The sequence below is a fragment of the Pseudogemmobacter sp. W21_MBD1_M6 genome, assembly GCF_052119585.1.
Lineage (GTDB): Bacteria > Pseudomonadota > Alphaproteobacteria > Rhodobacterales > Rhodobacteraceae > JBGQOJ01.
On the sequence record NZ_JBGQOJ010000003.1, the window covers coordinates 54709 to 110754 of the forward strand.

The window sequence follows — 56046 nt, forward strand, 5'->3', positions numbered from 1 at the left end:
GTGGAACACGCCTGAAGCCCGAGAGCGGCAACTGCGACAAGAATAAAGCGAAGTGGTTTCATAATATAGCCTCCGAGCCCGATGCTCTGCTTCTGTTGAATGCAATTTGCAGGCCAAATGCGGCAGGAATGCGATAACAAATGCGCATTTTAAGGGTATCGAAAGTATAGCTCCATCACGTTTGACAGATCACAAAGCAAAAAGGCCACCCTTTTCAGGATGGCCATTTTCAAGTCGCAGCAAGGCTTTGACAGATCGAATTACGCCGCGTGATGCGCGGTGCCATGGGTCAGTGCGGCCCAAAGGCGTGCAACCCGGTTGGCGGACTTTGCGACCAAAGCTTTGATCGCCTCGGCCCGCATTGCGTGTGCCTCGGCTTCGATCCGGGCAAGGTTCACGCTGGATAGAACATTGGTTTCTGGTGCAGTTGTCATTTTGGTATTCCTAGATGGCGTGTTAATTTCTGTTGTCCCCTACCTAAGCCCGGAACCAATCGGCGAGTAGATCCAAATCAACAGGTCCGCTATGCACCATGCGCAAGGGACAGGGCATGCATAAAGACGATTGTTAGCGCTAACTGTCCATGTTAAGACATAGCCGAACCCACAACTGGTGGAGCACGCCATGACCCTGAACAAGACCCTGACCGCCGTCACCCAACGCATTATCGCCCGCAGCGCAGACACACGCGCGGTCTATCTGGACCGGATGCGCCGCGCAGCAGAGGACGGCCCGCGCCGCGCCCACCTGACCTGCGGCAATCAGGCCCACGCCTATGCCGCGATGGAGGGCGACAAGACCGCGCTGGTCGCCGCACGCAGTCCGAACCTCGGGATCATCACCGCCTATAACGATATGCTTTCGGCGCATAAACCGTTCGAGACCTACCCCCAGCAGATCAAGGATGTCGCGCGGCGCAACGGCGGCACGGCACAGGTCGCGGGCGGCGTGCCGGCCATGTGCGACGGCGTCACGCAGGGTCAGGCCGGCATGGAATTGTCGCTGTTCTCTCGCGATGTGATCGCTTTGGCGGCGGGCGTCGGTCTGTCGCACAACACGTTCGACGCCGCGATCTATCTTGGCGTCTGCGACAAGATCGTGCCCGGCCTTGTGATTGCCGCCGCCACATTCGGCTTTATCCCCAGCATCTTTTTGCCTGCGGGTCCGATGACCAGCGGCCTGCCCAATGACGAAAAGGCAAAGGTGCGGCAGAAATTCGCCACCGGCGAAGTCGGTCGCGAAGAACTGATGAAAGCCGAGATGGCCAGCTATCATGGCGCGGGCACCTGCACCTTTTACGGGACTGCGAACAGCAACCAGATGCTGATGGAGTTCATGGGCCTGCACCTGCCCGGCGCATCCTTCGTCAACCCCGATACGCCACTTCGCGATGCCCTGACAGAGGCAGGCACCCGCCGTGCGCTGGAAATCACCAACCTCGGGAATGACTTCCACCCGGTCTGCGACATCCTTGACGAAAAGGCATTCGTGAACGGCATTGTCGGGCTGATGGCCACTGGCGGCTCTACCAATCTGGTGCTGCACCTGCCTGCAATGGCGCGGGCTGCGGGCATTATCCTTGATTTGCAAGACTTTGCCGACCTGTCCGACGCAACACCGCTGATGGCCAAGGTCTATCCCAACGGTCTGGCCGACGTGAACCACTTTCACGCGGCGGGCGGTCTTGGCTATATGATCGGCGAGCTGCTGAAGGCCGGCCTGCTGCACCCCGACACCAAAACCGTCGCGGGCGAAGGGCTGGCCGATTACACCCGCGACCCCAAGCTGATCGACGGTGTGCTGGAATGGCACGACGGAACAGGCGTCAGCCAGAACGACCGCATCCTGCGCCCCGCCAGCGATCCGTTCCAGCCCGTGGGCGGGCTGAAGCAGTTGAACGGCAATCTGGGGCGCGGCGTGATCAAGGTCTCTGCGGTGGCCGCCGACCGTCATGTAATCGAGGCCCCCGCCCGCGTTTTCGACACGCAGGAGGCGGTAAAAGAGGCCTTCAAAGCCAAAGAACTGGACCGCGACGTGATTGTCGTTGTCCGCTTTCAGGGGCCGAAATCAAACGGCATGCCGGAACTGCACAACCTGACCCCCACCTTGGCGGTGCTTCAGGACCGCGGGTTCAAGGTGGCGCTGGTGACCGACGGGCGCATGTCCGGCGCGTCGGGCAAAGTGCCCGCCGCCATCCACGTCTCGCCAGAGGCGGCGATGGGCGGGCCGCTGGCGCGGGTTCGGGATGGCGATATCATCCGACTGGATGCCGGTGCCGGCACATTGACCGTCACCGCGGCGGGCTTTGACACACGCACGCCCGCCACGCCTGACCTTTCCAACAATAAATTCGGCATAGGCCGGGAACTGTTCGAGGTTTTCCGCCAGAACGTCGGCCCCTCGACCGAGGGCGCAGGCGTAGTTGTCTAGGCCCGGTTGTTTCACTATGACGCTGACCAACGGTGCCCTTGGGCGCCCCGCTTTCCCATCAGGAGTATGAACGTGACCCCACAAGACGCCAGCAAAAGAGCCTTCGAGGTCTGTAGCCTCGCTCCCGTCGTTCCCGTTCTGGTGATCGACGATGTGGCCCATGCCCGCCCCCTTGCCGAGGCGCTTGTCGCGGGGGGCCTACCCGCGCTGGAGGTGACCTTGCGCACCCCTGCGGCACTGGATGTGATCCGCGAGATGGCAAAGGTCAAAGGCGGCGTTGTCGGTGCCGGAACCCTCCTGACCCCCGCCGATGTTCGCGCCGCAAAAGCCGCAGGTGCCACATTCGGCGTCGCCCCCGGTGCGACAGATACCCTGTTGCAAGCCTGCGAAGACGAAGACCTGCCGCTTCTGGCCGGCGCCGCCACCGCCTCAGAGGCGATGCGCCTGCTGGAGCGCGGCTACACGATGCTGAAATTCTTCCCTGCCGAAGCCTCTGGTGGTGCCGCCGCCCTGAAAGCGATCGGCGCGCCGATCCCGCAGGTGATGTTCTGCCCGACAGGCGGCGTCACCCTGAAAAACGCGCCGGACTATCTGGCACTCCCCAACACCGTCTGCGTCGGGGGCAGCTGGGTTGCCCCGAAAGACCTGATGCTGAAGGGCGATTGGGCTGCCATCGAGGCTTTGGCCCGCGAGGCCGCCGCGCTGCGATAAAGGAGCGCCCTTACGGGCGCATTTCTTCTGGCACTTCGTGCGGTTTGCGCTTCGCGCGAGGATATTTGAACCAAGAAGAGACTTGAACCTTCTTTGTTCTAAAAATATTCATCTACGGTCAGGCGCCCTTAAACGTCGCGGGGCACACGCGCCGCGCGACCGCCGCGTCTGCCGCGCGATAGGGGGGCCTCAAGGCCCTCGCGCATGACCTGTCCCATAGGATGATCCGGCTGGGCAACACCGTAGTGCCCCAGCAAAAACAGGATCCGTTCTTTCGGGTCGGCATCGACCGGAACGCTTAAGGCCCAATCCAGAAAGATCGAGCGGCATTCAGCGGCGGTGATCCCCTCGATGTTATAGCTTTCGCGGATCAGCCCCTTGGGGTCGGCATCGGTCGGTGTCATGGGTTCGCTTTCTTGTGTCATCGTCATTTCATACCAGTTCCTTTGCCGAAGCAGGGGGATGTGCAAGAGCCGATTCGATCGCCGCTTGCGCCTCTGCGGCGGCATGGGTCAACATATCGGCCAATGCATCAAGGCTGGCCGCGCCGGTTTCGCGCAGGACAAATGCGGTGCCGCCAATCCCCACATCCCCGGGCACAAGCGGTCCGTCGGTCAGCAACCGCGCCGCCGATTGCAGCCGCCACATCAGCCGATAGGAATGCGCCATCGCGTTTGCCCCGGCCTGCGGCAGCCATCCCGACCGCACCCCTGCGGCCAGCTGGTCTTCGACCCGCGCCGACGGATCGCCCGCCATCAGGGCTGCGGCCTGCGCCACAAGCTCCACGTCCTGCAAGCGGCCCGGTCCCAATTTCGCCTCCCAGGCACCTTTCGCCGGTTTTGCCTCGGCGATCCGTGTGCGCATGTCCAACACATCCGCCAGTGTCTTTTGCGGTGCGCCCTTTTTCGACAGCAGATGCAAGCGGAAGGTTTCGACCGCCTTTGCCAAAGCCGGATCGCCTGCAACGGGTCGTGCGCGGGTCAGGGCAAGGTGTTCCCATGTCCAGGCCTCGTCCAGTTGATAGCTTTGGAAGGCGTCAAGCGACGTGGCAACCGGCCCCTGCCGCCCAGAGGGCCGCAACCGCATGTCGACCTCGTAAAGTCGCCCTTCGGATGTTTGCACCGTCACCGCCGTCACCAAGGCCTGCGTCAGCCGCGCGTAATAGGGTCGTGTGGCCAGCGGGCGTCGGCCCTCTGACATCTCGACCCCCTCGCCATCGTAGATAACGATCAGGTCAAGGTCCGAGTGGGCGTTCAGCCTCCCCGCCCCCAGCGACCCCATGCCCAGCACCACGGCACCTTTGCCCGGCGGGCATCCATGTTTCGCCTCGAACTCGGCAAGCACAGCGGGCCACATACCGCCGATCACCGCGCTGGCAAGGTCGGCATACTGGCGCCCCGCGCGATCCGCGTCGATCAGCCCCCGCAGGTGGTGAACCCCGACGCGAAAGTGCCATTCCTTCATCCAGCGTCGCGCGCTGTCGAGTTTCGCCTCGTAGTCGGGCACCTCTGCCAGATGTGCGGACAACTGGTCTTTTAGCGCTGTTTCGCCGGGCCATTCATCAAAGAACGCACCCCCGATGACCGCATCGAAGACACTGGAATTGCGCGACAGGTACCGCGCCAGCGCAGGCGCGGTGGAGCATATATCGACAATCAGATCAATCAGTTGCGGGTTCGCGTCAAAGAGAGAGAACAGTTGCACACCGGCGGGCAACCCGGCCAGGAAACCGTCCATCTGCACAAGCGCCTCGTCCGGTTTGGCGGCCCGTGCGAGCCGCGACAAAAGTTCGGGTTTCAGGCGCCGGAAAATCTCGACAGCCCGTTCAGACCGCAGCGCGGGGTAGGTCGGCCAGCGGCTGGTGATCTGCCTCGCGGTCTCGCTCAATTCTGGCGCGGGGGGGACGGCAGAGGGGGCAAAGAACCCCTCTGTCAGGTCGTTCACGCGGATCAGGCGGGCCTTGATCGCGGCCCGCATCGCCTGCGTGTCACCCTGCCCCATGAACCGTGCCAACCGGTCGAACCCGTCGGCGTTCTGCGGCAGGTCGTGGGTTTGCGCGTCGTTGATCATTTGCAGCCGGTGTTCGACCTCGCGGTGGGCGCGATATTCAGTGGTCAGAACCTCTGCCACATCGGCGGGCACCCAGCCCTTGTCCACCAGCGCCGCCAGCGACTTGACCGTTTCGCGCCCACGCAGGTCGGGGTCGCGGCCACCTGCGATAATCTGGCGGGTCTGGGTGAAGAACTCGATCTCGCGGATGCCCCCCAATCCCAGCTTCAGGTTATAGCCTTCCAGCGCGATGCCCGATTTCGACACATGCAGGCCCTTGTGGTCGCGGATCCGCAGCCGCATGTCATGGGCGTCCTGAATGGCGGCAAAATCCAGATGTTTGCGCCAGACGAACGGGCGCAGCCGGTCAAGATAGCGCCAGCCCGCGTCCAGATCGCCGCCGCAGGGCCGCGCCTTGATGTGCGCGGCACGTTCCCATGTGCGCCCGACGCTTTCATAATACCGCTCTGCCGCATCCATAGAGGTGCAGACCGGCGTGACCGAAGGGTCGGGCCGCAGCCGCAAATCGGTGCGAAAAACATAGCCCTCGCCGGTCAGGTCTGACAGCATCGCGGTCATCCGACGGGTCACGCGGATAAAGGCGGCGCGGGCATCCATGTAATCGGCGGGATCGAACCGATCCTCGTCGAACAGCATGATCAGGTCTATGTCACTTGAATAATTCAGCTCGAACGCCCCCATCTTGCCCATGGCAAGCGCCACCATGCCCCCCGCGGTTGCCGCGTCGGCCTCTGTCAGGCCGGGGATCTTGCCACGGGCGATTTCGGCCCCGACAAGTGCTTTCATCGAGGTATCGACCGCCAGATCGGCCAGCCGCGTCAGCGCCCCCGTCACCTGTTCCAGCGACCAGACGCCGCCCAGATCGGCAAGGGCGGTCAGAACCGCAACGCGCCGCTTTGCCTGACGCAGGGCATCGGCAAGACCGGACAGCGGGGTTTGCGATGCCACGTGCAGCACGTCGTTCAGGGCAGTTTCGGGGGCTCCCGACAGCGCCTCGCGCAGCCAGTCCGCCTCGCGCAGCATAAGGCCGTTCAGATAGGGGCTGCATCCCCCCGCCCCCTCGGTCAGGTCGGCGATTTCGGGGGGCATATCGGCGAACAGGGCACGGGCATCGGCGCCGCGTTCGGGGTCATAGGCGATGGGGCAGCGGGTGATACGGGATGCGAATGTCATAAGCGCAGGATGATGTGGTCTGCGGGTGGGGTCAACGGGTCTTGATGTGGGTCTTGATGTGGGGCCCGCGCCGCGCAATAGTCACCAAAACCCGGAGCCCCCGATGAGCAAAAGCCTGAAACGCGTGGAACGCGCCCTGACCGAGGCCGGATTGGCGGCGCGCATTCTGGAAATGAGTGCAGAAACCCGTACAGCGGCCCAGGCGGCAGAGGCGGCAGGTTGCGCACTGGACCAGATCGCCAAGTCGATCATCTTTCGTGGCGAGTTGTCCGGCACCGCCCTTTTGTTTCTGACGGCGGGCGGCAACCGGGTCTGCGCCGACAAGGCAAGCGCGCTGGCGGGCCAACCCCTTGGCAAGGCCGACGCCGGCCTGATCCGGGCGCAAACCGGCTTTGCCATCGGGGGTGTCTCGCCGTTCGGGCATCTGACCCCGATCACCGCCTTCATGGACCCCAGGTTGATGGAATTCGACGTGGTTTGGGCCGCAGCGGGCACGCCGCGCCATATATTTGCGGTTGATCCGAAGGAAATTCGGCGCATAACTGGCGCGCAAGTTTTTGATTTTGTTGGCTGATACGAAATAATGTAAATAATGTTTACATCACCCCTTGCGAAAACCGCCTGCCCTTCCGATCTTGGTAATGTGAAAGACATTCACATACACATCAACCCGAACCGGAGCATTCGCATGAGCACTGTCGCACAATGGCCTGGCCAAGCCGAAACCTGGCTGGACGAACGTGGCAAAGGCGCCTGGATCGCCGCCATGGTCCTTGGATTCATCTTTTTCTGGCCTGTGGGTCTTGCCCTTCTGGCCTATATGATCTGGAGCAAACGCATGTTTACCCGTAGCAAATGCGGCACCCGCCGTGACCGTCACGCCCGAATGGGGGCCTTCCAGTCCTCTGGCAACATGGCGTTCGACGCCTATAAGGCCGACACCTTGCAGCGTCTGGAAGAAGAGCAGCAGACCTTCGAGGCCTTCCTTGCCCGTCTGCGGCACGCAAAAGACAAGGCAGAGTTCGACCAGTTCATGGATGATCGCGCCTCCAGACCGCGCGAAAGCACACCGACTGACGTCTGATACATAACATGTGGCCCCCGACACAGGGGGGCCGCCCTTTTCTTTCCGTCCAAAGGCACGTATCCCATGTCTATGCCAGATCATCACTGGGGCCTTCCCGACCCCGATATGCACGCGGAATTCTACGAAGGCGTCGCGTCCAAGCGGTTGGCGGCCTGGGTGATCGACACCCTGCTGATCATTGCCATCACGCTTTTGATGATCCCGCTGTCCTTCTTTGTGGCGCTGTTCTTTCTGCCTCTGGTGGGGATGGCTGTGAATATCCTGTACCGCGCCATTACCTTGTCGCGGCATTCCGCCACGCCGGGGATGCGGTTCATGGCCATAGAGTTCCGCACGGCGCAGGGCCTGCGCATGGATACCGCCACGGCGCTGTTTCACACTTTGGGCTACACGCTGAGCATCGCGATGGTGTTTCCGCAGATCGTGTCGATCTTTCTGATGCTGACAGGGCGACGCGGTCAGGGCCTGACCGACCATGCCCTGGGGACCGTCGCGATCAACCGCGCGGCGGATATCTAGCCGCAGTCAGGTGCCTGACCGCCTCGCTGATTCTGGGGGCTTGGCGTTTGGCAATGTGATTGCTAACCTGACCTTCGAAATAGCTTTGAAGATTCCATGCGCCACACGCTGCCCCTTGCGCCCCAGTTCTATGTGACGGCTCCGCAGCCCTGCCCCTATCTGGAGGGCAGGCTGGAACGAAAGCTGTTCACGGCCCTGCAAGGGGATCATGCGGAAACCCTGAACGACGCTTTGTCGAAGCAAGGGTTCCGCCGCTCGCAGAATGTGCTGTATCGCCCGTCCTGCGCCGAATGCAGCGCCTGTTTATCGGCGCGCATCCGCGTCGCGGATTTCAGGCTGTCAAAAAGCCAGACCCGCGTTCTGCGCCGCAACAGCGACCTTACGCGCCGCTCGACATCGCCCTGGGCCACCGAAGAGCAATACGCCCTGTTCCGCAGCTATCTGGACAACCGCCATGCCGATGGCGGAATGGCGGACATGGATATTTTCGAATTTGCCGCAATGATCGAGGAAACCCCGATCCGCAGCCGCGTGATCGAATACGCCGCCCCCCCGTCACCGGACAACCGGCGCGGCACGCTGTCGGCGGTGTGTCTGACGGATGTGTTGGATGACGGGCTAAGCATGGTCTATTCCTTTTACGATCTGGCGCGGGAAAAGCTGTCGATGGGCACCTATGTGATCCTTGACCATATCCGCATCGCTCAGGAGGCGGGCCTGCCCTACGTCTATCTGGGCTATTGGGTGCCGGGCAGTCCCAAGATGGGCTATAAGGCCAAGTTCAGCGGGCTGGAGATTTACAAACGCGGCCGCTGGACATCCATAGGCAACCCCGAAGACCACCGATCGGACCCGCATCCCCTGACGGTCGATCCGATTTCCGAACAGGTGGCGCGGATCAATTTGCCCGACACGATGTCGGTAAAAGGCTGACGGCCACAGGTGCTACCGCAAGGCCCTAGCCCGCTGTCCAGCCCCCGTCGATCAACAGCGACGCCCCTGTCATCATCGCCGAGGCATCGCTGGCCAGAAACACCACCGCCCCCATGATGTCCTCGACCTCGCCCACGCGGCCCAGTTTGATCTTGTCCAGAATCCACGCCTTTCGCACCGGATCGCGCAGTGTCTGCTCGCCCAGAGGGGTGCGGATAAAGGTTGGACACAGGGTGTTCACGCGGATGGATGCGGGGCCGAATTCTATCGCCATCGCCTTGGTGAAACCTTCGACCGCGTGTTTCGTGGCGCAATAAACCGCGCGGTCGATGCCGCCGACATGGCCCATTTGCGACGAGACATTGATCAACGACCCCGGTTTTCCCGCCGCGATCAACCCCTTGGCCACGGCCCGCGTCAGAAAATACGCACCCCTTACATTCAGGTCGGTCACCGCGTCGTAATCATCCGGTGTCGTGGCGGTGGCGGGACCGTGGCGGGCAAGGCCCGCGCTGTTCACCAGTATGTCGAACGGGCCATGGGCGGCGACCGCCCCTGCGGTTGCGCCGATGTCCGCCACATCCAGCGGCAAGCCCTGCGCGGTCAGGCCCTGCGCCGTCATGGCGGCGACCACCCCGGCGATCCTGTCCTTGTGTCGCGCCACGACAAAGACCTCGGCACCCGCCTCTGCCAAGGCCACCGCAGCCCCCAGACCAATCCCCGACGTCGCCCCCGCCACAAGGGCGCGGCGCCCGTCCAGCCGGAACGACGGCGTGCGCGGCAGCGCGATCATTCCGCCGCCTCGCCGTAACCGACATTGCCACCACCATAGCGCCGGACCCTGATGTTGGCCTGTTCCGCATGGCCGACAAAGCCTTCCAGCAGGCACAGGCGCGAACAATACCTGCCGATGTCCACGGCAGCCTTATCTGTCGTAATACGCTGATAAGAATGGGTTTTCATGAACTTTCCCACCCAAAGCCCACCGGTATAGCGCCCCGCCTTTCTGGTGGGCAACGTGTGGTTGGTGCCAATCACCTTGTCACCGTTCGCCACATTTGTGCGCGGGCCAAGGAACAGGGCGCCGTAGCTGTGCATATGGTCCAGAAACCAGTCGTCGCGGTCTGTCATCACCTGCACATGCTCTGACGCGATGTCGTTGGCGACCTGTAGCATCTCGTCGTAGGTGTCGCACAGGATCACCTCGCCGTAGTCGCGCCAGCTGACGCCTGCGGTGGCCGCTGTGGGCAGGATCTGCAACAGCCGACCGACCTCGGCCATGGTGCCTTCGGCCAGTTTGCGCGAGGTGGTCAAAAGCACGGCGGGCGAATTATAGCCATGTTCTGCCTGCCCCAGCAGATCGGTCGCGCAAAGTTCCGCATCGACCGTGTCATCCGCGATGACCATGGTTTCCGTCGGCCCCGCGAACAGATCGATCCCGACCCGACCATAGAGCTGGCGCTTGGCCTCGGCCACATAGGCATTGCCGGGGCCGACCAGCATATCCACCGGTTCGATCGTTTCGGTGCCGATGGCCATGGCCCCCACGGCCTGTATCCCGCCCATCACGTAAATCTCGTGTGCGCCGGCGAAATGCATCGCCGCGACCACGGCTGCGTTGGGCGCGCCATTGAACGGCGGGGTGGCGGCGATGATGCGCGGCACCCCCGCGACCGTCGCCGTGGCAACCGACATATGCGCCGAGGCAACCATGGGGAACTTGCCGCCCGGCACATAGCACCCGACCGATTGCACCGGAATATGCTTGTGGCCAAGGATCACCCCCGGCAGGGTTTCCACCTCGATGTCCAGCATCGAGTCCCGCTGCGCCTGTGCGAAATTGCGCACCTGAGTCTGGGCGAACGTGATGTCGTCGATCTCGCGCGGGGTCAGTGTGGCGATCAGCGCGTCGATCTGCGGCTGGGTCAGGCGGAACGCCCCGGGGCTGTAATTGTCGAAACTTTCGGACATCGCGCGCACCGCCGCGTCGCCCTCGGCCTCGATCCGCGCAAGCGCCTGTTCGACCACATCGCGCACGGCGGCATCATCAGTCTTGCGGTCCGCGTCCGCCTTGCCCCGCTTCAGGTATTCAATCATGTCCACTCCCCTCGCTCTTTCGGTTTCGAAAACCGGTCCGCCGCACTCCCCGGCTAAAATCAGGGCGCGGTGCCACTTTGCCAACAGAACCACGGCAGAGTAAAGCCACAGCATGCAGCCGTCACCCGCAGGGTGCGACGACGGGCATCATGACGTTAGGGAACCCGCAGGCGGCGCAACCGGAGCGAGACAAAAGGCGGCCTGCGTCAATATTAGGCATTGCGTTATTTAATATATAAATCAATTACTTATGAAGAATAAGTCCCCTGATTTCGGGTTTTTTACCCCGCAGTGGTAAGTTTTTCTAGCCGCGCACCACTTGCCCCGCTAGCATGGCCTCGTCGGAGGACAATAAAACCAATAAACCACTACAAGGAAGGTATTTTATGGAACGCCGCAAGTTTCTTACGAGCGCCGCACTCGGCGCGACAGGAGCTGCTTTGGCAGCACCCGCAGTCGCCCAAGCCAGCAAAAAGATCATGACCATCGTTTCCACCTGGCCACGGGACTTTCCCGGTCTGGGTGTTTCGGCACAGCGCGTTGCAGCCCGGATCACCGAGCTGTCGCAGGGTGCAATCACCACAGAATATTACGCCGCAGGCGAGCGCGTGGGCGCATTCGACTCGTTCGACGAAGTCGCGTCCGGCAACTCCCAGGCTTACATCGGCGCGGACTACTACTGGGTCGGCAAGCATCCCGCCTTCGCCTTCTTCACCTCCGTGCCGTTCGGCATGACGGTGACCGAATTCAACGCATGGATCAAATTCGGCGGCGGTCAGGAACTTTGGGACAAACTGTCCGGCGAGTTCGGCATCAAGGCACTGCCTTGCGGCGCGACCGGCACACAGGCCGGCGGCTGGTTCAACAAAGAGATCAACTCTGCCGATGATTTCAAGGGCCTGAAGATGCGTATCCCCGGCCTTGGCGGCAACGTGCTGTCGAAACTGGGTGCATCCACGGTGTCCCTGCCCGGCGGTCAGATCTACGAAAACCTCGTATCCGGTTCGATCGACGCGACAGAGTGGGTTGGTCCATACAACGACTACTTCATGAAGTTCTACGAGGCGGCCAAATACTACTACACCGGCGGTATGCACGAGCCGGGCTCCGACCTTGCAATGGGCATGAACAAAGCCTGGTGGGATAGCCTGTCCGAGTGGGAGCAGTCTGTGATTAGCGCTGCTTGCTACGAAGAGAACGCGGCCCAATACGAGGAAGCGATTGCCCTGAACGGGCCATATCTGAAAAAGCTGGTCGAAGAGCAAGGCGTTCAGGTTCGCGCGTTCAGCGACGAGACCTGGGATGCGATGTACGAGGCATGGCTCGAAGTCGTTGCCGAAGTGCGCGATCACTCGCCGCTGGCCGCGGAAATCGCCGACGATTATGACGCCAAACTCAAAGAGTATGGCTCCATGATGGCGAAGTTCGAGATCACCTATGTGAATCAGCGTAACCGCGTTATGGGCCTTTCCTAAGGGTTTGACCCGGAATTCGGGGCGGGGTCTTTTCCCCCGCCCCGTTTTTGACTGCACATCCTGCGGACAAGTCTGAACATCCCCAAACCTAAAAGGTAAGACCGTGAGCGACATCGCTATTTCTCGAACCTCAACGCAGATCGTTCGGTATGTGGGTTGGTGCGTCCTCGGACTCCTCGCCGCATTTCTGGTCAACAACATGCTGATCGTGGCTTTTGATTATCCCGCGCTGTCCTTCGAGACCGGATTTGCAGGCAAGGGCGCGATTTCCATCGGCGTCTATCTTGCCGGTCTGGCGCTGGCGGTGGCTGCGGTCGCCCTGCGCCCCGCCCCGACGCTGCGACAAGAAGCGCACAGCATCCACAGCTTCAACCTGTATCTGATCCGCGCCTGTTTCTTCACCGTGCTGCTGACCGGGGTCGTCGATGCCGCGCTGGCCTTCATGCGGGTCGAGAACATGTTGCCGGCGTTCTTCAGCGACGAGATGGTCCGCAACCTTGGCCGGGCCAGATTTGTCGGTCCCTATGTTCACACCCCCCTGATTGTCGTCAGTCTGATCCTTGCGCTGTTCAGCCGCACGCTGGGCTTTACCTGGCTTGCGCTGCTGATCGTGGCTGCCGAACTGGGCATCGTGATCAGCCGCTTCGTATTTTCCTACGAGCAGGCCCTGATGGGCGATCTGGTGCGCTACTGGTATGCGGCGCTGTTCCTCTTTGCATCGGCCTATACGCTATATGACGAGGGCCATGTGCGCGTGGATATCCTTTATGCGGGCTTTACCCGCCGCGCCAAGGGCCGCAACAATGCGATCGGCTCGATCTTCTGGGGCGCGTCGACCTGCTTTGTGATCCTCGGCATCGGCCTTGGCAGCAAACAGTCCATCGTGAACAGCCCGATTGCCAACTTCGAAATCTCGCAGGCCGGTAGCATCGGCATGTTCACCAAATACCAGATGGCGGCCTTTATCGCGATCTTCGCAATCACAATGCTCATCCAGTTCGTCAGCTACTTCTTTGAATCGGTAGCAGACTTCAGGAATGAACCCGGTGCGCGCGAAGCGGCGCCCGTCTCACATTAAGGTGCCATAATGGAACTTTTCTTTCTTCTTTTGCTGGTTGTCATGATGGCAACCGCGCTTGGCTCCGGTTTTCCGGTGGCCTTCGCCCTTCCCGGTGCGGCGGTCATCACGGTCGGTCTGGCCGCGCTAACGGGGTATCTGGTGCTTGGCTCCCCCGATGCCTATTTCCACACCAGCGGACCCTACCAGTGGCTGTCGGCGGGTGTCACCAACCTGAGGGGCGTTTATTGGGAGGTAGAGCGCGACACCCTGATCGCCATCCCCCTGTTCATCTTCATGGGCATCATGCTTCAGCGGTCCAAGATCGCCGAGGACCTGCTGGTCACCATGGCGCAGCTTTTCGGCTCGATCCCCGGCGGTCTGGGCATATCGGTGGTCTTCGTGGGGGCCCTTCTTGCGGCGACCACGGGCATCGTGGGCGCGACCGTTGTGGCCATGGGCCTGATCTCGCTGCCTGCCATGCTGCGCAACAACTACTCCCCCAGTCTTGCCAGCGGCACAATCGCCGCCTCGGGCACGCTGGGGCAGATCATTCCGCCCTCGATCGTGCTGATCATCCTTGCCGACCAGCTGGCCTCTGCCACCGATCAGGCCAGCACGATGCGCAAAGTGCTGCACAAGAATGCCACCGGCGAACTGTCGATGCCGTCGATCTTCGATGTGACCTCGACCAGCGCGGGGGAAATGTTCCTTGGCGCGCTTGTTCCCGGCCTGCTGCTTGTCCTGATCTACATGATCTACATCATGGTCTATGCGATTATTAACCCCAAAAAGGCCCCGTCGGTTCCCTACGAGGGTGCCTATGACGGCACGTTCTGGCGCACTGTGATCATTACTCTGGTGCCGCCACTTGCGCTGATCTTCCTTGTGCTGGGGTCGATCATCACCGGCATCGCGACCGTGAACCAGGCGGGTGCGATCGGTGCTGCCGGGGCGCTGACAATGGCGGGCTACCGCCTGTATGAAGGGAAACGCACCACCTATTACCCCGCCATCATGGCTCTGGCCTCGATGGCGTTGATCACCTTTTGTCTCGCCAACTTCAATATGAACGCCAAGAACATCCAGACCGATCAGGATCGTCTTGGCATGGCCCTTGGCATTCTGGCCACGGTCATGTTGACCGTTTCCCTCTGCTGGAGCGGCTGGCGCGCCTTCAAGATCGAGGACTCACTGCGCGGCGTCATGCTGGAAACAGCCAAGACGACCTCGCTTGTGTTCATCATCCTTCTGGGGGCCGCCATGCTGACTGCGGCCTTTCGCGGCTTCGGCGGCGAAGACCTGGTGCGCAATTTCCTGACCTCGCTTCCGGGCGGGTTCTGGGTGCAGTTCGTCATCGTCATGGGCGTGATCTTTGTGCTGGGGTTCTTTCTGGACTTCATCGAAATTGCCGTGGTCGTGGTGCCGATCGTGGCCCCTATCCTGCTGGCGGACCCGTCTGCCAACATCACGGCCGTCTGGCTGGGTGTCATGATCGGCCTGAACATCCAGACCTCGTTCCTGACCCCGCCCTTCGGCTTTGCGCTGTTCTACCTGCGCGGCGTCGCCCCTGCGGTGGTCAAGACAACCCAGATCTACAAGGGCGTTGTTCCGTTCATCGCGCTGCAACTTCTGGCGCTTGCGGTTGTAGGTGTCCTTCCGCCACTGGTGAACTACCTGCCGAACCGCATGGGGCTGCTGTCTGACGCGGCCCCGCCCCCGCGCAACCCGCGCCTGCAATACTGTCTTGACCAGTATACAACCGATTACATCGACACCAACGCGGCGATGGAATCGCAACTGATCGGACGGCTTTCCGCACTGGATACCAGCGCCTATCCGCAATCCGTGGCCAACGATCTGGCAGCGGGTCTGTCGGGTTACACCGACGCGCTTGCCTCGCTGAAGGCGGCAAATGCGGCGGAACTGGCGATTAAGGACGCAGCAAAAACCTACCGCCCGAAACAAGTCGCCGTGCGCCAACTGCAAAAGCAGATCAGCGCATTCGAGGATGAAATCGCGTTGATCCGCACCGATATCTCGCGCGTTTCGGGGACCGAGGAAGGTCAGGCGCGCAAAGCCTTACTAGAGGCGCGCCGTGCCGAAAACGAACAGGAAATCGCCAAATTGCAGGCGCAAATCCCCGAAAGCTGGAAACAGACCTACGCCGATTTCGCAGAACTGCTGACCGCAGAAACCAAGGCGCGCACCCTGTACCGCCGCAATGCCGACAGCGCCTACGAAGCCTTCGCCAAGGTCGCGGATGTCGCGTCGGCCGGCGATGCGTTTAAGGCACTGGAGGCAGATCTGCGCGCGCTCGGGCCACAACTCGGCGGCTCTGACCCCAAGGCGATTGCCGACGGGATCAAGGATCTTGCGTCCCGCTTCGGCGATGTGGCGGGCGGCGGGGATGTCAAGAAACCCCTCGACGCACTGCGCAAGGCGCTGACAGCCAGCCCCGTGGACACCGCCAAAGAGCAGGCGTCTTACGATGACGCGGTCAAGGCCTTCGAGGCTCATCTGGCCTTCGTCAACGGCCCGGCACAGGATCTGGATCAGGCCCTGACCGCCGCCATGCCGATGCTGAAAGGAACCGTCGGGGCCCGCGCGCAGGAAAACCTGTCCCGCGAACAGGCTTTGTCGATCGCAGCCTGTGCCTCGCATCACCGCGATATCTCGCTGAACTTCTAAGGGGGTGTGCCCCACGGCCTTCGCCCGAACCTTTGTGTCCGGGCGAAAGCCACAACCATAAACGCCTGAAAGGAGTGTCCGATGCTTCATTCCGCACTAGGATACAGGGGTGCGTTTTCCGCCCCGAACAGGATCGCAGCCCTTGCCGGACAGGATGTTCTGGCCGCAGGCGGCACCGCGATCGAGGCAATGGTCGCCGCCGCCGCCACCATTGCCGTCGTCTACCCCCATATGAACGGCATCGGCGGCGACGGCTTCTGGGTCATCCACCGCCCCGGACAGGCCCCCGTCGGCATATCCGCCTGCGGTCAGGCCGCCCGCCTGGCCACCCCCGGATGGTATGCCGAACGCGGCTTCACCGACGCTATTCCAGCCCGCGGCGGCCCTGCGGCCCTCACCGTGCCCGGCAGCATCGGCGGATGGCAGGCGGCACTGGCGCTCGTGCCACAAGACAAACGTATCCCCCTGCCCGATCTGCTGGCCCCCGCCATCGCCTATGCCCGCGACGGCTTTGCCGTGACCGGCAACCAGTCGCGCTGCACGGCCGAAAAACTCGACGGACTCAGGAACGTGCCGGGATTCCGTCAGGCCTTTCTGATGGATGGCGCACCGCCCGAAGCCGGCGCATGCATGACACAGACCGCCTTGGGCGACACCCTTGCAAGCCTCGCGCAACACGGGTTGGGCAGCTACTACACCGGGGACATCGCCAAGGCCCACGCGGCCTGCCTTCAGGACCACGGCAGCCCGCTGCGCTTGGGCGATTTCAACGATTACGCCGCGCGTATGGTCACCCCGCTGACGGTTAAGACCTCGCTGGGGCAGCTTTACAACATGACCGCACCGACCCAGGGCGTCTCGTCCCTGATGATCCTCGCGCTGTTTGACCGCCTAGGTGTCACCATCCCCGACGGGTTCGACCACCTGCACGGACTGATCGAGGCCACCAAACAGGCCTTCATCCTGCGCAACCGCGATCTGGGCGATCCCGTCGATATGGCGCAGGACGCGCAGGACTGGCTGGCTGACGACCTGCTGGACAGGCTTGCCGGCAATATCGACACGAAAGCCGCCCTGCCCTGGCCCTATACCCCCGTCGAGGGCGATACCATCTGGATGGGCGCCGCCGACAGCGACGGCACCGTCGTCAGTTTCATCCAAAGTGTGTTCTGGGAATTCGGCTCCGGCCTCACCTGCACCGACACCGGCGTCTACTTCCAGAACCGCGGCGCGGGCTTCTCGCTTGCGGCGGGCCCGAACCAGTTGGCACCGGGCAAACGTCCGTTCCACACGCTGAACCCCGCGCTGGCGCATCTGAACGATGGCCGCGTCATGGCCTACGGCACCATGGGCGGCGAAGGCCAACCACAAACACAGGCCGCCGTGTTCACCCGCTACGCGCAATTCGGTCAGGATCTGCAAATGGCCGTGACCAATCCGCGCTGGCTGTTGGGGCGGACGTGGGGCGATGTCTCGACCAGCCTGAAGCTCGAGGACCGCTTCGACCCCGCCCTTGTGCAACAGCTGCGCGATGCAGGCCATCAGGTAGAGCTGATCTCGCCCTACTCGGATCTTGCAGGTCACGCGGGCGCGGTGGTGCGACACCCGGACGGTCTTCTGGAATCCGCAAGCGACCCGCGCTCGGACGGGGCCGCCCTCAGCTTCTGATCCGTCCCCGTCTTTCCCCTCTTGTTGGTAAAAATATCCGCGCCGCAGGCAAACCGGAGTCCCCGCGCAAGCGGGGGCGACACATAAACCTCGCGCGGCACGCGCGCCCGTTGCCTTCCCCGCGGTCACAAAACTGCGCGAATTTTCGCAAATCCCGAAAAATCCCCCGCATATCGCAACTTTCGGCAATATTTTCATGACGCCGCGACACATTATTCGCCGCTTTGGTGGTTGACGCCCCCAAACCCCCGCCCTAATGTCTGCTGCAACTGCAAAGGACCCCTGAATTATGACCGACATTGTCGTGCTAGTAGGATCAAGGCGCATGGGCCGGTAACGGTAACCCTAAACGGTCCCCATGCGCCCCCGCCAAAAACGGGGGTTTTTTATTGTCCAAAGATAAAGTGAAACGGAGCGAAAAGATGACACGTCAGATGACCGGCGCAAAAATGGTGGTTCAGGCCCTGAAGGATCAGGGTGTGGACGTCGTATTCGGCTACCCCGGCGGTGCCGTGCTTCCGATCTATGACGAGATCTTCCAGCAAAACGACATCCAGCATATTCTTGTGCGCCACGAACAGGGGGCTGTGCATGCCGCCGAGGGCTATGCCCGCTCGACCGGGAAACCCGGCGTTGTGCTCGTCACCTCGGGGCCCGGTGCGACAAATGCGGTCACCGGCATGGTCGATGCCCTTATGGACAGCATCCCGCTGATCGTTCTGACGGGTCAGGTTCCGACCTTCATGATCGGCAACGACGCCTTTCAGGAGGCCGACACCGTCGGCATCACCCGCCCCTGCACCAAGCATAACTGGCTGGTCAAGGAAACCGACAAGCTGTCCGACACCATCCATCAGGCCTTTCATGTCGCCATGTCCGGCCGTCCCGGTCCGGTGCTTGTCGACATCCCCAAGGACGTGCAGTTCGCCACCGGCACCTATACGCCCAAGGAAAAGGCCCGCGTGTCGCATTATCAGCCGCGCGTAAAGGGGGACATCGCCGCGATCACGCAGATGGTGGAACTGATGGAAACCGCCGAACGCCCCGTGTTCTACACCGGCGGCGGCGTCATCAACTCTGGCCCTGCGGCCACACAACTGCTGCGCGAATTCGTCGAGGCGACGGGCTTTCCCATCACCTCGACCCTGATGGGTCTGGGGTGTTACCCCGCGTCCGGCAAGAACTGGCTGGGGATGCTGGGCATGCACGGCCTTTACGAGGCAAACTGGGCGATGCATGATTGCGACGTGATGATCAACGTCGGCGCACGCTTTGACGACCGGATCACCGGCCGGGTCGATGCCTTCAGCCCGAAGTCAAAGAAGATCCATATCGACATCGACCCCTCTTCGATCAACAAGATCATCCGAGTGGATGTGCCCATCATCGGTGACATCGCCCATGTGCTGGAAGACGCGCTGAACATCTGGAAGGCGCGTGGCCGAAAGGTCAACACCGCCGGTCTGGAAAAATGGTGGAAAAAGATCGCCACATGGCGCGCGGTCAAATGCCTGACCTACACCGGCTCCGACACGATCATCAAACCACAATACGCGCTGGAACGCCTCGAGGCGCTGACCAAGACCCGCGACCGCTACATCACGACAGAGGTCGGCCAGCACCAGATGTGGGCCGCGCAATACCTGAACTTCGAAGACCCGAACCGCTGGATGACCTCTGGCGGGCTGGGCACCATGGGCTATGGCACGCCTGCGTCGATCGGTGTTCAGGTCGCCCACCCCGAGGCGCTGGTCATCAACGTCGCGGGCGAGGCAAGCTGGCTGATGAACATGCAGGAAATGGGCACAGCGACCCAATACCGCCTGCCGGTCAAGCAGTTCATCCTGAACAACGAACGCCTTGGCATGGTGCGCCAGTGGCAGCAGTTGCTGCACGGCGAGCGCTATTCGCAGTCCTGGTCCGAGGCCCTGCCCGATTTCGTGAAGCTGGCAGAGGCGTTCGGGGCCAAGGGCATTCGCTGCTCCGATCCTGCGAAACTGGATGACGCCATTCAGGAAATGCTGGATTACGACGGCCCGGTGATCTTTGACTGTCTGGTGGAAAAGCATGAGAACTGTTTCCCGATGATCCCCTCGGGCAAGGCGCACAACGAGATGTTGATGGGCGATGCCGATACGTCAAAAGCAATCGGTGCCTCCGGCGCGGTTATGGTTTAAGGAAGGTCTCTAAATGTCTGCTCTCAATATCAAAAAAGGCGCATCCAGCCATTCCGCCTACGACCTGCGCGACCCGAATGCCGATGTCGTGGAAAAGCACACGCTGGCGGTTCTGGTGGAAAACGAACCGGGGGTTCTGGCCCGCGTCATCGGCCTGTTTTCCGGCCGTGGTTACAACATCGAGTCTCTGACAGTGGCCGAAGTCGACCATCTGGGGCATCGCAGCCGCATCACCATCGTGACCGCCGGCACCCCACAGGTGATCGAACAGATCAAGGCGCAGCTGGGCCGCATCGTGCCCGTCCACGAAGTGCATGACCTGACCGTCGAAGGCCCCAGCGTCGAGCGTGAACTGGCCCTGTTCAAGGTGGCAGGTCTGGGTGACAAACGCGTCGAGGCCCTGCGTCTGGCCGATATTTTCCGTGCGAATGTCGTGGACAGCACGCTGGAAAGCTTTGTCTTCGAGATCACGGGAACACCCGAAAAGATCGACGCATTTGCCGATCTGATGCGCCCGCTTGGCCTGCAAGAGGTCGCCCGCACAGGCGTCGCCGCATTGGCGCGGGGCGCGGCGTAAACGCCGCTGACCGGACACTGAAAGCCTCGGCATCACGGTTGAAAAGGCCCCCGCACATCGGGGGCCTTTTGCCGTTTCTGCCCTACATCGGGATCGTGCCCGCCTCCTGCGCGGCTTTCAGCTCTTCCGCGTCCAGCATCCCGTCCTCATTGGCATCGGCACCGGTAAAGGCGTCCTCTGTCAGGTCGGGAAACGCCGCCATCAGCTCGTCCATCGAATAGACGCCATCGCCATCGGTGTCGGTCACCATGGTCTGGGCATTGGCCTGCGCCGCCCCAAGTGCAAGGATCGATGCCAGCGTCAAAACAAGTCTATTCATATCCAGGTCCTCCGTCGTGGCCTTTGGCCACTGGTCAAGATTGTGGCCAAGGGCCACAGGTTGATATCGTGGCCCAAGGCCACTGGTGACACGCTATTCCGTCTTGATCAGGCCCGCGTCTTCGGCGGCTGTCAGTTCGGCCTCGTCGATCATCGCATCGCCGTTCGTGTCGGCGCTGGCGAAGAGGTCCTCGCTGACGGTGGGATAGGCAGCCTGCATTTCGGCAAAGGTGATCAGGCTGTCGCCGTCACTGTCGATGTCAGCGACGCTTGCAATGGCCGCAGCCCCGCCCGCAAGGGCAAGCGCCAGCGTCATCGCCAGTCCTGTTAGTATCCGTTTCATCCTCGGTCTCCTTTTGGGTGTCACGCGTGGGAAGGTTTCATCGTGCCTTCCCTAACCAAGACGCGGAACCACACCGATTAATCCCGCACGGGGGCAACTGGATCAGCCCCCGCGCGGCGACTTGCCGATGCGGCAGGGCAAAACGGGCCAAAGAACGCCCAAAAAGCCCGCATCGCACCACAAAACGCCGCTTGGCGGAATTCCCCCGGATTGATTACGCAGGTCAGGGTGCCTTCATCAGGGGAACAGAAGGAGCGACCGACATGACACAGTTGACCGAACTGATGCCCGAACTTCTGCGCCTTGCGCGGATCCTTGCGACATCGCGACAAGACCCCGAGGATCTGGCGCAAGAGGTCCTGCTGAAGGTCTGGACCCGATTGGACCGGGGCGTCGCGATCGACGATCTGCGTCCCTATCTGATGACGGCCCTGCGCAATCAGGCACGGCGCGCGCCGCGCGCGACCGTCACACTGGACGAGGCCACGCTGCCCGCGACAGAGGCCGAAGCCCCGCGCCGCCTTGCCTGCGCCGAGGTTCTGGCCGCCGTCGCCGAGCTGCCCGAACGGGATGCGGCGTTGCTGTGGCGGGTTGTCATGGATGAGCCGGTGCTGGCAGATCTGGCCCAAGAGATGGACCTGCCACTGGGCACGCTGCTGTCCAGACTGGCCCGCGCCCGCGCCCGTCTGCGCCGCGATCTGGGGGTCCGGTCCGGTACGGCCACGGATCAGCTTTTGAACGGCTAGGGCGGGGCCAGCGGGCAGGTCATGCCGCCTGCGGCGCGGATATTTTTACCAAAAAGAGGGGAAAACGACGGTCTGTGCGACGCGTTACGCAACACGGTTTCCGCGCGACCAGACCTGCGCGATGACCGCATGATCCCCGTGCATCCGAAAGCGTAGAAGGTCGGCGTTCAGCCCCGCCACCAGCCGGCCACGATCGACAAGACCGGCGGCGGCGGCAGGGGCTGCAGTGACTGTCGCCATGCCCCGCGCCATATCGTTCCAGATGCCGCCCAATTGCACCGCAGCCTGCAACAAGGCGGCGGGCACATAGTCGGACGAGACAATATCCAGCAACCCCAGATCCGCCAGATCGCGCGCGGCGACATTGCCCGAGTGCGACCCGCCGCGGATCAGGTTCGGCGCCCCCATCATCACCGGAATGCCGTGGTCGCGGCACGCCTGCGCCGCCTCGATGGTTGTCGGGAATTCCGCCACCGTGATCCCGTGACGGGACGACTGCTCGACATGCGCGCGCGTCGTGTCGTCGTGGCTGGCCAGCACCGCGCCATAGCGCCGCGCCTCGGCCACGGCCGCCGCCTCGTGGGCATCGCCATGCAGTGCGCGCAGGCCTTTCAGATGCGCGACATGCTCGGCAAATTCGGCTTCGGACAGGTTGTTTTTGCCCATGACATAGGATTTCAGCTTGGACAGATCGCGGAACTGGCGCTGTTCCGGTGTATGGTCCATCAGGCTGACGATGCCGATGCGGTCTTCGGGGCCAAACTCCGCCATCTCCTCGATCAGGGTTTCGGAACAGATTTCGGCCCGCAAATGCAGGAAATGGCTGATTTTCAGCGCGTTCTGCGCCCGCAGGTCCAGTAATTCCCGCGACAGGTCACGCGCGTATTTGCCATATCGGCTTTTGCCGGTCGGGATCGACCCCACCCGCATCGCGTCGAAAACGGTGGTAATGCCCGTGCCCGCCAGTTCGGCGTCATGGGCCAGAATTGCCGCCGCGTGGGGCCAGTCCACCTTGGGGCGCGGGCTGATGTGGCGCTCCAGATTGTCGGTGTGCAGTTCGATCAGGCCCGGCGACAAAAAGTCGCCCGCGCAGTCGATCGCCCCTTTGGGCACGGCGGAACCGCTGTCGATGCGGCGGATCACGCCATCCGAGACGACCAGACTGCCGCGAACGGTCTCGGACGGCAAAACAAGGGTGGCGTTGGCAAATACGGTGTCACATGTCATTGGAATGTTACCTTAAAGAGGCATTCGGACGGGAAAACGGGAAAGATCACGATATGCAATTCATCCGCTATGCGGTCTATTTCACGCCCCGGCAAGGGCCGTTGGCGGCATTCGGTGCCGCCTGGCTTGGCTGGGACAGTGCCCGTGGGCAGCGCGTGCCGCATCCACAGATCGGGGGGGTGCCGCGCCCCGTGGCCGAGATTACCGCGACCCCGCGCAAATACGGGTTGCATGCGACGATCAAGCCGCCCTTCCGGCTGGCAGAGGGGCGCACCGAGGGCGATCTTGCGACGGCCCTGTCCGATCTGACACAGCGCCTTGCCCCTGTCGTGCTGGACGCGCTGGACCTGTGCCGGATCGGCGGGTTTCTGGCGCTGGTGCCGCAGGGCGACACCGCCGCGCTGAGCGCGCTTGCGGCAGAGGTCGTGCGCGGGCTTGATCCGCTGCGTGCCCCACTGAGCACCCTTGATCTGGCGCGGCGTCGTGCACCGGGTTTGACACCACGGCAAGACGACCTGCTGCGCGACTGGGGCTATCCCTATGTGATGGAGGAGTTCCGCTTTCACATCACGCTGAGCGGCAAGATGGCGACACAGGATCTGGATGCCATCGAGACGGCCCTTGCCCCCCGCGTGATCCCGCTGCTGCCGCGCCCCTTTGTCATCTCGGACCTGACGCTGAGCGGCGAAGACGAGGACGGCATGTTCCACGACATCCATCGCTACACCCTTGCCGGGTAAAGCGCGGCCAAGGCATCGTGCACGGTGCGGTCCAACGCGCCATCGTTGTGCAGGCTGATCACATCCGCTCCGGTCACAGGCATGTCGGGCTTGCGGGCCAGACGGTGTTCGATCTCGTCGGCGGTTTCGCGCCCCCGCGCCGCAAGCCGCTGCGCCAGCACATGCGGGTCCGCCACAAGCGACAGCACCACAAAGGGCTGGAACAGGGCGCGGGCCTGATCAAGCACGCCGCGCGACAGGTTGACCAGCGCATCCTGCCCGCCCGCCAACACCTCGTCCACCGACGCCGGTATGCCGTAGAACAAGCCATGCGCCCCCCAGCTCAATGAAAAACCGCCCGCATCGCGGCGTTGCGCGAAGTCGGTCGGATGTACCGCGTCAAAACACTCTCCGCCCGCATCTTGTGCCCGTGTGATCACGCGGCGCACAAGATGCAGGTCGGGGCGTGCAGCGGCCAACGCCGCCATCACCGTGTCCTTGCCGACACCCGACGGGCCAACCACCGCAATCAACCGGCCCCGCATCACTGCGCACCCGGCGTATAGACCGCCACGTCGATCACACGGTCACAGACCCGGTCCCGCGCGGCCTCGTCGTGGAAAATGCCGATGATCGCCGCCCCCCGCGCCTTGGCCTCTTCGATCAGGCACAGCACGGTCTCGCGGTTGGTCGCGTCAAGGCTGGCGGTGGGTTCATCCAGCAGCAGCGCGGGATAATCGTGCACAAACCCGCGCGCGATGTTCACCCGCTGCTGTTCGCCACCCGAAAACGTGGTAGGCGACAACTGCCATAGCCCCTGCGGGATGTTCAGCCGCGCCAGCAGCGCCCGCGCCCGGTCTCGCGCCTCCTCCACCGGAACGCCCAGCGTCAACAAAGGGTCGGCCACCACGTCCACCGTCGGGACGCGCGGCACAACCCGCAGGAACTGGCTGACATACCCAAGGGTGCGCCGCCGCAATTCCAGTATCTCGCGCGGCTCGGCACGGGCAACGTCGATGTCACCGACCATGATCCGCCCCGTGGCGGACAGGTAATTGCCATAGATCATCCGCATCAGGGTGGATTTCCCCGCCCCCGAGGCCCCGGTCAGCGCGACGCATTCGCCTGTGCCCACGGACAGCTCCGCCCCCTGCATCACCGGGATCACGGCGCCACCCTGATTGTGCAGGGTAAAGCTTTTCGACAGGTTCGTTATCTCGATCATCTGCATCTACTTTGTTCCAAAAATACTCGTTCCGCACGCGCCATAGGCACGCCCCTAGACCTGAAGCACCGAACTGACCAACAGCTGCGTATAGGCGTGCTGCGGATCGTCCAGCACCTGATCTGTCAGGCCGGTTTCCACCACACGCCCGTCTTTCATCACCATCAGCCGGTCGGCCAGCAGGCGCACCACTGCCAGATCGTGGGTCACGATGATGGCTGACAGTCCCATCTGCCGCACCAGACCGCGCAACAGATCCAGAAGGCGCGCTTGAACGCTGACATCAAGTCCCCCCGTCGGCTCGTCCATGAACACAAGCCGCGGCCCCGTCACCAGATTTCGCGCGATTTGCAGGCGTTGCTGCATGCCGCCGGAAAACTGCGAGGGACGGTCGTCGATGCGCCCCTCGTCAATTTCGACCCGCCCCAGCCAGTCGCCGGCGGCATGCCGGATCTCGCCGTAATGCCGTGCGCCGACCGCCATCAACCGCTCGCCGACATTGCCGCCCGCGCTGATGTTCATCCGCAACCCGTCGCGGGCGTGCTGGTGGACAAAGGCCCAGTCGGTGCGTCCCAGCATCCGCCGCTCGGATTCGGACATCGCAACGGTATCCTTCGGACCGCCTGCTCTGGTGTCGAACACGACCTGCCCCGCGTCGGGCACAAGATGCCCCGCAAGGCAGGACAAAAGGGTGGATTTCCCCGATCCGCTTTCGCCCACAATACCCATGACTTCAGCAGGATAGAGGTCAAAGTTAACGTCAGCACAGCCGATCCGCGCGCCATAGCGTTTGGTCAGGTCGCGCACCTGCAACAGCGGGGTCATTGTGCCACCCCCTGTGCGCCCACATGGCCCGCGTCGCGCCGTGCGCCGCAGAAATCCGTGTCGGAACACACGAACATCCGCGTGCCTGCATCGTCCATGATCACCTCGTCCAGATAGCTGTTACCAGCACCGCACAGATCACAATCGTGATCGGCCTTTGTCGCCTCGAAGGGAAAATCGTCAAAATCCAGGCTGACCACGCGGCTATAGGGCGGCAGCGCATAGATCCGTTGCTCGCGGCCCGCGCCGAACAGCTGGATCGCGGCCATTTCCATCTTCGGGTTGTCGAATTTCGGGATCGGCGAGGGGTCCATCACATAGCGCCCCTCGACCTTGACCGGATAGGCATAGGCCGTGGCAATCGCGCCATGCTGGCTGATATCCTCGTATAATTTCACATGCATCAGGCCGTAATCCTCCAGCGCGTGCATCTTGCGGGTCTCAACCTCTGACGGCTCCAGAAAGCGCAGCGGTTCGGGGATCGGCACCTGATAGACAAGGATCTGGTCCTCGGTCAGCGCCGCCTCTGGGATGCGGTGGCGGGTCTGGATCACGGTGGCCTCTGTCGTGGCCTCTGTCACCGCAACCCCCGCCGTTTTCTGGAAGAACTTGCGGATCGACACGGCGTTGGTGGTGTCGTCCGCCCCCTGATCGATCACCTTCAGGCGGTCGTCGGGCGTCAGTGTCGCCGCCGTCACCTGCACCCCGCCGGTGCCCCAGCCATAGGGCATGGGCATTTCGCGGCTGGCAAAGGGCACCTGATAACCGGGGATCGCCAGACCCTTCAGGATCGCGCGGCGGATCATCCGCTTGGTCTGCTCGTCCAGATAGGCAAAGTTGTAATCGTTCATTCCGCAGCCTCCTGCATCGCAACGCTTGCCTCGCGGCGCAGCTTGCGGACCAGTTCCAGTTCTGACTGGAAATCGACGTAATGGGGCAGTTTGATATGTTCCAGAAACCCCGTCGCCTGAATGTTGTCAGAGTGGTAGAGCACGAATTCCTCGTCCTGCGCGGGGGCGCCCAGATTGTCCTCTCCCAGCTCTTTCCATCGCAGGGCACGGTCGACCAGCGCCATGGAAATCGCCTTGCGTTCGGTCTGACCAAAGACAAGGCCATAACCGCGGGTGAATTGCGGCGGCTGGGTTTTCGACCCTTGGAACTGGTTCACCGTTTCGCATTCGGTCAACTCGACCTCGCCGATCTCTATCGCAAATCCCAGTTCAGGAATTTCCATTTCAACAGAACAGGTTCCGATCCGAAGCTCACCCACAAACGCATGGTTTCGCGCATAGCCCCGCTGGGTGGAATAGGCCATGCCAAGGATGAAGCCCTCGTCACCGCGTGTCAGCGATTGCAACCGCAATGCGCGGCTGGCGGGCAGTTCCAGCGGTTGCCGCGTCAGGTCGCCCGGTGCGGCCTCGCCTTTGGGTTCGTCCTGGATCAGCCCCTCGGCGTTCAGGAATTCGGTGATATGCGGCGTGGGCTCCATACGGGGTGCTGCGGTGGGCGCCTCCGGCACCTCGCCCCCGGCGGCCAGCGCAAAATCAATCAGGCGGTGGGTGTAGTCGAACGTCGGCCCCAGCACCTGCCCCCCCGGCGCATCCTTGAAGGTCGCGCTGATCCGGCGGTCGCAGGCCATATCGGCGGTCTCGACCGGCAGGCTATGCCCCAACCGCGGCAGGGTCGTGCGATAGGCGCGGATCAGAAAGATCGCCTCGATCAGATCGCCCCGCGCCTGTTTGATCGCCAGCGCCGCCAGGTCGGGATCGTAAAGCGACCCTTCGGCCATGACGCGGTTCACCGCCAGCGACAGTTGCTCGCGGATCTGCGCCACCGACAGTTCCGCCACGCCTTTGTCGCCGCGCCGTTCCTCGGCAAGCCAGGCATGGGCGTTATCGATGGCGCGCTCGCCGCCTTTGACTGCGACATACATGGCTCAGCCCACCCGTGTTGTGCGGGGCAGCCCCGCAACGCGGTCCCCCGTTGTGAAAAAGAAATCCAGCCCCAGAGGAAACAGCCGCGCGTTGTCCTGAAAGGCTGCAAGATCGGGCAGGCCGAAACAGGCGCTGTCCTTGATCCCCGGCCCCCGCAGGGTCGCGCCGCCGTCGGTGAACGCGGGCAGTTCGACAATCAGCGTGGCAGAGCGATCGGGATAATCGGCCTGCCCGATGGAATAGGCACCAGGATCGCCAAGCGCGTCCCACGTCCCCAAAGCAAAGGCGCAACGGGCCGCCCCGACCAAAGGCGCGCCGGTGTGAAAGGTGATCCAGTCGCGGATGTCGGCCGTGTCGTGCCCGCCCGCCAGATGCACCGGCGTTTCGGGGTCAAACAACGTCAGGCACAGCGTCCCCGCCGCCACCGACATCGGCACAGGCGGGCGCGCTCCGCCAATCGCGTAGACCCGGCCGGGCCGCGCCATGGCGTTCATTGCCGCGCGGAACGCATGGGACGCCTCGACAGAGGTATCCCCGAACCCGCCCTGAACTGCAAAAGCCTGCATCAGTCCTCTCCTCTCACCAGCGTGAAGAATTCGACCCGCGTCGCCGCAGCCTTGGCCGCCCTTGCGGATTTCACCACCGCCATTTCCAGTTCCAGCGGGTCCAGCACCTGCTCGCGGACCCGTGCCGCCGCATCGCTTTGCATCAGCGCGTCGATCAGGGCGGCCTGCACGGCCTTGGGTTTGTCACGACCCTGCACATAGCCGTGCCCGATCTGGCCTGTCGCCAACTGGACAGAGCAGCGGGTGACTGTCATCTCTCCCAGATTGAACGGCGCACCCCGCGCCCCTGCCCGCCCGCGCACCATCACCGCACCGATTTCCGGCGCGCGAAGCACGGCGTGGTCAGGCGCCGCGCCAAGTGCCGCAAACCGGTCCGCCAGCGCCAAGGCAGGGGCCTTGGCCAGCAGACCCATCCAGCTTTTCCGTTCCGCTACATTCATCATCTAGACACCTTGCAGATTTGTCTAACTTACTATACAACTAGACAAATCTTACGGCCTGACCCGTCGCGCCGCAATCCCCCAAGATGTGAAACTTTAGTGACATGACCCGCACCCCCGTCTGGAAATCCATCGCCGAGACCCTGACCGCCGACATAGCCAACGGCCACTATGGCGCGGGCGACAAGCTGCCGACAGAGGCCGCCCTTGCCGCGCGCTTTGGCGTCAACCGCCATACGGTGCGCCGCGCCCTTGCCGATATGGCCGAGGCGGGGCTGGTGCATGCGCGGCGCGGCGCGGGCGTATTCGTGGCGCAGACACCCGCAGAATATCCCATCGGCAAGCGCGTGCGCTTTCACCGCAACCTGATGGCGGCGGGCCGCCTGCCTGCGCGGCACATCCTGTCGCTGGAAACCCGCGCCGCCTCTGCGCCAGAGGCCGCAGCACTGGACCTTGCCCCCGGCGATTTGGTGCATGCCTGCGAAGGGGTCTCGCTGGCCGACGGGCAACCGCTGGCGCATTTCATCAGCATCTTTCCCGCGGCTGCCTTCCCGGACCTGCCCGACCACCTGCGTGCGCTGGGGTCCGTAACCGACGCCCTGCGCGCCTCGGGCCTGCCCGACTACACCCGCGCATCGACCCGGTTCAACGCCACGCCCGCGACGGCCACACAGGCGCTGCACCTGCGCACGAAGGAAGGCGCCGCACTGCTGCGCACCGTCAGCCTCAACGTGGGCGCACAAGGCCGGCCCGTGGAATTCGGGCAAACGTGGTTTGTCGGGGATCGCGTGACCCTGACACTGGCGGAAGCAGCGCCCGTCACCTGAATGATACATTCCCACGCTAAGGTTCTGAAAAACAAACAGGCGAGCAGAACAATGACGGCTTCACTCTCCCTCTGCCTGCGCGGCGCGGATGTGCTTTGCGACGGCAGCCTTCGGAACGGTATGGTGGCGATCGACGCTGGTCGCATTGCATCGAGTGCTGCGCATAGCATTGATCTTTCAGGCTTTCTTATCCTGCCCGGCATCATCGACCTGCATGGTGACGCGTTCGAGCGGCACATCGCACCCCGCCCCTCGGCCCCCTTCCCGATCAGCGCGGGCCTTGCCGCCACCGACCGCGATATGGCGGCAAACGGGGTCACCACCGCCTGGCTGGCGCAAAGCTGGTCCTGGGAGGGCGGGGCACGCGGCCCGGACTTTGCCGAGACCCTGATGCTGGACATGGAAACCTACGCCCCGCGTGCGCTGACAGATATGCGCCTGCAACTGCGGGTCGAAACCCATACGGTCGACACCGAGGCACGCCTGCTCAGCGCCATCAGGCGGCACGGCATCGGCTATGTGATCTTCAACAACCACCTCGACGAGGCCGTTCATCTGGCCCGCACCCGCCCCGAAGAAATCCTGCTCTGGGCGAAAAAAGCAGGCCGCAGCAGCCAGCAGCACATGGAAATCGTGCGCGGCGCGCGCGACCAGAAACAGGCCGTTCCGCGCTATCTTTGCCGCCTCGCCGAGGCCTTTGACCAGATGGGCATCCGTTACGGCAGCCATGATGACCCCGATGGCGCCACGCGTGAGACCTACTCGCTGATGGGCGCGCGGATATGCGAGTTCCCCACCGCCGCCAACGCCGCCGCCTCGGCCCGCGCGGTCGGCGATCCGGTGCTGATGGGGGCACCGAACGTCGCGCGCGGTGGGTCACAGTCCGGCAATATCGCGGCCACCGACCTGATCCGCGCCGGCCTGTGCGACGCGCTTGTCTCCGACTATCATTACCCCGCTCTGGCGCTGGCGGCCTTTCGTCTGGTGGATGACGGGTTGATGGATATGGCCTCGGCCTGGGCCATGATCTCGACCCGCCCTGCCGCAATCATGGGGCTGTCGGACCGGGGTCGCATTGCCGAAGGGCTGCGTGCCGATCTTGTCGTGCTCAACCCAGAGACGCGCCAGATAGAGGCCACGATCTGCGCGGGTCGCATCGCCTATCTGTCGGGCGAGGCCAGCCACCGTTTCATGCGGGGCATGCGCGATCTGGCCGTGGCGGCAGAATAGCCCGCGCCTTTCTTACTTCTCTGAATATCCTCACCGAGGGCACTCTGTCTCCATAGATCAACCCGGCCTTACGGGTCTTGCCGCGTGCGAACAACTTGACCGCGACGCCGATCATCGGCATTCAGCGCCAGGCGGCATGCCGCAGGGACAGTCCGGGGTGGGCGATGTTGAAGAACCTGATTTCATTTGCGGCACTCTTGCTGCTGACAAGCTGCGTCGAGCCGATGACCGGCAAATCCGATGCCCGCATCCTTGTGATGGGCGACTCGATGATGGCCTTCAACGGCACCAATCGCCAGTCGGTTGCCGATGCCATCGAGGCCAGCTTGGGCGAAGAGGTGATAGACCGCGCGGTCACAGGGGCGCGATATTTTTATTACCTTCCCATCTCGGGCAGCGCCGGCGTCAGGATCACCGAACAATACCGGCCCGGAAAATGGGAATGGGTCGTGCTGAACGGCGGCGGCAACGACCTACTGTTCGGATGCGGCTGCGGTAAATGCGACACACAGCTCGACCGGCTGGTCTCTGCCGACGGCCAGCGCGGGGCGATCCCCGCTTTTGTCTCGACGATCCGCGCAAGCGGGGCAAAGGTGATCTATACCGGCTACCTGCGCAATCCGGGCGTGCAAAGCCCGATCAAGGCCTGCCGGCCCGTCGGCGACGAGCTGGACCGCCGCCTTGGGCGTATGGCCCTGCGTGATGCGGGCGTGGAATTCCTGTCGATTGCCGATCTGGTTCCGAACGGTGATCGGTCCTATCACCAGATCGATCTGATCCACCCCTCGGTCAAGGGCAGTCGCGCCATCGGCAAGCGCATCGCGCGGCGCATTGTGAGCCGGGATCACAACGCGCCCCGTCGCCCCAGGGTTGAATAGACCTGTTGCAATTATGCACTTTTTCCACCGACCTCGCGAAAACAGGAAACGTCCCGTCAAAAACAGGTGACATAATATTGCACAGGCACCATCCATTCGGATGATGACATTGAACTTAAGGATTATACCATTCGGCGCGTATTGGCGGCGACAGCGATCACTCCTTTCGCGTCGTGTTGCGGTTCTTTTGGGTTTTTCAAACATACAGGTTAAGATATGAAAAATACGACATCACTTGGCTATCGCCGCCGCGCCCTCGCCGCATCGGTCTTTCCGGCGCTCGCTGTCCTTGCCTCTCCGGCCCTGGCGCAGGACGCATTCACCGATCTGGGCGGTTTGGGTGGAACTTACACTTACCCAAACCGTCTCTCGGCGGATGGCACGACGGTTGCCGGAAACAGTAACATCACCGGCAACATGGCAAACCGCGCGTTCCGCTGGGTCGATGGCGAAATGACAGACCTTGGAACGCTTGATGGCACCTACAGTAACGCGATCCATGTCTCTGCCGATGGTGCGGTGATTGTCGGGTATGCCTATCTCGAGGGCAATTCAGCCTACCACGCCTTCCGCTGGGCAAACGGCGAGATGGTCGATCTTGGAACGCTTGGCGGAACCTACAGCTATGCCTATGACGTCTCTGCCGATGGTGCGGTGGTGGTGGGCGATGCCAACGCTGCCGACTATCAGTCTCACGCGTTTCGTTGGGATGCCGTCAACCTGATGCAGGACCTCGGAACGCTTGGCGGAACCTACAGCCATGCCAATGACGTCTCTGCCGATGGTGCGGTGGTTGTGGGCTATGCCGCCATTGCCGGAAACCAGTACCAACACGCGTTTCGCTGGGACGATGGCGAAATGACCGACCTTGGAACGCTTGGTGGCATAAGCAGTAACGCCACTGCCGTCTCTGCCGATGGTGCGGTGGTTGTTGGCAATGCCGACACTGCCGGCAGCCAGAATCACGCGTTTCGTTGGGATGCCGTCAACCTGATGCAGGACCTCGGAACGATTGGCGGAACCTACAGCTATGCCACTGCCGTCTCTGCCGATGGTGCGGTGGTTGTGGGCGATTCCGCTACTGACGGAGGACAGTCTCACGCCTTTCGTTGGGCGAATGGCATTATGGAAGATCTGGGAACCCTGGACGGAGGCACACGCAGCAACACCCGTGCGGTTTCCGCAGATGGCCTTGTTGTTGTCGGATCGTCTTCGGACAACATAAGTGCTGAATCTCCGATGGAGAGCAGCAAACAGGCCTTTCGCTGGTCAACCACGGATGGCATGCAAAGCGTCGATGACTGGGTGATTGCCGGGGGTGGCGAAATCCCCGATGGTTATATCTTGACCGACGCGATGGGCGTCAGTGACGACGGGTCTGTTGTTATGGGGCGCGGGTCTTTCAACAACCAGAACACCGGCTGGCTGGCCAAGGGTAGCGGGTTCCTGAGCGACACCGCCGCGTTCGACCGCAGCGTGATCCAGTCCGGCGGATCGGTCGCCGGTGTCGGGATCGGCGCAAGCAACCTTGCGCTTGGGGGCAGCCATCACAGAACCCTGTTGGACAGCGGCCTTGCCATGTCCGACAAAGGCACCTGCGCATGGAGCACGGTTGACGCCGCACGGAACAAATCCACCGATGCGAATACCGCATTGGCGGAAATCGGCGTTTGTGGCGATGTTGGCGGCTACCGCATCGGCGCGGGTGTCGGCACCACGACAACAAAGCAGGACTGGGATCTGGGTGGCACTGCACGCTACGACGGGAACTATATCCTTGCCGAGATCGACCGCGAGTTCGCAACCGCCGGTGGCAGCACGCTTCAGGCCAGCCTTCTTGCCTACCACGCGTCCTTTGATACCACGCTGAACCGGGCCTATGCGAATGGCCCAGGCACCGATGTTTCGACCGGGCGCCCCGATCTGAAAACATCCGCGCTGAAGGCACGGCTGGACTGGAAGAACGCGGCGGCAATGGGCGGCTTTTCGGTTTCGCCTTACAGCGCTGTGACCGTCACGCGGGCCAAGGTGGGCGGCTATACCGAAACCGGCGGCGGCTTTCCTGCGATCTATTCCCCGACAACGACCAAAACCACCGATCTGCGGGTTGGTGCGGCCTTTGCCGGAGAGATTGCATCGAAAACCACACTGCACACCCAGATCGAGGCCGTGCACCAGTTCCAGGATACGACAGCCGGGATCAACGGTCAGGTGACGGGGCTTTACGCCTTCAACCTTCCCGGTCAGGCGCTGACCCAGAACTGGGCGCGGGTGACGATGGACGTCGATTATGCCGTGTCCCCGACAACGGTTCTGACGGCAGGCTTTAACGCGGCGACCAAGGGAAACCAGTCGTCGGCGGGCATCACCATCGGGCTTCGCGCCGCGTTCTGACGCAAGCTGCATGACGACAAATCAGCCGCCGGTCTTATGACCGGCGGCTTTTTTATATGTTGCGGGTAAAAGAGGAAACTGGATCAGACCACCGGTCAGGACTCGAATTTATCCAGAAAAGCCGTGACGGTCAGCGCCCTGAATTCGGGCAATCTGGCCCCCAGCAGGTCATGGTCCCAATCCCACCACGCCAGCGCGATCAGCCGGTCGGCGATGTCCTTGGGTTGGCGGGTGCGGATCGGGCGGGCCGGAATGCCCGCAACGATCGTATAGGGCGCAACATCCGCCGTCACGATCGCCCCCGAGGCAACAACCGCGCCATCGCCCACTGTCACCTCGGGTTTGATCTGCGCGTTATGGCCAATCCATGTGTCATGCCCGATCACTGCCCCGCGGGCGCGCCGGTGCGCGAACCATGCGGCGTCATCGGGGATCTGGGGCCAATAGGCGGCAGAACGATACATGAAATGATGCAGCGATGCGCGGTCCAGCGGGTGATCGGTGGCACCGATCCGCACAAAGCTGGCGATATTCGCGAACTTCCCGACCTGCGCATTGGCGATATCGGCGAAACGGTCGCAATAGGAATAATCCCCCATCGCCACATTGCTTAGCCGGCTGCCGGTGCCGATTTCAACGTAGCGGCCAAGCTGGCTGTCGGTGATCTCGCAGGCGTCGTGGATCTGCGGCAGGCTCTCGGACAAGGCGCGCGCCATCAGTCGCCCTTGATCAGGCGGCGGCGCAGGATACCGGACAGCCAGTCCATCGCCATGACCATCAGAATGATCAGCACGATGTAATAAGTGACCTCCTCCCAGTCGCGCTGGGTGACGATCGCCTGGGTCAGCAACAGCCCGATGCCACCCCCCGTGATCGCGCCGATCACCGTGGCCGATCGGGTGTTGGATTCCAGATAATACAGGATCTGGCTTAGCAAGACCGGCACGATCTGCGGCACCACGCCAAAGCGGTAGCGTTGCAGGGGTTTGGCTCCGGTCGAGGTCACGCCCTCTATCTGTTTTTCATCCACATTCTCGACGGCCTCTGAAAAGAGTTTGCCGAAGGTTCCGGTATCGGTCAGCATGATCGCAAGCGCCCCCGTCAGCGGCCCCGGACCAAAGGCACGGGACAAAAGGATGGTCCAGATCAGCCCGTCCACCCCGCGCAACAGGTCGAACACCCTGCGCACGGCAAAGCGCAGCGGCCCGAAGACCGAAAAGTTGCGCGCGGCGGCAAAGGCCAGCGGAAGCGCGATGATGGCCGCGCCAAAGGTGCCAAGAAAGGCCATCAGCACGGTTTCGAACAGCGCCCATGCGACGTCATTGTGGCGCCATGCGGAATTCGTCCAGACACCATGCACCATCGCGCCGATATTGCTGCGATCAACGGTCAGCCTTGGGCCGGTGACGGCAAGGGCTGCAAGCTCGCTCAGGGATTTGCCATAGAACGGGCTGTCGAGGGTGAAAAAGAACATCTCCCACCCCAGCGAGTAGCGGAATACCTCTGAGCGGTTGCGGGTGACCGACAGACGGCCCGCATCGGTGGTCACGGCAAGGCGGGTGTCACCGACGTTGATCCAGTCGGGCACCGGCCCTGCGGGCAGGGTCGTGGTCACGCCGCTGCGCGATGGCACGGCGGTGATCACGCCGTAACCCGGCACGTCGAATGTAACGGCTTCAGGCGCGAAAACCACGACGTTGCCCTTGCCCAGGTCGATCTGCGTTGTCTGTCCCAGCGTGACCCAATCGGGGGTCTGGTCGGGGCCGAAGGTGCCGCGGCGCTCTCCCTCGATCGCGATGCTGACCTCGCCCGATCGGTTGTCGCGGGTGACATGGGTCTTGTAGCTATAGCTGTCGGCGACCAGCGTCGCGGCATTGTCCATGCGGGCGCGGTCGGCAAGGCGGGCAATGTCGAAGGCAAAGAACACATAGACCAGATAGGCCAGAAAAAGCGCGGGAATGCCGAAGGACAGCAGGCGCTTGCGCAGAAACTGCCGGTCGGTGTGGCCGCGCAGCAAGGTCAGATCGGTTGCGGTCATGCTCATGGTTTTGCCCCTTGGGTCAGTCGGGTACGGATCACGCCGGACAGTTGGTCAACGGCGACGATGGACAGGAAGAGCAGCAAAAAGATCGCCGCCGCCTCGTCATACTGGCCCTGCCCCCAGCCCATCGCGTTGCGCAGTTCGTATCCGATGCCGCCCGCCCCGACAAAGCCAAGGATGGCCGAGGCGCGGATGTTGATCTCGAACCGCAGCAGGGCATAGCTGAAATAGTTGGGGGCGACCTGCGGGATCACCCCAAGCCACATGCGCTGCGCCCAGCCCGCGCCGACGGAATGCAGCCCCTCGACAGGCTTAAGGTCCGCGTTTTCGTTCACTTCCGAGAATTGCTTGCCCAAGGCGCCCGCTGTATGCAGCGCGATGGCGATCATCGCCGGAACCGGCCCGCTGCCCATGACAAAGATCAACACCAGCGCCACGACGATTTCGGGCATGGCGCGCATGATATCCATCATGCGGCGGAACACCGGGATCAGCGCGGGCCAGCGCGCCAGACCGCGGGTCGAAAGCAGCGACAACACCAGACCGGCTGCGCCGCCGATCACCGTGGCCGCGCCCGCGATGTTCAGGGTTTCGATCAACGAGGGCACAAATTTCAGGATGTGCACGGTCAATTGGCCGCGCTCGTCCCATGCCTCTGCCAAAAGGTCAGAGGGAAAGTCGAAAATATTGCCGATGCCGGACCAGAAGCCCCCCGCATTGCGCGCGTCGGCGGTCATGAAACCGCTGACCATCAGGCTGACGAACACCAGAATAAGGATGCCGCTATACATCCGTTTGCGGCGGACAAGGTCCATGTAGTCTGCTGTGATCGTGTTTGCGGTCAGTTCCGCCATTTTCCTGCCCCGCTTGACATAGGTCGTCCATAAAAATTGACGGGCCCCGGAATAAACCGAAGCCCGCCAGATGTTGATGAAATTCAGTTGCCCTTCAATTGACGGGCAGCCACGATCGACAGGTAGGCGTCATGGGTGACAGGAATGAAGTCTTTCGCTTCGCCCGCTGCAACACCGTAGGCGCATTCCTTGTCAGTTTCATGAAGGTCTGCGGTCAGCTGGATGACCTTTGCCTTGATATCGTCCGGCAGAGTCGAGCGGACAACCATCGGACCTTCGGGGATCTCTTTCGATTTCCAGATCTGGACGATGTCATTCATGTCGACAAGGCCCGCATCGACTGCACGGCGCAACGCGCCAGAGTTATAGCCGTCTTCCCAGTTGCCAAGGCCGTCGGTCCAGGTCACGCCGCCGTCCACGTCACCATTGGCAACAGCCACGATGGTCTGCTCGTGGCCACCGGTGAACTTCACCTCGCCGAAGTAATTGCCGGATTCCATCGTGCCGCCGGTGACGGTTGGAATTTCAACCGAAGGGATCAGGAAGCCAGAGGTGGAGTTCGGATCACCGAAGGCAAAGACTTTGCCCTTCAGGTCTTCCAGTTTGGTGATGCCAGAGTCCTTGCGGGCCATACCGATCGAGTAGTAGCCGGTCGAGTCGTCCACATTCTGCTTGATCAGGGCCACATCGACCGCCTTGGGGTCGGTCAGATAGATCTTGGCGTAAGACGAGGCACCCATCCATGCCAGATCAAGCGCGCCGCCCAGCAAGCCCTGGATAACGCCGTCATAATCAGCAGGTGTGAACACTTTGGTCGGCACGCCAAGCGCCTCTTCGATTGCCGCACGGTAGCATTCGTTCGATGTCATGCGGTCCTGCGCGTTTTCACCGCCAAGAACGCCGATGCGGAATTCGGTGATGGCGTGGCTGTCAGCGAAGGCCGCGCCAGTCAGGGTCGTTGTTGCCACAAAGGCTGCAAGAAGGGTCTTTTTCATGTCACTCTCCAGATGGAACCGCCAGATGTCCGGCGGCAGGGTAAAGGGGTTATGCGGGGGCATTTGCGGCGCGGCGGGCGCGTTCGACATGCGCCTCGGCGCCGTCAAGGCTGGTCGAGGTTGCGGCCTCCGAGAAGGTCTCGTCGGCACCGTAGATGTCGCGGGCGACACCGGTTGTCAGTTGCGCGGGCGTGCCGTCGAACACGACGCGCCCGTCGCGCATCCCGATCACGCGGTCGCAATAGGTGCGGGCGGTATCAAGGGTGTGCAGGTTGGCGATGACCATGCGGCCGTCTTCCTCGTGGATGCGGCGCAGGGCCTGCATCACCACTTGGGCGTTCATCGGGTCAAGGCTGGCGATGGGCTCGTCCGCAAGGATGATCTTGGGGTCCTGCATCAGCGCACGGGCAATCGCGACACGCTGTTGCTGGCCACCCGACAGTGCCTCGGCGCGCTTGGTCGCGTGTTCTGCCACACCCAGACGGTCAAGGATTTCAATTGCGCGGTGGATATCGCCTTGAGGGAACAGGTTGAACATCGTGGCCAGAGTAGAGCGGCGGTTCAATGTGCCGTGCAGCACGTTCGACACCACATCCAGACGCGGCACCAGATTGAACTGTTGAAAGATCATCGCGCATTCGGATTGCCACTGGCGCTTGGCGCGGCCCTTTAGCGCGGTGATCTCGCGGTTGCCGTAGTGGATCTCGCCCTCGGTCGCATCGGTCAGGCGGTTCATCATCCGCAGCAATGTGGATTTGCCCGCCCCCGAGCGGCCGATGATCCCAATCATCTTGGGTTCGGCCGCATAAAGCGAAACAGCATCGACAGCCGCTTTGTCACCGAACCGTTTGGTCAGTCTAGTTATGTTCAGCACACTCAAATCCCCGCAGTTGTTAAGCGGGGTCTAAGGTGCGGGGTTCAACGTTATGTGTCGGTTGGCTGAAGGTTTTGTGACAAAGCCCTGCGCTGCCGCCAATGCGACACGCTTTAGGTCAGCGCCACAAAGGCCACCCAAAAGGACATAAGCACAGCACAAACCAGCGTATATATCCCGTTCCAACGCACCCCGACATGGAACGCGCTGACCCGCCCCAGAGAGCCGATCATCATCGTCGTCGCCGTATAGGGAGAGCTGGCACCGCAAAGCGACCAACCGGCGGTCAGCCCGACAACGATATCCACAGGATCGACCCCCATGGTCGCGGCATCGGGCAAAAGCGGCACAATCAACGATACCGACAGGATCGGGTTCATCCCCAACTGCCCCGTCACCGGAATAACCCAGACCAGCGCCACCAGAATGGTCCAGCCCGGCACCGACGACAGATCAAGCCCCGCAGCCCTGACCAATGGCGCAAGAATGACCGTGCCCATCCCGCCGATGAACCCGGCCATCATCAGCAGCACCAGCTCTGACCGGTAACCGGGCAAATGGCGCGTGACATAGGTTTGCACCTGCCCCACGGCCCCTGCGGCATGGCCCTGCCCCCGATGCTGAACCACAATCCAGATCAGCGCGATAAACGGCACCACCGGCATGACAACCCCCGCCGCGCGGATGCCCGTCGCACCATGAAGACCGCCAACCAAAACACCAAAGATCACCAACAACAGCACAAGCGGCAGCATCACCGCCCATGTGCCCTCCGGTTTGCCGCGCACAGGGGCCGGCGCGGTCAGGCGCGGCTTGAATATCGTATCAAGCGCCCAGCCGGTGACCGCCAGAATCGCGGCGGTGACAAGGCAGGGCCAGACCACCTGCGACCAAGGCGCACCCGGCACCAGAGAGGTGGAAATGGCGATGGCCAGCGACAGGGGCGACCACGGCAAGGTGGACACGAACCCGCGCTGGATCGCCAGCAACATGCGGCGCAGGCGGTGGGCGCGGATCTCGGCGTTGGGTTCCTGATGTGCGTTCGCCGCCGCCATACCGCCCAGCAGGCCAAGCGCGCCATAGGTCAGCAACAGCCCGAACAGATGCCCGCCCACGGTCAGCGCGGCATAGCGCCGTCCGGGGGGTTGCTGGGCCAGAAACCGGCCGCTGCGCAAAATAGCGGGAGAGGTCTCCGACGCGTTGCGCAATGTGGCCAGCGCCGTAAAGAACGCCGCGATAAAGGCGGCACGGCCAAGCGCGGTCAGGGTCAGGTCGGCCCAGTCGGGGCGCGTCAGAACCGCCGCCACAAACAACGCCAGCCCCACAACCACAAAGATCTGCCGTGACCAGCGCACCCGCGTGAACAACAGCGCAAGAATGGCAACCACCCCCGCCGCCGCCAGATGGGAAAACAGCGCGTCTCCGGTCCATTCGACAAGGATGACAAGCACCGTCAGAAGGATCAGCAGGCTACCGCTGGCTTTGTCGATTGCCGCCTCACGCATTTTGAAAACCCCTGCCCGCCCGGCGCGTTTGTCGCGTGCCGTCACACGAAACCCTGTCATTTGGTAGCCTAGCCCTGTGGCACTGACCACAGTGTGCCCGCAGCATCCCCGCAGAAATATCGAATTGTCGGGGTCCGGGCGACAGCGATCGCCAACGGGGGCATCCCGGCCTGTCCTTTGGCCCCCGGATGGTGCAACATGGGGCAAAGACCGTGCCGTGGGGCAAACCCGCGCCCGCCCTAACCGAAAGCACCCCCATGCCCCAGATTGCCCGTCGTATCGTTCTTGCCAGCCGCCCCAAGGCCGAGGCCGCGCTGGACAATTTCCGCATCGAGGACTTTCCCCTGCCGGAACCGGAGCAGGGCCAGTTCATCGCCCGCACGATCTGGCTGTCGCTGGACCCCTATATGCGCGGCCGGATGAACGACGCCAGATCCTATGCCAAACCGGTCGAGGTGGGCGGCGTGATGGAGGCGCAATGCGTGGCCGAAGTGACCGCCTCGCGCCATGACGGCTTTGCCGTGGGCGACATCGTCGTGGCGCCCAACGGTTGGGCCAGCCACGGAATATCCGACGGCACGGGTGTGCAAAAGATCGACCCCGACGTTGCGCCGATCTCGACGTATCTTGGGGTGCTGGGCATGCCCGGCCTGACCGCATGGGTCGGGCTGAACGACATCCTGCGCGCAAAGGCGGGCGAGACGATTGTGGTTTCTGCCGCGACGGGGGCTGTCGGTAGCCTTGTCGGGCAACTGGCCAGACAAAAGGGCCTGCGGGTGATCGGTGTCGCGGGCGGGCCGGAAAAATGCGCCTTTGCGGTCAGTGATCTGGGCTATGACGTCTGCCTTGACCACCGCGCGGGCGATGCGGCAGCGCTCAGTTCCGCGATTGCCGGTGCCGCCCCGAACGGGGTTGACCTGTATTACGAAAACGTCGGCGGCAAGACGCTTCAGGCGGTGCTGCCGGTGATGAACACCCATGGGCGGATTGCGCTGTGCGGCATGATCGCGTGGTACTCGGGGGCGGCGGATGCCATGCCGGCCCCTGCCATCTGGGGTGCGATCCTGCGGCAGCGGCTTTGCGTTCAGGGCTTTATCATCTTCGACCACTATGACCGGATGCCCGCGTTTCTGGCCGAGGTCGGACCTCTGGTCAAATCCGGCAAGGTGGCCTACCGCGAAACCGTGGCCGAAGGGCTGGAGGCGGCACCGGCGGCATTTCTGGCGCTGCTGAAGGGCGGAAATTTCGGCAAGCAACTGGTGCGCGTCGGCGCCGACCCCACCTAGGAGCGGGCCAAGATGCGGGCCAGTGTCGTTGCAGGCAAAGGCAGGACATTGCCGCGCATGGACGAGGACGCCGCCGCCTCGGTGGCGATGCGATCAAAAAGGTCGGGCGTTACGTTCAGTGCGGCAAGTCGCGGGCTGCCCCATGCGTCTATGCGGGTTTCCAGATGGGCAAAGGCATCCTCGCTGTGCCCCAGACTGGCGTCGATCCAGCCCGCCACCTGATCGAAACGGTCGATCGCCCGCCCCTGCGCCACACAGGCGGCGCGGTTTTCGATCAGCACGGCGGGCAGCAACCGCCCGCAGATCGCCCCGTGGGGCGCGCCACACAAGCCGCCGATCACCCCCGCCAGACCATGCACCGCACCAAGGCCGGAATTGGCAAGCGCCATGCCACCGATCAGGCTGGTAAAGGCCAGATCATCGCGGGCGGCGGCGTCTTCGCCCTGCATCAGACGGCCAAGCGCCGACAGCCCGCGCGGGATGGCATCGCGGCACAGCGCGTCGGTCAGCACGTTGGCCTTCGACGACAGGTAAGGCTCGATTACCTGCACCACCGCATCAAGGCCCGATGCCAGCGTCACCGGACGCGGGCAGTTATCAGTCAACGCGGGGTCGATGATCGCCAGCACCGGCACCATACGGTCATCGCGCAGGCTGACCTTACGGGCATGGTCGGGCACGGTGATGACGGCGTTTTTCGTCACTTCCGCGCCGGTGCCCGATGTTGTGGGAATGGCGATGAAGGGCAGCGGGGCCGGGCCCAGCGGGCGGCCCTCGCCCACCACCTCCAGATGGATCATGGCGGGGTGCGGGCCGGGGATCAAGGCCGCAGCCGCCTTGGCCAGATCAATCGCCGATCCGCCGCCGACGGCCACAACCACATCGACCCGCGCCCGACGGCCAAGGGCGACACAGGCGTCAAGCTGCGGCAGATCGGGTTCGCCTGACGCAAACACCGGCACGACATCGCAACCGGCCGCAATCAGCGTATCTTGCAGCACGTCGACCCATGCGACAGACCTGCCCCGGACCAGCAGAACCCGGCGCCCCAGCGCGGTGATCGCAGGCGCTGCCGCATCGCGGGTTCCACGACCGAACCTGATCCGGCCAGATGTCATAAAATCAAACGATATCATTATAATACACCCCGTTCTTCAATAAGAAAGCGTGGCCTTTACCGCGCGTTTCCAGGCGGCATATTTCGCCTCGCGCTGGTCGTCGGCCATCATGGGCGTAAAGGTCTGTTGCAGCGCCCAGCTTTTGGCAAAGCCCGCCTGATCCGGGTAAAGCCCCGCCCGCATTCCAGCCAGCCATGCCACCCCGAGGGCTGTGGTTTCCAGCACGTCGGGGCGGTCTACCGGGGCGCCGGTGATGTCGGCCAGAAACTGCATCGCCCAGTCCGACGCGCTCATCCCGCCATCGACCCGCAGGGTGGCGCTGGCACCTTTGCCCTGCCAGTCGGCCTGCATCGCCTCCAGCAGGTCGCGGGTCTGGTAGCCGACGCTTTCCAGCGCGGCGCGCGCCAGTTCGGCGGGGCCGGAATTGCGCGTCAGCCCGTAGATCGCGCCCCGGCATTCGGCGTTCCAATAGGGCGCGCCAAGGCCGGTAAAGGCGGGCACAAGCACGACCTGCTGCGTCGGATCGGCTGTTTCTGCCAGCGGTTGCGTCTCTTTCGCCTCGCGGATGATTTTCAGCCCGTCGCGCAGCCATTGCACGACAGCACCCGCAATAAAGATAGAGCCTTCAAGCGCATAGGTGGGTTTCCCGTCCAACTGATAGGCGATGGTGGTCAAAAGCCGGTTGTTGGATACGACCGCAGTATCGCCGGTGTTCAACAGCGCAAAACACCCCGTGCCATAGGTGGATTTCATCATGCCGGGTTCGAAACAGGCCTGACCCAGCGTCGCCGCCTGCTGGTCGCCCGCGACGCCCAGCACAGGGATCGCACGACCGAACAGGTCGGGGCGGGTCATGCCAAAATCAGCGGCGCAATCCTTGACCTCTGGCAGCATTTCCATAGGAATATCAAAGAGATCGCAGATGGTCTTGCTCCACCTGCCTTTGTGGATATCATACAGCAGCGTGCGGGCGGCATTGGTGGCGTCGGTCACATGGGCGGCCCCGCCGGTCAGCTTCCATATCAGATAGGTGTCGACCGTCCCGAAGATCAGCTTGCCCACGCGGGCGCGGTCGCGCGCCCCGTCCACATGGTCGAGGATCCATTTCAGCTTTGTCCCCGAAAAATACGGGTCCATCAGAAGGCCGGTTCTGGCGGTGACCATATCGGCGTGGCCCGCGTCGCGCATCTGGCGGCAGAAAGGCGCTGTGCGGCGGTCCTGCCACACGATGGCGTTATGCACCGGCTGGCCGGTATCGCGGTCCCAGACAAGGGTGGTTTCGCGTTGGTTGGTGATGCCGATGGCGGCGATGTCTTCGGGGGCAAGCCCCGCCCGTTCGATCGCGGCGCGGCAGGTGCCTGCGGTGGTGGACCACAGATCGGCGGGATCATGTTCGACCCATCCGCTGTCGGGATAATGCTGGGGGAATTCCTCTTGTGCGGAGGCCACGACCTTCATCGCGGCATCGAAAATGATCGCGCGGCTGGACGTGGTGCCCTGATCAATCGCAAGAATATGGCTCATCGAAGGCCTCCCTCCCTCTTTCCCTGTCAAAAAGGCGGCCGCCTTTGGCAGACAGCCGCCTTCGCGTCGGTGTGGGTCAGGGCCGAAAGGCCCCGACCAAAGGCGTTACTGCCAGGACTTGATCAGCTCTTCATAGCTGATGGTCACAGGCGTGTCCTTTTCATTTTCCAGCATCAGCTGAGGCGCAAGGGTTCCGCCGTCGACGGCAACCTTGTTCCAATAGGCCAGATCATGCTCTTCGGCCATTTTCGGGCCGATGTCGCCCTGAACGCCGGACCGCTCGATCCGCTCCATGACTTTTTCCTGCTCTGCGCACAGCGAGTCCATGGCCGCCTGCACCGTCTTTGCACCCGAAGACGCATCGCCGATGTTCTGCCACCACAACTGTGCCAGCTTTGGATAGTCGGGAACGTTGGTGCCGGTTGGCGACCACTGAACGCGGGCCGGCGAGCGGTAGAACTCGATCAGGCCACCCAGTTTCGGCGCGCGCTCGGTAAAGCTTTTGTCCTGGATCGTCGACTCGCGGGTGAAGGTCAGGCCAACATGGCTTTTCTTGACGTCCACGGTTTTAGAGGTGACGAACTGGGCATAAAGCCATGCTGCCTTGGCGCGGTCCGCAGGCGTGGATTTCATCAGGGTCCAGGCGCCAACGTCCTGATAGCCCAGTTTCATCCCGTCCTTCCAGTAGACGCCATGCGGCGACGGTGCCATGCGCCATTTCGGCGTGCCGTCCTCGTTCATCACGGGCAGGCCTTCTTTGACCATGTCCGCGGTGAATGCGGTATACCAGAAAAGCTGCTGCGCGATCGCGCCCTGTGCCGGAACCGGACCGGCCTCGCCAAAGGTCATGCCCTGCGCTGCGGGGGGTGTGAATTTCTTCAGCCATTCGACATATTTGGTCACAGCATAGACCGACGCCGGGCCGTTTGTGTCGCCACCGCGTGCCACGCAAGATCCGACAGGACGGTCGTTTTCGTCAACGCGGATGCCCCATTCGTCAACCGGCTTGCCGTTCGGCAGACCCTTGTCACCGTTTCCGGCCATCGACAGCCACGCATCGGTGAACCGCCAACCCAGGGACGGGTCTTTTTTGCCGTAATCCATGTTGCCAAAGATTTCCTGACCGTCGATCGTCTTGCCGGTAAAGAATTCGGCGATGTCCTCGTAGGCCGACCAGTTGACGGGAACGCCAAGGTCATAGCCGTATTTTGCCTTGAACTCTTCCATGAACGCCGGATCGGTGAACCAGTCCTGACGGAACCAGTAAAGGTTGGCGAACTGCTGGTCGGGCAGCTGATACAGCTTGCCGTCGGGGGCAGTTGTGAAATCGGTGCCGATAAAGTCGGCCAGATCCAGCGTCGGGCTGGTCACGTCCTTGGCCTCGTTCGCCATCCAGTCGGTCAGGTCGCGGGCCTGCTGATAGCGCCAGTGGGTGCCGATCAGGTCAGAGTCGTTGACATAGGCGTCATAGATGTTCTCGCCCGACTGCATCTGGGTTTGCAGCTTTTCAACAACGTCGCCCTCGCCGATCAGGTCGTGGGTGATCTTGATCCCGGTGATTTTGGCGAATTCGGCGGCCAGAACCTTGGATTCGTATTCATGCGTGGTCAGCGTTTCCGACGCCACGTTGATTTCCATGCCGGCAAAAGGCGCTGCCGCATCGACGAACCATTGCATTTCCGCCTCTTGATCGGCGCGGCTTAACGTCGAAAGATCGCCGATCTCTGCGTCCAGGAACGCCTTTGCGGCGTCCATGTCGGCGAATGCCGGACCTGCCAGCAGACCAAGCGCAAGTGCAAGGGCCGTTGAGGATTTAAGATTGGGGTTCATTTGGTTTCCTCCCTTAAGAACCGATAGTATGCGGCGGGCATTTCCGGCCCGGACCGCGGCGAAACTGACTAGACCCAGCGAAAGACCGCTGCGGCATAGATCAGACAGGCAAGCAGCGCGTAGGGCTGCGGTGCTATTTCCAGCCCCAGCCATGCCAGATTGATAAAGGCAGAGCCGAGAAGCGTGATGAACAGGCGGTCGCCCCTTGTGGTTTCGATCCGCAGAACGCCGGTGCGCGGCGTTTCCGGGAACTTGATCGCAAGCACGGTGAAAATCACCAGAAGGCAGCCGATTGTGACGAAGAAGATTGCGGTTGGTGTGGTCCAGGCCATCCAGTCGAGCATGGTGAAACCCCTTTATACGCGGCCCAGGGCAAAGCCCTTGGCGATGTAGTTACGGACGAAATAGATGACCAATGCGCCGGGCACGATGGTCAGCACCCCCGCCGCCGCCAGCACACCCCAGTCCAGGCCAGAGGCGCTGACCGTGCGGGTCATGGTCGATGCGATCGACTTGGCCTCTACCGTGGTAAGGGTGCGGCTGAGCAACAGCTCCACCCACGAGAACATGAAGCAGAAGAACGCCGCGACGCCGATGCCGCTGGCAATCAGGGGCATGAAAATCCGGATGAAGAAGCGCCCGAAGGAATAGCCGTCGATATAGGCGGTCTCGTCGATCTCTTTCGGCACGCCGCGCATGAAGCCCTCTAGGATCCACACCGCCAGGGGCACGTTGAACAGGCAATGCGCCAATGCCACCGCGATATGCGTGTCGAAAAGCCCGACGCTGGAATACAGTTGAAAGAACGGCAGTGCGAACACGGCGGGCGGGGCCATCCGGTTGGTCAGCAGCCAGAAGAACAGGTGCTTGTCCCCCATGAACGAATACCGGCTGAAGGCATAGGCGGCAGGCAGCGCCACGGTCAGGCTGATTGCCATGTTCATGAACACATAGATCAGGCTGTTGACATAGCCCATATACCAGCTGGGGTCGGTCAGGATCGTGGCGTAGTTCGCAAAGGTCAGGTTGCGCGGCCAAAGAGAGAACGCCCCGAGGATTTCGGTGTTCGTCTTCAGGCTCATGTTCACCAGCCAGTAGATCGGCAGCAAGAGAAACAGCAGGTAAATCCCCATCACCACGGCAGAACCGTTGATGCGGTAGCTGCGGCTGCGGGGGATCGCGGGTGCGGGTGCGGTGTTGGTCATCACAGGCCATCCCTTTTGTCGAGGTTTGTCATAACGGTGAAAAACACCCATGAAATCAGAAGGATAACAAGAAAATACATTAGACTGAACGCCGCCGCCGGGCCAAGATCGAACTGGCCAAGGGCCATTTTCACAAGGTCGATGGACAGGAACGTCGTAGCATTGCCCGGCCCGCCACCTGTGACCACGAAGGGCTCTGTGTAGATCATGAAGCTGTCCATGAACCGCAGCAGGATCGCGATCATCAGCACGCCGGCCATCTTTGGCAGTTCGATAAAGCGGAACACTTTCCAGCGGCTGGCCTGATCTATCTTGGCGGCCTGATAATAGGCGTCGGGGATGGATTGCAGACCGGCATAGGCCAGCAGCGCCACAAGCGAGGTCCAGTGCCAGACATCCATCACAATGACGGTGGCCCAGGCGGCAAAGCTGTCCTGCGTGTAATTATAGGCGATGCCCAGTTTGTCCAGCGTATAGCCAAGCAGCCCGATATCGACGCGGCCAAAGATTTGCCAGATGGTGCCGACCACGTTCCACGGGATCAGCAGCGGCAAAGACATCAGCACCAGACAGAACGAGGCCCAGAACCCCTTTTTCGGCATATTCAGCGCGATAAAAATCCCCAATGGCACCTCTATCGCCAGAATGATCGCCGAGAACAGAACCTGGCGGCCAAGGGCGTTCCACATCCGTTCTGACGCCAGCATCTCTTTGAACCAGTCCAGACCGGCCCAGAAAAACACGTTCTGGCCAAAGGTGTCCTGAACAGAGTAATTGACCACGGTCATCAGCGGAATAACGGCGGAAAAGGCCACAAGCAGCAGCACAGGAAGCACCAGAAACCACGCTTTTTGATTGACTGTCTTGTTCATCAGGCGGCCTCCTCTTTCGCACTGCCCACAGGCGCCACACGCCAGTCGTTGCGGTAGACATTGATCCCTGCCGGATCAAAGACAACGCGGTTCATATCCGCGCCAATCACATCACCTTCGGCGGCTATTACATTGATTTCATGTCCGTTCATTTCTGCGCGAACGATCTTGTGGCGGCCCACATCCTCGACCCTTCGAATGCGCACGGGCAGGCCTTCGGGGCCGCGTCCCAGCCGGATGAATTCAGGCCGCACGCCGATCTGCACTTTGCCGTCCAGCGCGCCATACCCCGCCCCCAGCGGCACCTCTGTGCCGTCGATGATTGCGGTGGCACCCGTCACCTGCGCATCCAGCACGTTCATGCCGGGTGATCCGATGAAGTAACCGACAAACGTATGCGCGGGACGCTCGAACAGTTCCTGCGGGGTGCCGATCTGCACGACGCGGCCATCATACATGACGACCACCTTGTCGGCGAAGGTCAGCGCCTCTGTCTGGTCATGGGTCACGTAGATCATCGTGTGGCCGAATTCGTGGTGCAGGGATTTCAACTGGGTCCGCAGTTCCCATTTCATATGCGGGTCGATCACCGTCAGCGGCTCGTCGAACAACAGCGCGTTGACGTCCTCCCGGACCATGCCGCGCCCAAGGCTGATCTTTTGCTTGGCGTCCGCCGTCAGGCCGCGCGCCTTGCGGTTCAGCATTTCTTCCATGCCGATCATCCTGGCGATCTGGTTGACGCGGGCCGCGACATAAGACGCATCCGCACCGCGATTGCGCAGCGGAAAGGCCAGATTGTCGTGGACGGTCATGGTGTCGTAGACCACCGGGAACTGGAACACCTGCGCGATGTTGCGCTGTGCCGTGGGGGCATTGGTTACATCCTGCCCGTTGAACAGGATACGCCCCTGCGATGGATGAAGAAGGCCGGATATGATATTGAGAAGAGTGGACTTTCCGCAACCGGACGACCCAAGAAGCGCATAAGCCTCGCCGTCGGCCCAGTCGTGGTTCAGCTCCTTCAGGGCGAAATCATCCTCGGATTTCGGGGTCTTCAGATAGGAATGCGCCAGATTATCAAGCGTGATCTTTGCCATGGTTACGCGGCCTCCGCATAGGCGGCGGGGGCAACCAACTTGCCATCCTCCGCGAAGATGTAGACATGCGCGGGGTCAAGGTAGACGGTCAGATCCTGCCCCAACGTCAGATTGCGCACCCCGTGGATCAGACCGACCCAGCGTGCGCCCTCGTGATCCAGATGCACAAAGGTTTCCGACCCGGTGATCTCTGTCACCGACAGGCGGGTTGTAAAGGCGATGCTGGTCTTCGTTTTCGGCTCCAGCTCCAGATGGTTCGGGCGGAATCCGGCCAGATATTTCCCGTCGCGCAATGTGGCAAGCGTGCCGGTTGCGGCGGCTGTTGCCCCTTTGCCGAAGGACAGCGTATCGCCGGATTTGGTCAGGCTCATGAAATTCATCGGCGGGTCGCTGAACACCCGCGCCGTGGTGGCGTTGACCGGTCTGCGATACACCGACGGGGTCAGCCCGAACTGCGTGACGCGGCCCTCCCACAGGGTGGCGGTGTTGCCGCCCAACAGCAGCGCCTCTTCGGGTTCGGTAGTGGCATAGACAAAGATCGACCCCGCCTCCTCGAATATCTTCGGGATTTCGGCGCGCAGTTCCTCGCGTAGTTTGTAGTCGAGGTTGGCCAGCGGTTCGTCCAGCAGCACCAGCCCCGCATCCTTGACCAGCGCGCGTGCCAGCGCACAGCGCTGTTGCTGGCCGCCGGACAATTCCAGCGGCTTGCGGTCCAGCATCGCACCCAGCTGCATCAGATCGGCGGCCTTGTGGACGGCGGTGTCGATCTCGGCCCTGGTCTTGCCCATCAGGCGCATCGGCGAGGCGATGTTGTCGTAGACGGTCATGCTGGGATAGTTGATGAACTGCTGGTACACCATGGCGACCTTGCGGTCCTGCACCCGCATTCCGGTCACGTCCTTGCCGTTCCACAGCACCCGACCGGTGTTGGGCACGTCCAGCCCCGCCATCAGCCGCATCATTGAGGTTTTCCCCGAGGACGTCGGCCCAAGCAGCACGTTCATCGTGCCGTTCTGCAACGTAAGGTCTGTCTTATGAATATGCGTCTGGCCGTTTATGACCTTCGAGACGCCCTCTAGTACCAGTGTCATTGTTTCTCTCTCCCCGCCCTATTTCGCTGCCGAAATGGTGCGTTTTGGCCCTTTGGCCTTCATCCAGTCGTCCAGTTGCGCGATGTCCGCCCTTGTCATCCGCAGGCCCAGTTTGGACCGGCGCCAGACGACATCCTCTGCCGCACGCGCGAATTCCTTCTGCATCAGCCAGGTCACCTCTGCTTCGGTCAGGGTCGCGCCGAAATCGCGCCCCAGATCCGCCAGCGTTTCCGCATCGCCCAGCAACGTCGCGGCCTCTGTCCCGTAAGCGCGCACAAGGCGGCGGGCCCAAGGCGCGTCCACAAACCCAAAGGCGGCTTGCAGTTCGGCAATCAGGCGGTCCACATCCCCCACCGGAAAATCCCCGCCGGGCAACGCGACACCCGCCGTCCAGCCCTTTGAGGGCGCGTCAAAGAACGGCACGATCTTGTCCAGCGCATGTTCCGCCAAACGGCGGTATGTGGTGATCTTGCCACCAAACACGTTCAGCATCGGTGCACCGCCGTTTGTGTCGACCTTCAGCGTATAGTCCCGCGTCGCCGCCGTGGCAGAGCTTGCCCCATCGTCATAAAGCGGGCGCACGCCGGAATAGGTCCAGACGATATCGTCCCGCGTGACCGGCTTTTTGAAATACTCGGACGCAAAGGCGCACAGGTAATCCTGTTCTTCGGGGGTGCAGACCGGCTTGACCGACGGGTCGTCCTGTTCCGCGTCGGTGGTGCCGATCAGGGTGAAATCCGTCTCGTAGGGGATGGCGAAAATGATCCGGCCATCAGTGCCCTGAAAGAAATAGCATTTGTCGTGGTCGAACAGCTTTTTCGTCACGATATGGCTGCCGCGCACCAGCCGAACGCCCTCGGCAGAGTTGATACGGACCGTATTGTGAATGATGTCGCCGACCCAGGGACCGCCGGCATTGACCAGCATCCTCGCGCGGATGTGCTGTTGTGTGGCGGTCTCGCGGTCCTCGACCGTGACGTCCCAGTGGTCACCGTCCCGCACCGCCGCGATCACCTTGGTCTGGACCATGATCCGCGCGCCACGCGTCTGCGCATCGCGGGCGTTCAGCGCAACCAGACGCGAATCCTCGATCCAGCAGTCAGAATATTCGAACGCGCGGGTGAACTTGTCCTTCAACGGGCGGCCCGCCGGATCTGTCGTCAGGTCCAATGTGCGCGTTGCGGGCAGGATCTTGCGCCCGCCCAGCGTGTCATACAGGAACAGGCCCAACCGGATCAGCCATGCCGGACGACGGCCACGCATCCACGGCATGACGACGTTCAGCACCTTGGATGTGGGCGTGTCAGACTCGAACCGCATGTCTTTATGGTAGGGCAGCACAAAGCGCATCGGCCAGCTTATGTGGGGCATGGCCCGCAACAGCGTCTCGCGCTCGATCAGGGCCTCGCGGACAAGTCGCACCTCGAAATATTCAAGATATCGCAATCCGCCGTGGAACAGTTTTGTCGACGCCGAGGATGTGGCAGAGGCCAGATCGTTCATTTCGGCCAGCGCAACAGTCATCCCGCGCCCCGCAGCGTCACGCGCAATACCGCACCCGTTGATGCCGCCGCCAATGACGAACAGATCAACGTCCTGCGTGAATGATTGCTTCTGTGACACGACGACGGCCTCCCACCCTTCATACGAATCTATTCGATATTTCTATGGTATGGCACGATATTTTGGAAGATATTTTTCGTTTATGTTCGTTTTTAGTTCGTTATTTTAAAATCGAACCTGTCGGGCGTTTCCCTGAAAACATAGGTTTTGGCGCTGGAAAATCACCCGCTGTCTGGCATTCAACCGGGGGGTATCCAAAGAAACCAATGCTGATTTGCCGAAACCATGCGCGAAAATGTTGCTTTTCCATCCAAAGCGCGGATATCTGTTCGGACCCCTTGCCCAAGATCAGGAATGCAAATGTCACAGAGTTTTCGCCTGCCAGAGATCATCGAGATCGCACGCCGGAACGGAAAGGTGACCGTCGAAGAGCTTGCCGAACATTTCGATGTCACGCTTCAGACCATCCGCCGCGACCTGACAGAGCTGGCAGAGGCCGGAAAACTGGACCGTGTCCACGGCGGGGCAGTGCCGCCATCGGGCACCACGAACATCGGGTATCAGGAACGCCGCAAGCTGAACGAGCCGGCCAAAACCGCCATGGCGCGCGCCTGCGCCACAGCCATTCCCGACAGCGCCTCGGTGTTTCTGAACATCGGCACCAGCACAGAGGCCGTCGCCCGGGAATTGTTGACCCACCGGAACCTGATGGTGGTGACCAACAATATGAACGTCGCCAATATATTGGCCGAGAACGCCGACTGTCAGGTGATCGTCACCGGCGGCGTCTTGCGACGGTCGGACGGCGGGCTGGTCGGCAATCTGACCACCCAGACGATCGAACAGTTCAGGTTCGATCTGGCGATCATCGGATGTTCCGCAATGGACGAGGACGGCGACCTGATGGATTTTGACATTCAGGAGGTCGGCGTCAGCCAGACCATCATCCGGCAGTCGCGCAAGACGTTTCTGGTGGCGGATCATTCCAAATTCAAACGCACAGCCCCCGCCCGCATCGCGGCATTGCGCAGCATTCACACGTTTTTCACCGACAAGGCCCTGCCCGCCCCGCTTGCCGGTCGCTGTGCGGAGTGGGGCACCAGGGTGATTGTCTGTTAGGAAAGCGCCGACAGGATCAGCTTGACCGCAAGCACCGCCAGAAGCGCAAGCAGAACCCGGTCAAAGGCATCTTTTGACACAGAGCGCGCCAGCCATCCCCCGACGGGCATGAACCCCAACAAGGGCACAAGCGCCAGACAGCTGAACAACAGGGTGGTCGGCGTCAGGATGCCGACCCAGACCAATGCCGGCATCTGCGCCAGGGACATCACCGCAAAGAACAACGAGATGGTCGAAATGAACAGCACCCGCTCCAGCCGGATCGCGTTGAGAAAGGTGATCGAGACCGGTGCCGACAACCCCGACGCCCCCTGAAGCACCCCTGCCGCCACCCCCATCGGCACTGCAAGCCGCGTCGCCAGCCCCAGCGACAGCACCATGCCGGGCCAGACCAGCCGCACCGCGATATATAAAAGGACGCCGCCCGCCACGATCAGCGACAGCGTATCGACCGAAAGATTTGCCAGCAGATAGGTTCCAAGCAAGGCCCCCGCCGCGCCCCCGACCGCAAACAACCAGGGCAAAGAGCCGCCCAAACGCTGATCGCGGAATTTCCAGACCTGCAAAAGATTCGTAAGCAGGTTCGGCACTATCATCATCACAACCGCCATGCGCACATCGAAGAACGCGGCGATCACGGGGATCGCAAGAACAGGTGCTCCCGCGCCGGTTGCACCCTTCAGGATGCCGCCAAGAGCCAGTGCGACAAAAATTGCGACAAGCGCCAAAGGGTCTGTGAACTGCATATCACCGTCACTTGTGGTTGCGGGATGGCAAGCACCGGAACGCGCCCTGCGCGGCCCATGAATTGCCTGTTTCAGGTCGGATTACAAGGACTGCCAGGGGCAAGGCCTTTGCCCTTGGTGCGCGCTCAGAGAAAAGGCATGCCCGCCCTGCCCGAAAGGGTCTGCGGTCTCACCCAGCCGCGCCCTTTCTCATACAAAAGATAAATTTTTCGTTAATTGGAATGGAAATTGTGCCACACGCCACAATCTCGCCGTAGTTCGCGGTCAGGTTGAATGTCAGAGGGGCACAGAATACGACCGTTCGCGGTCAGGTTTTGATCACTGGAAAATTTCGGTTTCTGATAAAAACACCACTGGAGAATGCGCAATGAAGATTCTGGCAGTCGACGATGACCCAATCATCCTGGAATTGCTGTCTGAACTGCTTGCCTCGTTTGGCGAACATGAGATGACCACGGCGCTTTGCGCCGCAGAGGCGCTTGACGAGCTTTCCAAAACCCCCACCCCGTTCGATTGCTTCTTGCTGGATATCCAGATGCCCGGCATCGACGGCATCCAGTTGTGCGAAATTCTGCGGGACATTCCGGTTTACGCGCGTGCGCCGATCGTGATGATCACCGCGATGTCCGACAAGCGCTACATTGATGCCGCGTTCTCGGCCGGGGCCACCGACTATGTGAACAAGCCCTTCGACATCATGGAACTGCATGGCAGGATCAATGTGATCGAAAGCATCGTTGCAGAGCGCAGAGGCAGGACCGACAAGATTTTTGCCGTCAAACAGGCGGGAAAGGCGCAGCCGCGCAAGCAACATATTGACCTGCACGAACCTGTCGCGATCAACGAGGTTGACGGGGTGATCGAATATTTCGCCCTCGAAAACTATCTGACACAGCTGTCGCGCGGCGCGATGTTCGGCTCTACCGTCTTTGCGTTCAACATTCGCGGGATCGAAAAGCTGCACCGCGAAACGACTTCGTTCGAGTTTCAGGGCCTGATTGCCGACGTATCCGAGGCGATTTCGGAAAGCCTGAAACCGCATCAATTCCTGATTTCCTATGCCGGCAACGGCACATTCGCCTGTGTGACAGAGGGCGGATGGAAACCGGATATGAAGCTGCTGACATCCGAGATCGACTGGACCCTGTCGCAGATGGACCTGCACAGAAACGGGGGGGAGCCCCTGACGATCCGGGTTTGCGCGGGCCACCCCGTGCGGCTGATCTGGCGCAGCGGACAGGGCGCGATGGATGCCCTGATCGAGGCCCACGCAAGCGCCGAAGAGGCGAGCATCAAACTCGAGAAAGAACTCGATCACATCTGGTTTCTGGGAGAAACCGCATGACCGCCGTCCCCGCGAACCTGCCCGGCCTTGAGCGGATCAGGGCGCGGTTTCTGGTCATACTGGCAGAGCGCCAACAAGAGCTGGAGACCCTGCGCGACGCAATGAATCGACCGGAGCATTGCAAGGCAGCGCTGAAACAGGCCCAGTTTATCCTGCATAAAATTGCGGGCACCGCCGGAACCCTCGGGTTTCCCGAATTCGGCGCACAGGCACGGACAATCGAAAACCAAATCATTCGGCATCTGGATAACGCGGCCCCAGATCTGCCCCTTATTGTCGGCAATCTGGACCAATTTCTGGATCTGTCAGACGCGCTTTGCCAGGCGGCATAGGGTTCAGGCGCGGCTCTTTACCTTTTGCAGCAATGCCTTGATCTGGTCCGGCAATGCGATCGGATCGAACGGCTTGACGATCACACCGATGGCCCCCAATGCAATCAGCGCCTCGATCTCTGAGGGTTGCGCCCGCGCCGTCATAAAAATTGTCGGCACGTTCTCCAGCCCGGAAAGCTGGCGCAGCTTTTCCATCACCGTCTGGCCATTCATTCCCGGCATCATCACGTCTAGCAGCAACAACTCTGGCTGGAACTTTGGCGCGACCTCGATTGCGCTTTCACCGGACGAACATTGAACAACGTCAAACTC

Annotated in this window: 55 protein-coding genes (2 of these 55 cut by a window edge); 22 read left to right on the top strand and 33 right to left on the bottom strand. The window is 62.0% G+C overall.

Features of this window, described 5'->3' with window-relative positions; translation table 11 throughout:
• Positions 1 to 62, bottom strand: partial view of a DUF6778 family protein gene (locus ACEN2R_RS05790; protein ID WP_442040149.1) — the beginning only. The gene continues 589 nt to the left of window position 1, outside the view; only the first 62 of its 651 coding nucleotides appear in the window; its start codon is at positions 60 to 62; its stop codon lies beyond the left edge, outside the window.
• Positions 63 to 260: 198 nt separating this feature from the next.
• A complete protein-coding gene (locus tag ACEN2R_RS05795; protein ID WP_442040151.1) occupies positions 261 to 434 on the bottom strand; it encodes an RSP_7527 family protein in 174 nt (57 codons plus the stop codon).
• A 190-nt stretch (positions 435 to 624) separates the two neighbouring features.
• On the opposite strand from ACEN2R_RS05795, the gene edd reads away from it, so the two are divergent.
• On the top strand, positions 625 to 2430 hold the full coding sequence (edd, locus tag ACEN2R_RS05800) for a phosphogluconate dehydratase (RefSeq protein ID WP_442040153.1): 1806 nt from the start codon (positions 625 to 627) through the stop codon (positions 2428 to 2430).
• Positions 2431 to 2496: 66 nt separating this feature from the next.
• Positions 2497 to 3141 (top strand): bifunctional 4-hydroxy-2-oxoglutarate aldolase/2-dehydro-3-deoxy-phosphogluconate aldolase, encoded by a 645-nt coding sequence (gene eda / locus ACEN2R_RS05805; RefSeq protein ID WP_442040155.1) that lies wholly within the window; start codon positions 2497 to 2499, stop codon positions 3139 to 3141.
• 128 nt (positions 3142 to 3269) lie between these two features.
• On the opposite strand, the gene ACEN2R_RS05810 is transcribed toward eda, so the two are convergent.
• Together ACEN2R_RS05810 and ACEN2R_RS05815 are read right to left on the bottom strand one after the other, a co-directional pair.
• On the bottom strand, positions 3270 to 3566 hold the full coding sequence (locus ACEN2R_RS05810; protein WP_442040431.1) for a hypothetical protein: 297 nt from the start codon (positions 3564 to 3566) through the stop codon (positions 3270 to 3272).
• Positions 3567 to 3573: 7 nt separating this feature from the next.
• On the bottom strand, positions 3574 to 6384 hold the full coding sequence (locus tag ACEN2R_RS05815; protein ID WP_442040156.1) for a glutamine-synthetase adenylyltransferase: 2811 nt from the start codon (positions 6382 to 6384) through the stop codon (positions 3574 to 3576).
• A gap of 103 nt (positions 6385 to 6487) precedes the next feature.
• Here ACEN2R_RS05815 and ACEN2R_RS05820 point away from each other — a divergent pair, with 103 nt between their 5' ends.
• The 4 genes from ACEN2R_RS05820 (at position 6488) to ACEN2R_RS05835 (ending at position 8923) form a co-directional block, all read left to right on the top strand.
• Positions 6488 to 6958 carry a YbaK/EbsC family protein gene (locus ACEN2R_RS05820; protein WP_442040158.1) on the top strand — a complete coding sequence of 157 codons (471 nt, stop codon included), beginning with the start codon at positions 6488 to 6490 and terminating at the stop codon, positions 6956 to 6958.
• A 114-nt stretch (positions 6959 to 7072) separates the two neighbouring features.
• On the top strand, positions 7073 to 7468 hold the full coding sequence (locus ACEN2R_RS05825) for a DUF2852 domain-containing protein (protein WP_442040160.1): 396 nt from the start codon (positions 7073 to 7075) through the stop codon (positions 7466 to 7468).
• A gap of 72 nt (positions 7469 to 7540) precedes the next feature.
• Positions 7541 to 7990 carry an RDD family protein gene (locus ACEN2R_RS05830; RefSeq protein ID WP_442040433.1) on the top strand — a complete coding sequence of 150 codons (450 nt, stop codon included), beginning with the start codon at positions 7541 to 7543 and terminating at the stop codon, positions 7988 to 7990.
• Between the two features lie 96 nt (positions 7991 to 8086).
• Positions 8087 to 8923: an arginyltransferase gene (locus ACEN2R_RS05835; protein ID WP_442040162.1), complete on the top strand. Its 837-nt coding sequence runs from the start codon at positions 8087 to 8089 to the stop codon at positions 8921 to 8923.
• 25 nt (positions 8924 to 8948) lie between these two features.
• Here ACEN2R_RS05835 and ACEN2R_RS05840 read toward each other — a convergent pair whose 3' ends face one another.
• Positions 8949 to 9713, bottom strand: a complete 765-nt coding sequence (locus tag ACEN2R_RS05840) for an SDR family NAD(P)-dependent oxidoreductase (protein ID WP_442040435.1) — start codon at positions 9711 to 9713, stop codon at positions 8949 to 8951.
• Complete coding sequence (gene hisD / locus ACEN2R_RS05845; protein WP_442040164.1) at positions 9713 to 11020, bottom strand: histidinol dehydrogenase; 1308 nt, start codon at positions 11018 to 11020, stop codon at positions 9713 to 9715. Before hisD ends, ACEN2R_RS05840 begins: the two co-directional genes overlap by 1 nt.
• Positions 11021 to 11406: 386 nt before the next feature.
• Here hisD and ACEN2R_RS05850 point away from each other — a divergent pair, with 386 nt between their 5' ends.
• The 6 genes from ACEN2R_RS05850 to ilvN all read left to right on the top strand — a co-directional run bounded on the left by ACEN2R_RS05850 (position 11407) and on the right by ilvN (position 20665).
• A complete protein-coding gene (locus ACEN2R_RS05850) occupies positions 11407 to 12495 on the top strand; it encodes a TRAP transporter substrate-binding protein (protein WP_442040166.1) in 1089 nt (362 codons plus the stop codon).
• 103 nt (positions 12496 to 12598) lie between these two features.
• Entirely contained in the window at positions 12599 to 13573 is a 975-nt protein-coding gene (locus tag ACEN2R_RS05855; protein WP_442040168.1) for a TRAP transporter small permease subunit, read from the top strand.
• Between the two features lie 9 nt (positions 13574 to 13582).
• Positions 13583 to 16243, top strand: a complete 2661-nt coding sequence (locus ACEN2R_RS05860) for a TRAP transporter large permease subunit (protein ID WP_442040170.1) — start codon at positions 13583 to 13585, stop codon at positions 16241 to 16243.
• Between the two features lie 81 nt (positions 16244 to 16324).
• The gene (locus ACEN2R_RS05865; protein ID WP_442040172.1) at positions 16325 to 17911 is read left to right on the top strand and encodes a gamma-glutamyltransferase family protein; all 1587 of its coding nucleotides are present in this window, start codon (positions 16325 to 16327) and stop codon (positions 17909 to 17911) included.
• A gap of 422 nt (positions 17912 to 18333) precedes the next feature.
• Entirely contained in the window at positions 18334 to 20088 is a 1755-nt protein-coding gene (locus ACEN2R_RS05870; protein WP_442040174.1) for an acetolactate synthase 3 large subunit, read from the top strand.
• Between the two features lie 13 nt (positions 20089 to 20101).
• Entirely contained in the window at positions 20102 to 20665 is a 564-nt protein-coding gene (gene ilvN / locus ACEN2R_RS05875) for an acetolactate synthase small subunit (RefSeq protein WP_442040176.1), read from the top strand.
• An 82-nt stretch (positions 20666 to 20747) separates the two neighbouring features.
• Here the strand turns inward: ilvN and ACEN2R_RS05880 are convergent, their stop codons facing one another.
• On the bottom strand, positions 20748 to 20984 hold the full coding sequence (locus ACEN2R_RS05880) for an EF-hand domain-containing protein (protein WP_442040178.1): 237 nt from the start codon (positions 20982 to 20984) through the stop codon (positions 20748 to 20750).
• Positions 20985 to 21077: 93 nt separating this feature from the next.
• Positions 21078 to 21326 carry a hypothetical protein gene (locus ACEN2R_RS05885; protein WP_442040180.1) on the bottom strand — a complete coding sequence of 83 codons (249 nt, stop codon included), beginning with the start codon at positions 21324 to 21326 and terminating at the stop codon, positions 21078 to 21080.
• A 263-nt stretch (positions 21327 to 21589) separates the two neighbouring features.
• Here ACEN2R_RS05885 and ACEN2R_RS05890 point away from each other — a divergent pair, with 263 nt between their 5' ends.
• On the top strand, positions 21590 to 22072 hold the full coding sequence (locus tag ACEN2R_RS05890) for an RNA polymerase sigma factor (RefSeq protein ID WP_442040182.1): 483 nt from the start codon (positions 21590 to 21592) through the stop codon (positions 22070 to 22072).
• An 84-nt stretch (positions 22073 to 22156) separates the two neighbouring features.
• On the opposite strand, the gene ACEN2R_RS05895 is transcribed toward ACEN2R_RS05890, so the two are convergent.
• On the bottom strand, positions 22157 to 23299 hold the full coding sequence (locus ACEN2R_RS05895; protein WP_442040184.1) for an alpha-D-ribose 1-methylphosphonate 5-triphosphate diphosphatase: 1143 nt from the start codon (positions 23297 to 23299) through the stop codon (positions 22157 to 22159).
• Between the two features lie 53 nt (positions 23300 to 23352).
• On the opposite strand from ACEN2R_RS05895, the gene ACEN2R_RS05900 reads away from it, so the two are divergent.
• Complete coding sequence (locus ACEN2R_RS05900) at positions 23353 to 24039, top strand: DUF1045 domain-containing protein (RefSeq protein ID WP_442040185.1); 687 nt, start codon at positions 23353 to 23355, stop codon at positions 24037 to 24039.
• Here ACEN2R_RS05900 and phnN read toward each other — a convergent pair.
• Genes phnN through phnG form a run of 7 tightly spaced genes read right to left on the bottom strand, consistent with a single transcriptional unit; the run spans position 24021 to position 29011 of the window.
• Positions 24021 to 24563 carry a phosphonate metabolism protein/1,5-bisphosphokinase (PRPP-forming) PhnN gene (gene phnN, locus ACEN2R_RS05905; RefSeq protein ID WP_442040187.1) on the bottom strand — a complete coding sequence of 181 codons (543 nt, stop codon included), beginning with the start codon at positions 24561 to 24563 and terminating at the stop codon, positions 24021 to 24023. The genes ACEN2R_RS05900 and phnN overlap by 19 nt on opposite strands.
• On the bottom strand, positions 24563 to 25243 hold the full coding sequence (gene phnL, locus ACEN2R_RS05910) for a phosphonate C-P lyase system protein PhnL (RefSeq protein WP_442040189.1): 681 nt from the start codon (positions 25241 to 25243) through the stop codon (positions 24563 to 24565). The genes phnN and phnL overlap by 1 nt, the downstream gene beginning before the upstream one ends.
• 54 nt (positions 25244 to 25297) lie before the next feature.
• On the bottom strand, positions 25298 to 26068 hold the full coding sequence (gene phnK / locus ACEN2R_RS05915; protein WP_442040191.1) for a phosphonate C-P lyase system protein PhnK: 771 nt from the start codon (positions 26066 to 26068) through the stop codon (positions 25298 to 25300).
• A complete protein-coding gene (locus tag ACEN2R_RS05920; protein WP_442040193.1) occupies positions 26065 to 26919 on the bottom strand; it encodes an alpha-D-ribose 1-methylphosphonate 5-phosphate C-P-lyase PhnJ in 855 nt (284 codons plus the stop codon). Before ACEN2R_RS05920 ends, phnK begins: the two co-directional genes overlap by 4 nt.
• Entirely contained in the window at positions 26916 to 28001 is a 1086-nt protein-coding gene (locus tag ACEN2R_RS05925) for a carbon-phosphorus lyase complex subunit PhnI (protein ID WP_442040195.1), read from the bottom strand. The genes ACEN2R_RS05920 and ACEN2R_RS05925 overlap by 4 nt, the downstream gene beginning before the upstream one ends.
• A 3-nt stretch (positions 28002 to 28004) precedes the next feature.
• The gene (gene phnH, locus ACEN2R_RS05930; protein ID WP_442040197.1) at positions 28005 to 28568 is read right to left on the bottom strand and encodes a phosphonate C-P lyase system protein PhnH; all 564 of its coding nucleotides are present in this window, start codon (positions 28566 to 28568) and stop codon (positions 28005 to 28007) included.
• Positions 28568 to 29011 carry a phosphonate C-P lyase system protein PhnG gene (phnG, locus tag ACEN2R_RS05935; RefSeq protein WP_442040199.1) on the bottom strand — a complete coding sequence of 148 codons (444 nt, stop codon included), beginning with the start codon at positions 29009 to 29011 and terminating at the stop codon, positions 28568 to 28570. The genes phnH and phnG overlap by 1 nt, the downstream gene beginning before the upstream one ends.
• A gap of 101 nt (positions 29012 to 29112) precedes the next feature.
• On the opposite strand from phnG, the gene phnF reads away from it, so the two are divergent.
• The 4 genes from phnF (at position 29113) to ACEN2R_RS05955 (ending at position 34337) form a co-directional block, all read left to right on the top strand.
• Positions 29113 to 29835, top strand: a complete 723-nt coding sequence (gene phnF, locus ACEN2R_RS05940) for a phosphonate metabolism transcriptional regulator PhnF (RefSeq protein ID WP_442040201.1) — start codon at positions 29113 to 29115, stop codon at positions 29833 to 29835.
• Positions 29836 to 29886: 51 nt separating this feature from the next.
• The gene (locus ACEN2R_RS05945; RefSeq protein WP_442040203.1) at positions 29887 to 31065 is read left to right on the top strand and encodes an alpha-D-ribose 1-methylphosphonate 5-triphosphate diphosphatase; all 1179 of its coding nucleotides are present in this window, start codon (positions 29887 to 29889) and stop codon (positions 31063 to 31065) included.
• A 164-nt stretch (positions 31066 to 31229) separates the two neighbouring features.
• Positions 31230 to 31943: an SGNH/GDSL hydrolase family protein gene (locus ACEN2R_RS05950; protein ID WP_442040205.1), complete on the top strand. Its 714-nt coding sequence runs from the start codon at positions 31230 to 31232 to the stop codon at positions 31941 to 31943.
• Positions 31944 to 32159: 216 nt separating this feature from the next.
• A complete protein-coding gene (locus ACEN2R_RS05955; protein ID WP_442040207.1) occupies positions 32160 to 34337 on the top strand; it encodes an autotransporter domain-containing protein in 2178 nt (725 codons plus the stop codon).
• A gap of 95 nt (positions 34338 to 34432) precedes the next feature.
• Here the strand turns inward: ACEN2R_RS05955 and ACEN2R_RS05960 are convergent, their stop codons facing one another.
• From ACEN2R_RS05960 to ACEN2R_RS05985, 6 genes are all read right to left on the bottom strand, one after another.
• The gene (locus ACEN2R_RS05960) at positions 34433 to 35053 is read right to left on the bottom strand and encodes a chloramphenicol acetyltransferase (protein WP_442040209.1); all 621 of its coding nucleotides are present in this window, start codon (positions 35051 to 35053) and stop codon (positions 34433 to 34435) included.
• On the bottom strand, positions 35053 to 36375 hold the full coding sequence (gene phnE, locus ACEN2R_RS05965) for a phosphonate ABC transporter, permease protein PhnE (protein ID WP_442040437.1): 1323 nt from the start codon (positions 36373 to 36375) through the stop codon (positions 35053 to 35055). Before phnE (ACEN2R_RS05965) ends, ACEN2R_RS05960 begins: the two co-directional genes overlap by 1 nt.
• A gap of 2 nt (positions 36376 to 36377) precedes the next feature.
• Positions 36378 to 37232, bottom strand: a complete 855-nt coding sequence (phnE, locus tag ACEN2R_RS05970) for a phosphonate ABC transporter, permease protein PhnE (protein WP_442040211.1) — start codon at positions 37230 to 37232, stop codon at positions 36378 to 36380.
• Between the two features lie 83 nt (positions 37233 to 37315).
• Positions 37316 to 38227, bottom strand: a complete 912-nt coding sequence (gene phnD, locus ACEN2R_RS05975; protein ID WP_442040439.1) for a phosphonate ABC transporter substrate-binding protein — start codon at positions 38225 to 38227, stop codon at positions 37316 to 37318.
• Between the two features lie 49 nt (positions 38228 to 38276).
• Positions 38277 to 39101 (bottom strand): phosphonate ABC transporter ATP-binding protein, encoded by an 825-nt coding sequence (gene phnC, locus ACEN2R_RS05980; RefSeq protein ID WP_442040213.1) that lies wholly within the window; start codon positions 39099 to 39101, stop codon positions 38277 to 38279.
• A gap of 113 nt (positions 39102 to 39214) precedes the next feature.
• Positions 39215 to 40606 carry a hypothetical protein gene (locus ACEN2R_RS05985; RefSeq protein ID WP_442040215.1) on the bottom strand — a complete coding sequence of 464 codons (1392 nt, stop codon included), beginning with the start codon at positions 40604 to 40606 and terminating at the stop codon, positions 39215 to 39217.
• A gap of 257 nt (positions 40607 to 40863) precedes the next feature.
• Here ACEN2R_RS05985 and ACEN2R_RS05990 point away from each other — a divergent pair, with 257 nt between their 5' ends.
• Entirely contained in the window at positions 40864 to 41892 is a 1029-nt protein-coding gene (locus ACEN2R_RS05990; RefSeq protein WP_442040217.1) for an NADP-dependent oxidoreductase, read from the top strand.
• Here the strand turns inward: ACEN2R_RS05990 and ACEN2R_RS05995 are convergent.
• The 9 genes from ACEN2R_RS05995 to glpD form a co-directional block, all read right to left on the bottom strand.
• The gene (locus tag ACEN2R_RS05995; RefSeq protein ID WP_442040219.1) at positions 41889 to 43028 is read right to left on the bottom strand and encodes an iron-containing alcohol dehydrogenase; all 1140 of its coding nucleotides are present in this window, start codon (positions 43026 to 43028) and stop codon (positions 41889 to 41891) included. The two genes, ACEN2R_RS05990 and ACEN2R_RS05995, sit on opposite strands and share 4 nt — an antisense overlap.
• 18 nt (positions 43029 to 43046) lie before the next feature.
• Complete coding sequence (gene glpK / locus ACEN2R_RS06000; protein WP_442040221.1) at positions 43047 to 44534, bottom strand: glycerol kinase GlpK; 1488 nt, start codon at positions 44532 to 44534, stop codon at positions 43047 to 43049.
• Positions 44535 to 44639: 105 nt separating this feature from the next.
• Positions 44640 to 46364 (bottom strand): ABC transporter substrate-binding protein, encoded by a 1725-nt coding sequence (locus ACEN2R_RS06005; protein WP_442040223.1) that lies wholly within the window; start codon positions 46362 to 46364, stop codon positions 44640 to 44642.
• 68 nt (positions 46365 to 46432) lie between these two features.
• Positions 46433 to 46708 carry a DUF2160 domain-containing protein gene (locus tag ACEN2R_RS06010; RefSeq protein WP_442040225.1) on the bottom strand — a complete coding sequence of 92 codons (276 nt, stop codon included), beginning with the start codon at positions 46706 to 46708 and terminating at the stop codon, positions 46433 to 46435.
• A 12-nt stretch (positions 46709 to 46720) separates the two neighbouring features.
• Complete coding sequence (locus tag ACEN2R_RS06015) at positions 46721 to 47569, bottom strand: carbohydrate ABC transporter permease (protein ID WP_442040227.1); 849 nt, start codon at positions 47567 to 47569, stop codon at positions 46721 to 46723.
• Positions 47569 to 48441, bottom strand: coding sequence for a carbohydrate ABC transporter permease (locus ACEN2R_RS06020; protein WP_442040229.1), 873 nt, complete (start codon positions 48439 to 48441; stop codon positions 47569 to 47571). Before ACEN2R_RS06020 ends, ACEN2R_RS06015 begins: the two co-directional genes overlap by 1 nt.
• Positions 48441 to 49538 carry an ABC transporter ATP-binding protein gene (locus ACEN2R_RS06025; protein WP_442040231.1) on the bottom strand — a complete coding sequence of 366 codons (1098 nt, stop codon included), beginning with the start codon at positions 49536 to 49538 and terminating at the stop codon, positions 48441 to 48443. Before ACEN2R_RS06025 ends, ACEN2R_RS06020 begins: the two co-directional genes overlap by 1 nt.
• Before the next feature lie 2 nt (positions 49539 to 49540).
• Positions 49541 to 50629, bottom strand: coding sequence for an ABC transporter ATP-binding protein (locus ACEN2R_RS06030; protein WP_442040233.1), 1089 nt, complete (start codon positions 50627 to 50629; stop codon positions 49541 to 49543).
• An 18-nt stretch (positions 50630 to 50647) separates the two neighbouring features.
• On the bottom strand, positions 50648 to 52252 hold the full coding sequence (gene glpD / locus ACEN2R_RS06035) for a glycerol-3-phosphate dehydrogenase (RefSeq protein WP_442040235.1): 1605 nt from the start codon (positions 52250 to 52252) through the stop codon (positions 50648 to 50650).
• 300 nt (positions 52253 to 52552) lie between these two features.
• Between glpD and ACEN2R_RS06040 the strand changes: the two genes are divergently transcribed.
• The gene (locus tag ACEN2R_RS06040) at positions 52553 to 53311 is read left to right on the top strand and encodes a DeoR/GlpR family DNA-binding transcription regulator (protein ID WP_442040237.1); all 759 of its coding nucleotides are present in this window, start codon (positions 52553 to 52555) and stop codon (positions 53309 to 53311) included.
• On the opposite strand, the gene ACEN2R_RS06045 is transcribed toward ACEN2R_RS06040, so the two are convergent.
• A complete protein-coding gene (locus ACEN2R_RS06045) occupies positions 53308 to 54057 on the bottom strand; it encodes a TSUP family transporter (RefSeq protein ID WP_442040239.1) in 750 nt (249 codons plus the stop codon). The two genes, ACEN2R_RS06040 and ACEN2R_RS06045, sit on opposite strands and share 4 nt — an antisense overlap.
• A gap of 367 nt (positions 54058 to 54424) precedes the next feature.
• Here ACEN2R_RS06045 and ACEN2R_RS06050 point away from each other — a divergent pair, with 367 nt between their 5' ends.
• Together ACEN2R_RS06050 and ACEN2R_RS06055 are read left to right on the top strand one after the other, a co-directional pair.
• A complete protein-coding gene (locus tag ACEN2R_RS06050) occupies positions 54425 to 55402 on the top strand; it encodes a response regulator (protein WP_442040241.1) in 978 nt (325 codons plus the stop codon).
• The gene (locus tag ACEN2R_RS06055) at positions 55399 to 55734 is read left to right on the top strand and encodes an Hpt domain-containing protein (RefSeq protein WP_442040243.1); all 336 of its coding nucleotides are present in this window, start codon (positions 55399 to 55401) and stop codon (positions 55732 to 55734) included. Before ACEN2R_RS06050 ends, ACEN2R_RS06055 begins: the two co-directional genes overlap by 4 nt.
• A gap of 3 nt (positions 55735 to 55737) precedes the next feature.
• Here the strand turns inward: ACEN2R_RS06055 and ACEN2R_RS06060 are convergent, their stop codons facing one another.
• A protein-coding gene (locus ACEN2R_RS06060) for a response regulator (protein ID WP_442040245.1) crosses the window boundary here: on the bottom strand, positions 55738 to 56046 show its 3' portion. It continues 75 nt past the right edge of the window; only the last 309 of its 384 coding nucleotides appear in the window; its start codon lies beyond the right edge, outside the window — the gene reads right to left on this strand; the stop codon is at positions 55738 to 55740.

Excerpts from the sequence above, each read along its gene's own strand:
- ACEN2R_RS05865 (WP_442040172.1), top strand. The coding sequence starts at position 16,325 with ATGCTTCATTCCGCACTAGGATACAGGGGTGCGTTTTCCGCCCCGAAC.
- phnD (WP_442040439.1), bottom strand. The coding sequence starts at position 38,227 with ATGAAAAAGACCCTTCTTGCAGCCTTTGTGGCAACAACGACCCTGACT.
- ACEN2R_RS06010 (WP_442040225.1), bottom strand. The coding sequence starts at position 46,708 with ATGCTCGACTGGATGGCCTGGACCACACCAACCGCAATCTTCTTCGTC.
- ACEN2R_RS05985 (WP_442040215.1), bottom strand. The coding sequence starts at position 40,606 with ATGCGTGAGGCGGCAATCGACAAAGCCAGCGGTAGCCTGCTGATCCTT.
- ACEN2R_RS06055 (WP_442040243.1), top strand. The coding sequence starts at position 55,399 with ATGACCGCCGTCCCCGCGAACCTGCCCGGCCTTGAGCGGATCAGGGCG.
- ACEN2R_RS06015 (WP_442040227.1), bottom strand. The coding sequence starts at position 47,569 with ATGACCAACACCGCACCCGCACCCGCGATCCCCCGCAGCCGCAGCTAC.
- ACEN2R_RS05945 (WP_442040203.1), top strand. The coding sequence starts at position 29,887 with ATGACGGCTTCACTCTCCCTCTGCCTGCGCGGCGCGGATGTGCTTTGC.
- ACEN2R_RS05960 (WP_442040209.1), bottom strand. The coding sequence starts at position 35,053 with ATGGCGCGCGCCTTGTCCGAGAGCCTGCCGCAGATCCACGACGCCTGC.
- ACEN2R_RS06030 (WP_442040233.1), bottom strand. The coding sequence starts at position 50,629 with ATGACACTGGTACTAGAGGGCGTCTCGAAGGTCATAAACGGCCAGACG.
- ACEN2R_RS05900 (WP_442040185.1), top strand. The coding sequence starts at position 23,353 with ATGCAATTCATCCGCTATGCGGTCTATTTCACGCCCCGGCAAGGGCCG.
- ACEN2R_RS06025 (WP_442040231.1), bottom strand. The coding sequence starts at position 49,538 with ATGGCAAAGATCACGCTTGATAATCTGGCGCATTCCTATCTGAAGACC.
- phnF (WP_442040201.1), top strand. The coding sequence starts at position 29,113 with ATGACCCGCACCCCCGTCTGGAAATCCATCGCCGAGACCCTGACCGCC.
- ACEN2R_RS05925 (WP_442040195.1), bottom strand. The coding sequence starts at position 28,001 with ATGTATGTCGCAGTCAAAGGCGGCGAGCGCGCCATCGATAACGCCCAT.
- ACEN2R_RS05955 (WP_442040207.1), top strand. The coding sequence starts at position 32,160 with ATGAAAAATACGACATCACTTGGCTATCGCCGCCGCGCCCTCGCCGCA.
- ACEN2R_RS06020 (WP_442040229.1), bottom strand. The coding sequence starts at position 48,441 with ATGAACAAGACAGTCAATCAAAAAGCGTGGTTTCTGGTGCTTCCTGTG.
- phnG (WP_442040199.1), bottom strand. The coding sequence starts at position 29,011 with ATGATGAATGTAGCGGAACGGAAAAGCTGGATGGGTCTGCTGGCCAAG.
- ACEN2R_RS05870 (WP_442040174.1), top strand. The coding sequence starts at position 18,334 with ATGACACGTCAGATGACCGGCGCAAAAATGGTGGTTCAGGCCCTGAAG.
- ACEN2R_RS05950 (WP_442040205.1), top strand. The coding sequence starts at position 31,230 with ATGTTGAAGAACCTGATTTCATTTGCGGCACTCTTGCTGCTGACAAGC.
- ACEN2R_RS05835 (WP_442040162.1), top strand. The coding sequence starts at position 8,087 with ATGCGCCACACGCTGCCCCTTGCGCCCCAGTTCTATGTGACGGCTCCG.
- ACEN2R_RS06005 (WP_442040223.1), bottom strand. The coding sequence starts at position 46,364 with ATGAACCCCAATCTTAAATCCTCAACGGCCCTTGCACTTGCGCTTGGT.
- ACEN2R_RS05995 (WP_442040219.1), bottom strand. The coding sequence starts at position 43,028 with ATGATATCGTTTGATTTTATGACATCTGGCCGGATCAGGTTCGGTCGT.
- ACEN2R_RS06045 (WP_442040239.1), bottom strand. The coding sequence starts at position 54,057 with ATGCAGTTCACAGACCCTTTGGCGCTTGTCGCAATTTTTGTCGCACTG.
- ACEN2R_RS05860 (WP_442040170.1), top strand. The coding sequence starts at position 13,583 with ATGGAACTTTTCTTTCTTCTTTTGCTGGTTGTCATGATGGCAACCGCG.
- ACEN2R_RS05815 (WP_442040156.1), bottom strand. The coding sequence starts at position 6,384 with ATGACATTCGCATCCCGTATCACCCGCTGCCCCATCGCCTATGACCCC.
- ACEN2R_RS05895 (WP_442040184.1), bottom strand. The coding sequence starts at position 23,299 with ATGACATGTGACACCGTATTTGCCAACGCCACCCTTGTTTTGCCGTCC.
- phnE (WP_442040437.1), bottom strand. The coding sequence starts at position 36,375 with ATGACCGCAACCGATCTGACCTTGCTGCGCGGCCACACCGACCGGCAG.
- phnH (WP_442040197.1), bottom strand. The coding sequence starts at position 28,568 with ATGCAGGCTTTTGCAGTTCAGGGCGGGTTCGGGGATACCTCTGTCGAG.
- phnL (WP_442040189.1), bottom strand. The coding sequence starts at position 25,243 with ATGATCGAGATAACGAACCTGTCGAAAAGCTTTACCCTGCACAATCAG.
- ACEN2R_RS06050 (WP_442040241.1), top strand. The coding sequence starts at position 54,425 with ATGAAGATTCTGGCAGTCGACGATGACCCAATCATCCTGGAATTGCTG.
- hisD (WP_442040164.1), bottom strand. The coding sequence starts at position 11,020 with ATGATTGAATACCTGAAGCGGGGCAAGGCGGACGCGGACCGCAAGACT.
- ACEN2R_RS05795 (WP_442040151.1), bottom strand. The coding sequence starts at position 434 with ATGACAACTGCACCAGAAACCAATGTTCTATCCAGCGTGAACCTTGCC.
- phnK (WP_442040191.1), bottom strand. The coding sequence starts at position 26,068 with ATGACCCCGCTGTTGCAGGTGCGCGACCTGACCAAACGCTATGGCGCG.
- ACEN2R_RS05890 (WP_442040182.1), top strand. The coding sequence starts at position 21,590 with ATGACACAGTTGACCGAACTGATGCCCGAACTTCTGCGCCTTGCGCGG.
- phnE (WP_442040211.1), bottom strand. The coding sequence starts at position 37,232 with ATGGCGGAACTGACCGCAAACACGATCACAGCAGACTACATGGACCTT.
- phnN (WP_442040187.1), bottom strand. The coding sequence starts at position 24,563 with ATGCGGGGCCGGTTGATTGCGGTGGTTGGCCCGTCGGGTGTCGGCAAG.
- eda (WP_442040155.1), top strand. The coding sequence starts at position 2,497 with ATGAACGTGACCCCACAAGACGCCAGCAAAAGAGCCTTCGAGGTCTGT.
- ACEN2R_RS05820 (WP_442040158.1), top strand. The coding sequence starts at position 6,488 with ATGAGCAAAAGCCTGAAACGCGTGGAACGCGCCCTGACCGAGGCCGGA.
- ACEN2R_RS06040 (WP_442040237.1), top strand. The coding sequence starts at position 52,553 with ATGTCACAGAGTTTTCGCCTGCCAGAGATCATCGAGATCGCACGCCGG.
- ilvN (WP_442040176.1), top strand. The coding sequence starts at position 20,102 with ATGTCTGCTCTCAATATCAAAAAAGGCGCATCCAGCCATTCCGCCTAC.
- ACEN2R_RS05920 (WP_442040193.1), bottom strand. The coding sequence starts at position 26,919 with ATGAACGATTACAACTTTGCCTATCTGGACGAGCAGACCAAGCGGATG.
- ACEN2R_RS05885 (WP_442040180.1), bottom strand. The coding sequence starts at position 21,326 with ATGAAACGGATACTAACAGGACTGGCGATGACGCTGGCGCTTGCCCTT.
- ACEN2R_RS05830 (WP_442040433.1), top strand. The coding sequence starts at position 7,541 with ATGCCAGATCATCACTGGGGCCTTCCCGACCCCGATATGCACGCGGAA.
- glpK (WP_442040221.1), bottom strand. The coding sequence starts at position 44,534 with ATGAGCCATATTCTTGCGATTGATCAGGGCACCACGTCCAGCCGCGCG.
- ACEN2R_RS05825 (WP_442040160.1), top strand. The coding sequence starts at position 7,073 with ATGAGCACTGTCGCACAATGGCCTGGCCAAGCCGAAACCTGGCTGGAC.
- ACEN2R_RS05880 (WP_442040178.1), bottom strand. The coding sequence starts at position 20,984 with ATGAATAGACTTGTTTTGACGCTGGCATCGATCCTTGCACTTGGGGCG.
- ACEN2R_RS05810 (WP_442040431.1), bottom strand. The coding sequence starts at position 3,566 with ATGACACAAGAAAGCGAACCCATGACACCGACCGATGCCGACCCCAAG.
- ACEN2R_RS05990 (WP_442040217.1), top strand. The coding sequence starts at position 40,864 with ATGCCCCAGATTGCCCGTCGTATCGTTCTTGCCAGCCGCCCCAAGGCC.
- edd (WP_442040153.1), top strand. The coding sequence starts at position 625 with ATGACCCTGAACAAGACCCTGACCGCCGTCACCCAACGCATTATCGCC.
- ACEN2R_RS05850 (WP_442040166.1), top strand. The coding sequence starts at position 11,407 with ATGGAACGCCGCAAGTTTCTTACGAGCGCCGCACTCGGCGCGACAGGA.